Here is a 57,671-nt window from a genome sequence, read left to right as displayed (position 1 = left end):
TGAATCGTGGGGCACGCACACTGCGGGCGAACCCTGACACGCCGAACATGCGCAGAACGGCCGCGCCCTGCATGACCGTCGACTCCCTCGTTGTTTCGTTTCACGTTGTCTTCACCTGCCAAGGAACACATCATGAGTAGCGCCGACAGCACACCAGTGCTGCAGAAGATTGCCGAACTGTCCGAGCGTGCGCTGGGCACCTACGCCTTCAACCCGGACCGTATCGAAGAAGATGCCAACGGTGAACGTCGTATCCACCAGGGCGGATACGGGGATCGGCAACTCTTCGAGCTGGTTCAGAACGCTGCTGACGAACTCCGGGGGAACGGCCACCGAGGTGGCCGTATCCACGTGGTTCTGACCGACGGCTACCTCTATTGCGCGAACGAGGGAACCCCGGTTACGCCGGAAGGCGCTGACACGATCCTCCGGATGGGCGTGTCGAAGAAGCGCGCCGGACAGATCGGTCGGTTCGGTGTCGGCGTGAAATCGGTACTGTCGGTAACACGAACGCCGCAGTTCTTCAGTGCGACGGGGTCGTTCGGATTCGACGCAGATTGGTCGGCCGCCGAGATCTTGGCCGCGGTGAACAAGGCGCGGGTACAGCGTGGAGAGTGGCCGCTCGACAGTATCGGTGAAACCCCCGTGCTTCGAATGGCTCGGCAGCTCGACGCAGAGGTCGAGCGCTCGGTCGACGCCGAACTGGATTCACTGTTGCGTTGGGCCAGTACGGTTGTTCGTCTACCACTGTTGCCGGGGGCCGCGGAGCGGCTCGGTCGGGACATTCAGAGCACCGGAGCCCGTAACGACTTGGCAGGTCAGGAATTTCCACACCTGTTCCAGCTGTTCTCGCCTCACGTGGGAACTGTCCTGCTCGAGGACCGGCGGGCGGTCCGTGTGCGCCGCGAGATCCTGGTGCACGTGAAGGACGGCATTCGAGAGATCAGGCAGTCGCGGACAGGGGCGAGTACCACTTCCGAGAAGTACCGCGTGTTTACACTCCCGCACCAGGTCCCGGACGAAATTCGCCAAGGTGCGGGTGAACTTCATGATCGAGTGACGATCGACGTCTCGTGGGCGGTTCCCGACTACACGCGTTCGGATGGCTCCGACTTCCTGGCCGTGCCCAACGATCGCGGCACCTTCTGGTCGTACTTCCCTACCAAGTATCCGACCACGCTCAGTGGTGCGCTCAATGCGGCGTGGAAGACCAATGAAGATCGTCAAAACCTTTTGGACAGCAGTGATCTCAACGGGGAGCTGCTCCGTGTGGCGGCCCGCTTGGTGGTCGGGTCGCTCGAGGATTTGGTGGACCCGTCGGATCCTGCGGCGTATCTGCCGTTGCTGCCGGGGCGGCCGCGGGAGTCACCGAACTGGGCGTGCAAGTACCTCACCGAGCAGATCTGGGCGCTGGCTGCCAAGAGCCCGTCGCTCCCGGACCAGAACGGCGTGCTGACGCTGCCGACCGAACTGCGTATTCATCGGGAGAAGTTGTCGCCGGGCGCGCTCGCTTTGTGGCGGGAGTACTCCGGTCGGCCGTCGAACTGGGTTCACCACTCCGTCGAGGGCTCGGTTGCTCGTCGAGGCAAGATGAACCACATCCTTGCTGCAGCGTCGTGCAAGGAGTCTGAGTCGGTGCGTGCGTGGCTCGAGGCTCTTGTCGAGGACTGCACCGTCGAGGCATCCGCGGCAGCGATTCGAGTCCTGGCGCACCTACTCGCCCACGATCTCTCAGGATCTGACAACGCAGCCGAAGCTGCGGACGCGCGGACCGCGCGAATCGTGTTGACGGACTCGGGGAAGATGGTGCCCCCGGCCGCAGGAAGCGTGTTTCGGCGATCCGGTGACGACGGGCTCCGAGACGACCTGGTCTATGTCGACAGTCGCATCTCGAACGACCCCGCCATGGCGCCGTTGCTGGACCGGTTGGGCATCCGGGAATCCGACACCGAAGGGCGGTTCCACAGCGTCCTGGACCAGGGTTTCGAGGGATACACGGATCAATCCTGGATGCGATTCTGGGAATTGCTCAACAGTGCAGGAGGGTCGATCCAGTCGAGTGCGATCCGGACGCGTATCCCGAACCTAGCCACGACGTTGCACGTCAGGACGGTTGCGGGCAAGTTCGTTCCACTCAAATCCGCCATGCTGCCGGGCCCGGTGGTGCCGGCCGACGGTTCCCGTGACGGTCATGTCACCGTCGACATGGCCTTCCATGCCAACGATCGATCGATCCTGCGGAGCTTCGGGGTTTCCGACCGCCCCGATTCGTCCTACAAGCCCGACCAGGACGGATGGTTCGAGGCCTACCATCGGGCGATGTACGACCAGTACTGCTCGGGACTGGCGGCGACCGATCGACGTGTCAACCCGGGGACTGTCCAACTGGACGGCGGTGTGATGGCCGGCCCACTGCATCTGTTCAAACAGCTGTCGGAAGAAGGCCGCGCGGCCTTCCTCGCCGTGCTTCCGGAGGACGGTCTCGTCGAGAACTGGACACGGCAGATCGGTAAGTCCGCGAACACGCGCGCGCAGATCATCTCTCCGATCCGGTGGCTCCTGCGCACCCATGGCGTCGTGCGAACATCGCTGGGGCTTCGCACGCTCGACGAGGCGGTCGGACCTCAGCTCCGCGAGTATGCAGAAGTGCTGCCGGTTGCCGAGATCAGCGCAGTGAAGGCACAGAAGCTGAAGCTGCCGTCGAGTGTCGACGAGGTCGCTTCGTCACGGTGGGTTGCTCTGCTCGAGGCACTGAAGAAGAGCACGGACGATGCGTTCGTCGGTCGAACCTATGCGTTGCTCATTCGGGTGGCCTACGACCTGGTCGTGGAAGAAGAGACCGTCCGGTGCCGCGTCGGAGACATCTGGGAGCTGCGGCAGGACAGCGAGATCGCCGTCGCGAAGTCCCGTACTGAGTACGACGAACTGATCCGCGAGAACCATCCGGCGATCCTCGTCGACAATCCGCAGGATGCTGCGGAGATCGACGTCATGATCGACGAGTGGGGGATGTCCACAATTGACGACGTCATCGAGAAGCAAGTGAGAACCGTGCCGGCAGGATCCGCGATGGCGATCGCCGATGCGTATCCGGCGCTTCGGGTCAGGCTCGGTACAGCACCGCTCAACGGGCTCGTTCTGCAGCGGTGTAGCGAGCTCGAGGAAGTGGTGCGAACCCCGAACGGTACCCGGCTGACACCGCTGGAGAGTGCGCGTGAGGAGAACACCGTATTCGTTCCGGTGAGTGTCACCGATGAGCAAGCGTTGATCCTTGCTGACCGAGAGTTCGGGTTCGGGCTTGGCGCTGACGGATGCCGGAGCGTTCTCGACGCCTACCGGCGGCGTCTCGAGGATCAGGCCTTCAAGGCGAAGGTGCAGAAGATCCGGTCGGCGTCTTCGATTCCGGAGAAGTTGGCGCTCATGCTCGGAGAAGACGAGCTTCGGCAGGGCTTGCCGGCGGGTCTCGTGGAAAGCGAACTCCACGAGACCGGACAGGAACCGGACGCGTCACGGCTCTCCGAGTTGGCCTACAACGCCAACGACGATGGGGTGTTGAAGACGTATGCCAGCGAGATCAGGGCGCGATTCCCCGAGGCGCCGGCACGATTCGACGGTGGCTCGGCAGCTTTGCGCTTCGTTGCCGACCTGCGGTTCCCCGATTCCTTCGCCGGTACTCGGATTCCTGCGCCTCCGGAACGGGAGGTTGCGTCGGGGCCGACTGACTTCCCGTCTCTGCATCCGTACCAGGAGCGGATCGCGAGCCGCTTCGTCGAGCTGCTGTGTAGCCCCAGGCCGCGGCGGGCGATGCTCAGTCTTCCCACCGGTGCCGGGAAGACGCGTGTAGCGGCGGAGGGAGTGATCCGTTGGATTCGCGGGTCGGGAACGCCGGCTGGACCGGTGCTCTGGATTGCACAGACCACCGAACTCTGCGAGCAGGCAGTGCAATCGTGGAAGTTCGTGTGGGAGAAGGTCGGTGCGGATCATGAGCTCGTCATCGACCGCTTGTGGACAAACAACTCCGCGACCCCCGTCACCGGACGCCCGCATCTCGTGGTGGCCACCGACGCGAAGCTGCGATCGTGTCTCGACGATGACGACTACGCGTGGCTTCGTGAAGCGTCGCTGGTGATCGTCGACGAGGCGCACGTCGCCATCGCCAAGCAGTACACCCAGATCTTCGAGTCGATGGGTATGACCCATCGGATCACATCGCGGCACCTGGTCGGTCTGACAGCCACCCCGTTCCGCAACGACGCAGACCTGACCCGCCGCCTGGTACAGCGCTTCGGAGACCACCGTCTAGACGACGGCGTCCTCGGAAACGCGCCGATCACCCGACTGCAGGAACTGGGAATCCTCTCGACCGTCGAACATCGCGAACTCGCAGGTGCCGATATGGAGCTGCAGAAGCACGAACTTGCCGAGGTCGAGAAGCTGAACGGCTTCCTGCCGAAGAGTGCCGAACGGCGTCTCGCGGAAGACGACAACCGCAACAAGGTGCTGATCGAGGAGATCGCGGCCCTCCCGTCCGACTGGCCGGTCCTGGTGTTCGCGACCTCGGTCGATCACGCCAAACTGTTGGCGGCCAAACTCGGGGACCGCGGGATCCGCTCGGTCGCGATCGATTCGGCGACACCACCCGGTGACCGCCGTCAGCGCATCGACGCCTTTCGCAGGGGTGATATCCGTGTCATCACGAACTACGGTGTGCTGTCGCAGGGATTCGACGCGCCGGCGACCCGCGCCGTCCTGATCGCGCGACCCGTCTACAGCGCGAACGTCTACCAGCAGATGGTCGGCCGAGGGTTGCGTGGCGTCAAGAACGGCGGTAAGGACAGCTGCCTCATCCTCGATGTTCGGGACAACATCACGAACTTCGACAACAGTCTTGCGTTCACCGAGTTCGAATACCTGTGGCAGAAGGACAAGCGATGACGATCCCCATGGGAAGCGACCTGGCCCTCACACCGAGTCAGCAGAGTGTCGTCGAACAGCCTTGGGATGCAAGGACCCTGGTGACAGCGGGTGCCGGCGCGGGAAAGACCACCACGCTCACCTACCGGCTCGAGTACCTCACATCGGCCGAGGAACTCGACGCGTCAGAGATCCTGGTGCTCAGTTTCTCGCGTGCCGCGGTACGTGAACTCCGCAACCGTGTCGACCGGCTGGCCGTGTCTGCGCGTCGGGTACGGGCCCAGACCTTCGACGGATGGGCACTGGCGCTGCTGCGGCAGATGGATCCCGAACGTGACGACCTGGCAGGGGCGAGCTTCGACCAGCGGATCGAGATGGCCATCGATGCCATCGACGCCGGCGTGGTCGAGTCGTTCGAACAGGGCCCACCGGCGCACGTAGTGATCGACGAGGTTCAGGACCTCGTCGGTGTGCGACGCGAGATGGTAGAGGCCCTGCTGGACCGCTTCGCCGACAACTGCGGTTTCACCGTGGTGGGCGATGCCGCACAGTCCATCTACGGATTCCAGGTGGAAGACGTGGAAGAGCGTGCAGCGGAGACGAACCGGTTCTTCGACTGGGTCCGCGCTTCCTATGCGGACGATCTTGTCGAGATCACCCTCGATGACAACTTCCGGGCCCGCACGCCCGAAGCGAGGGTCGCACTCCCGTTCGGTGTGGAACTGCAGAACCTGCCGACCGATTCTGCGGCCGCGAACGATGCAGCATCGCGAATCCACGACGCACTACGTGCACTGCTTGAGGATGCGCCTGGTTTCGGGGACGTCAGTGATCCGCTCTTTCAGGAATCACTACGGCTATCGGTAGTCACGACCGCGGTCCTGTGTCGCGACAACGGACAGGTCCTGTCTCTCTCCGAGAAGCTGAACGATCATGGTGTGCGGCACCGCATCCAGCGTTCTCCCCGAACCCGACCGGTGCCGGCATGGATCGCCGATCTGTTGCTGTCGAGTAGTTCCGCGACCATCACTGAGGAGCGTTTTCTCGAGATCGCTGGCGGGTTGCCGGACGTGACGGGCGAGCCGACACGGATCTGGCGTTCGCTGCGTCGTGTCGCGCAGAGCCCCGGCAATCGACTCGATCTCGATGCGCTTCGGCGAGCAGTTGCCGAGGGGCGCGTGCCCGACGAGGTGACCGCCGTCGATGCTCATCCCCTCACCTTGTCGACAGTGCACCGCGCGAAGGGACTCGAATTCGACCGGGTGTTCATTGCAGAACCGGAGCCTCTGTCGAGTTCGGCAGTGAGAGAGGCAGATCCTCCGGCCGAAGCACGTCTGCTCTACGTTGCGATGACCCGACCGCGGGACGACCTGTACCGGATCGAGATCGAGAAGCCGTGGACGCTGAGGAAGGCGACCCGCACGTCGATGCCCGTCAACCGTTGGTACCTGGGAGGACGTGAACGGTGGATGCGCAACGGTATCGAGGCTGCAGAGTTCGACGTGTGCCACGAAGCCCCGGGCGGGGTGCGTGAGCCGGTCATAGACCCGGTCGATACACAGCGGTACCTGCGGGAAAGTGTCCGGTTTGACGACGCGGTGGACCTTCGGCGAACACATGATCTACCGCTGTCCGACGTTGAGACCCCGCCGTACGGCATCTTCCACGATGGTCGCCCGATCGGTGAGATGTCGGCCCGGTTCCGCGGCGACCTCTGGCGCCTCCTCAAGACCAGCCGCGGTAAGGAAGTGAATCGCTGGCCCCAGCGGATCACAGGCCTGCGCGTCGATCTTGTGGAGACCGTGGCCGGCTCGCAGGCCGTGGCCGAACGAAGCGGCCTCGGCGACCGAGGAGTATGGATCGCACCGCGCCTGTGCGGATTGGGACGATTCGTGTGGAGCGACACTACTGAGGAAGGCGGTACCACCGCGTGACCAGGACCGACCACAGCGCACACTATGCGCTGCGATCCGAGATCAGAAACGCATTGCGGGCCGACCTCCTCGGCCCGCAGGACGGACCGTACGAGGTGCTTGCCAACGATGCGCCTGTCACGGCCTACCTGGTGGGTGTGCTCTTTCCTCACGTCGGTGAGGACGTTCCGGTTCTGACCGATGCCGACGAGCGTGGCGACGACGCAACACCGGACATCGTTCGTGGTGACGACGGGGAGCAGGGTGAATCCGACCTCGGTGTTGCACTTACCAATCGGCGGAAGCCGTCGTCTATGGGCCTGACCTTCGGCGTGGCGTCGGACGTCACGACCACCGTCCAGATTGTTGTACGTGCTGCGCAGTACGCACCCGAGGACGAGAACGGGCTACCGGTCGAACCTACGCGCAGCGAAGCCCGGGCTACAGGACAGCAGCGGGAACGCTGGCGGCGCGCCCCCATGGAATGCGAACCGGTATCGATCGATATCGGGGCTCCGGGGATGCAGCCGCCGGTGACGCTGTGTCCAGGACTGGAACTACGGACATTGGTCCGCGTCGCGGACCGCGCCGGCGTCGTTACCGTCACGGTCACTATCGTGAACACCCTCCGTACCGGTGAATTCGACTTGCAGGACGCATCCTGCTTCTTCCAGCCGGAGATCGTCGTGACAGGGCCGGACGGGACCGCGCCGTTCGTCGAGCGCGACGCCGGAGCTGACGCCGTCGACGACGAACAGGCCCTGAGCCGACTTCTGCATCGGCATGCCCCGTCCTTCGCGGTTGGCCACGGTTGTTCGGTGGCCTGGGAATGGAATCCTCCGGCAGTGCGGGAGGCATTGCCGGTTCGAGCAGCGGTCGGCTCCGTTCGGACCGATTTCATGCCGACTCATGATGTCCTGCTGACCGACTCGAATCCGGATATCGACGACCGGGCGCTCGGTATGGCAGGCATTGCCGGTGGTAGCCGGGACGAAGTGGTCGACACGCTCACGCGACTGCTCGACGGTTACGAGGCGTGGATCGCGGAACGCCGAGAGGATGCGACCTCACTCGCGGACAGCGATTACAAGAAGGTAGCGGACGAGCAGATCCAGCTCTGTGGCGAATCGCTCGCCCGAATGCGTCGCGGTGTGGCACTTCTCGCCGACACCGGCCGACCGGAGATCTTCGACGCTTTCCAGCTCGCGAACGAGGCGATGGCTCGTCAACGTGCGCGCAGCGCGTGGATCAAGGGCGGACGTACCGGAGACGTCGATACGACCAGCGGACGCTGGCGGCCGTTCCAGATCGCGTTCATGCTGCTGTGTCTCGAGGGAATCGTGGACCCCGAACACAAGGATCGGAAGACCGCAGACCTGCTGTGGTTCCCGACCGGTGGTGGAAAGACCGAGGCGTACCTCGGACTGATCGCTTTCACGGTTTTCCTTCGGCGTCTCCGCGGGGGCGACGAGGGCTCCGGTGTCACCGTGTTGATGCGTTACACGCTCCGGCTCCTGACACTCCAGCAGTTCGAGCGGGCGACGGTCTTGATCTGTGCGATGGAGAAGATCCGTTCGGAGCGCGGCGATCTCGGCGACGTACCTGTCTCGATCGGTATGTGGGTGGGGAAGTCGGCGACGCCGAACCTGCTCGCCGCAGCAGAGGTCAGGCTCGACGAGCTGCGGAACAACCCACAGAAGTCGCTGCAACGCGAGAACCCCGTCCAGCTGAAGGGGTGCCCGTGGTGCGGCGACCCACTCGACGCGACCAACTACACGGTTCGACCCGAGCTGAGTCGGATGTTCGTGACTTGTCCGAATGTCAACTGCGACTTCCACTCTGGCAACGGAATTCCAGTTCACCTCGTAGACGAGGCCGTCTACGACGCGCACCCGACACTCGTCATCGCAACCGTCGACAAGTTCGCCTCGATGCCATGGCGCCCGGCAACCGGAGCGCTCTTCAATCGCGACCTGGCAGGCGTTGCTCCGCCGGAGCTGATCGTCCAGGACGAGCTGCATCTGATCTCGGGCCCGCTCGGAACCCTCACAGGCCTGTACGAGACCGCGATCGACATGCTGTCGAATCAGCCCAAGGTAATTGCGTCCACCGCGACGATCCGCCGAGCGTCGGACCAGGTCGGTGCACTCTTCGACCGGGAGGTGGCTCAGTTCCCGCCGGCGGGCCTTGACTCCCGTGACTCCTGGTTCGCAGTCGAGACGCCCCGAGAGGACAAGGCGTCACGCAGGTATGTCGGACTGTTCACTCCCAACGGCAGTCAGGCGACACTTCTCGTCCGCACCTATGCGGCTCTGCTCAACGCCGCCCAGGTCAACCTCGATGAGGCGGACCCCGCGGTGCTGGACGCGTACTGGACTCTGGTCGGCTACTTCAACAGCCTCCGACTGCTCTCCGCAGCCGAACTGCAGGTTCTCGACGACGTGCAGGATCGACTCGAACTCCTCGGTAAGGCCAACTCAACCGGTGTCCGTTCGGCAACCGCGCTTGTCGAACTCAGCAGCCGCGCCGACTCGAGCCAGATCCCGACCCGCCTCAAGCAACTCGACATCGCTCTCCCGGACTCGGAGACGCTCGACGTGCTCCTGGCCACGAATATGATCTCGGTGGGCGTCGACATCGACCGACTCGGGCTGATGGCTGTTATGGGGCAGCCGCAGACCACGGCCGAGTACATCCAGGCCACCAGCCGTGTCGGCCGCCGTCATCCGGGACTTGTTGCAGTCATGTTCAACTCGGCGCGCTCGCGGGATCGCTCGCATTACGAGAAGTTTCCCAGCTTCCATTCTGCGCTCTACCGTGAGGTGGAATCGACCAGCGTCACACCGTTTTCGGCACGCGCACGAGACCGCGGCCTGCACGCGGTGATCGTCGCGTTGACCCGCCTGTTGATTCCCGCAGCAGTGGACAACGATGCCGCAGGGCGGATCGACGATTTCGTCGACGAGATCAGGTCTACGATCATTCCGATGATTCTCGACCGCGTCCAGGGCGCCGGCAAGCAGGAACTAGCGGCCACCGAGGCGCACTGTCGCGATTTCGTCGACGAGTGGGTTGCGGAGGCGGACGACTACCCCGATCTCTGCTACGCCACGAAACGCGGATCGAACCGACGCTCGCTGCTGATCGGATTCGACGATGAGTCCGAGGACGCGACCGGATGGGCAACCCTGTGGAGCCTCCGTGACGTCGATGCCGAATCAACCCTGTTCTTGCAGAACAACCGGTCAGGAGTTGCCCGATGACGCCCCGAAATAACCCTCGTCGTCGGCGCGGTATCGAGGCCCCGACGCCGGTCGTGGCCCGCAAGCCTGGCGCCGTACGACGCTCACAACTCGTCACCACCTATGGGGTGGGTTCGATGATTGCGATCGACAACGAGTCGTTCATCGTCGCGGGAATCGACTCGTGGGATATCGGTGAGGCGCCGTTGGTCTACGAACGACGCCTTGCGCAGATCCTGGGTGTCAAGGCGTTCCGGCTACCGCCGGCGCCGGACCTAGACCTCGGGACCGGAGGTGTCGTCGTCCACCGTTTCCCTGAGTTCTATTCGTGTCCGAAATGTAAGGCGCTGCAGCTGTTCTTCAAGTTCAACTCGGACAAGGGCATGGCGCGGTGTGGCGAATGTGTCGAGGATTTGGTGCCGTCACGGTTCGTCATGGCCTGCAATCACGGGCATATCGAGGACTTTCCCTTCTGGAAGTGGGTTCACCGCGGCGTCGAGCGGGAGGGCGGTAAGTGTGGCGGAAATCTGTCGCTGCATACGGACGGCAGCACCGCCTCGCTGCGGTCGGTGGTTGTGCGGTGCGACTGCGGAGTTCCCGAAGTATCGATGGAGGGCGCATTCCGCTCGAAGGCATTGAAAGACCTCGGTATCCGGTGCGAGGGTAAGCGTCCATGGCTCAGGGGCGCAGTGCCCGAGCTCTGCGATCAGCCGCCCCGCGCGATGCAACGAGGATCCTCGTCGGCATGGCATCCGATCATGAACAGTGCCCTGTCGATCCCGCCGTGGGGTGAAGGAATCTACGCACTCGTCGAACAACACAAGCTGATCGGCGCGCCGGAGGATTACGTTCGCTTCTACTTCAAGGACCGTGCCGGGTTGCTGACGAAACTCAAGGCATCCGTCGAAGACGTGATCGACGTCGTAAAGGCGTTCGAGGAGGCTGAGTCGCCGCAGGAAGAGGGCGACGTCCCGACGGTGAAGGCCGGCTCCAAGCTTCGCCAAGACGAATACGAGGCACTGGTCCGAGGTCGACCCGAAGTGCACGTCGCGGAGTGGCAGCCGTTCGTGTGCGAAACCCCGGACGCCGACCTGGCGCCGATCCGAGAACTCGGACTTCGAGACAGCATGTTGGTCAAGCGTCTGCGCGAGGTCCGGGTACTGTCGTCGTTTGTCCGTGGTGAGGCGCCGACCGAAGCCGACTCGGACCAGCGACAAGCGAAGCTCAGCAACAAAGACGATCCCGAGTGGCTGCCGGCGATGGAAGTCAGTGGCGAGGGAGTGTTTCTTCGACTCGACGCGGACCGACTCGCAAAGTGGGAGTCGGAACCTGCAGTGATCGAACGCGGGGAGAAGGTGCGCGCGAATCACAGCGCGCTGCTGCGTGACCGTGGGGTAACTCGACGGAGCAAGGACGGCAAGACCGTGGAGTCCCATGTGACCCCCAGGCTGCTCTTGCTGCACACGCTGGCCCATGCACTGATCAACGAGTGGAGCCTTGACGCCGGCTACCCTGCGTCAGCACTACGGGAGCGACTCTACGTTGACGGTGGCATGGCGGGCATGCTGATTTATACGGCCACCAGCGACTCCGCAGGGAGCCTCGGCGGAATCGTGGCACAAGGCGAGCCGGACAAGCTCGCCCGCACGCTCCGGTCCGCACTGGCCCGGGCGGAGTGGTGCTCGAACGATCCGCTGTGCATGGAGACGGAGGCCAGCGGTGCCGGCAGCGTGAACATGGCAGCGTGCCATGCATGCGTGCTGCTTCCGGAAACGAGCTGCGAGCACATGAACGGCTTCCTGGACCGGGCGATGTTGGTCGGAGACGAAGCGAAGGGAGTGCCCGGCTACTTTTCGAACTGGATGTGAGCGCAGCGCAGCTCACCTCTGGTACCCAGATCTGGAGGTGAGTTGCGGCGGGCGGGGCTATTGCCGGTGGAGATGAATCGCCGGCTACAGTCCCTGTCGTGACCCCGAAGGCCGACCTCTCTGCCCTGACTCACCGATCCGTCCTCGACGCCATCGCCGAGTCCGACACCCTCGGCCGGGCGGCATTCCTACAGCGGAGAGGCTTCGCGCAGGCGAAGAACTATCGACTGGTGCACGAAGGCCGATTCTACGACTCGAAGGCCATCGTCGGTGTCGCACACGGCTACGCAACGGGTGACTTCGTCGACAACACCGGCTTCTCGGGCGGTCTCGCCACCGTCGCAGAATGCCTGTCGAGGTTAGGATTCGTGGTCGACCACGGTGCCAAGGGTGCGAGCGGTGGACTGCTCTGGGAACTCGAAGCGAACACCCGAGTGTTCACCGGTAACGGTCGGAGCGCGGCCTACAAGTACGTCGTACTGCTGTGGGCCGTCGTCCGGGACCGGCGGTCACCCGGACCCGCGGCATTCTCGGAGGTTCGCAAAGAATTGGCCGACTACCTGGCGCCGTTCGCCGTCGCGGACTCGCCGCCGGACCCGATCGACCCGTGGGTGGCCCTGCGGAACAGTGGGTGGTGGACGTTACACCTCCCGGAAGGCGTCGACAGCGCGTCGGTGACCAGCCGAGACGCGAAGTCCATAACCAGATCCGACGGCTTGAAGGCCGGCTTGAGCGTGTCCGTACGTTCTCGCTTGAAGAACGATGCGTGGCGTGCGGAAGCGACCGCCGTCCTGCTCAGGCGGATCAACGAACTCGCGGAACGGAACCCGGCGCCGACCCGCTGATGGTCGGCGTGACCGGCAGGGTCAGAAGAACGCGCCGCTGGCCCCGACGACGTCGAGGCTGGCGGTCTGAGCGCCGATGTAGGCGGTCGCAATCTGGATCGCCTCGACAAGCCGGGCGGCTGCCGTGAGAGTCCGTTCCAAGGTGCCCTGCAGGATTTCGTTTGTGTTGCCGGACCACCCGATGTGCAGCGCGGCCTGCACTTCCGACACCGCCTCGGAAATCCTGGCAGCCAACCGAGACAGCGCCTCCTCGGTTTCCCGATAGCTGCCGGCACCACCGAAGATGAGATTCGCCATGGTCGCGAACCTATCCCGCCGGCCGGCTCACCATCCCGGATGGAACGGTTCGACCACCGGCGGTTCCGCCTCGGTGCGTGTCGGCACCGGAGGGTTCGGTCCGCCCCAGCGTTGTTTGGCCCACGGCCGGCAGCGCTGGATGTCTTCGGGTGCGGCACTCATCGCGAACTCGGTGAGTTCCCAGTTGTCGAAGACGTTTTCGGTGGGACGGAAGTTGCGTCCGGGTGGGCCCGGCAATGTTGTCGCCGTGGCCGGTGTGCTCACCTCCGTCGGAGGTGCTGCGTCGGGCATGGTGTGGTCACGCTGAGCGCTGATCCGATAGGCGTGCAGCACATAGAACGGGTCCGTAGCAGGCAACGGGTATCGACCTTCCTCGGGAGAGGCGATGCCCGTCGTGTCGATGCACACGAAGGCCGAGAGGCTGTTCGGTGACTGCTCGAGTTCGATGAGGTTCATCGCGAGCGTTCCGATAGCGCCTGCAGGCCACTTGTACCGAGACGTGCCGTGGTCGCCTGCGGCGTCGGCGTAGCCCGGGTAGGCGTATTTGCGTCCGAGTGACAACGTGATCGCGTCGCTCTCGACGGCAGCACGAACGACCGCCGCAGTCGGTGACTCGAGCTCGATGCCCGGCGTGCTCTCCCACCGGAACGATTCCGCCCACAGCAGGTCGGGGCTGCTGTCGACCGGGATTGTCTCGGCGCACGCGGTTGCCAGCGTCAGCGCGCAGACACCTCCCATGCGGAGTCGAGTGGCGATCAATCTCGTGGTGTGCATGCTCGGCTTCGGAGGCTCGGTTTCGGACTCGGCTGTCCTTCTCACGCTCACCATCCCGGATAGAACGGTTCGATCACCGGCGGTTCAACTTCTGTCCGTGTCGGTGCCGGCGGGTTCGTTCCGCCCCAACGTTGTTCGGCCCATGCGAGGCAGGGGTCGCGGACTTCGGGTGAGGCGCTCATCGTGAACTCGGTGAGTGTCCAACCCTTGAACACGTCGGTTGTAGGTGCCGCGGCGCGCCCCACGGGTCCGATCAGGTCATGGCTCGGTTGCGGTTGCAGAACATTGACGGAAGGGGCGTCCGATAGCGGCGTGGCGCGCGGTCCTCGCTGGGCTATCAGTCGGTAGCTGGCCAGCGCGAAGGTGGCTCCAGACGGGGGAAGTGGATACAGCCCGTCGCGGAGATTCGTCGCGCGGGTCAAGTCGGAGCACACGACCGCGTCGATGAAATCGGGTGACTCCTGCTGCACGACGAGTTTCATCGGCATCGTGCCGATCGATCCGGTCCGGGGATGCAGTGGGATCGCGCCACCGAGGACACCGATTCCGGCAGTCCCCGCTTCCGCATAGCCGGGATATGTGTATCGCCGTCCGATCGACTTCTCGATCTCGTTGCTCTCCACCGCTGCACGGACGACTTGTGCGGCAGGGGAGTCCAGATCGAAGCCGGGCCTGGTCTCCCACCGGAAGGAGACGGCCCAGGGAAGTTGTGTGGGTGCGTCGACTGGATGGTCCCGCGTACATGCGGCCAAGGCCGCGACCACCGTCAGTGTCAACGCTCCGATGACTCGAGCTTGTCTGGTCATCGGTGAGCCTCGCCGAGGATCAGACTGCGATAGTGCGCTTCGTCGGTTGTGTAGCCCGACAGATTGTCCCGCGCACTGTTCAACGGCAGATCGAACCGTTCGATTTCGAGACCGTTCCGTCGGAGGATCTCTTCCGCCGACGTTCGTACGAACGCCCCCATGGAACTTGCATCACCGTGCTGAGCGAGCATGGAGTACGGCCGCAGACGATCGCCGTCGAGCAGTTCTTCGGGAATACCCCGCTGACCGTCGAGCCCCGGCAGGAGGATGCCGGGGTTCTTCGTCACGACCGCTTCGAGCATGCGATAGGAGCGCTGTGCCCCCAATTCGTCGGCATCCACATGAAACGACTCGGCGCCGAGGGTGAGCCTCTCCGACGTGATCCCCGCCTGCACCACCGACGACGCGACGTCGAGGGGGATGGTCACCGGCCCACCGAGTCCGACGATGGTTTTGGTGGCGACGTCGATGGCGAGTTTCGTTCTGCCGGCGGCTTGTTCGGCGGCGGCGGTGTCGTCGAGGCCGCGATCGTAGGCTTCGGCGCGCAGTCCTTGGTCCATGTAGCCGAGGAGGCGTCCGCTCGCTTCCCCGAACTGGTAGCGGATGACGGTGGATTCGCCGTGAAGTTCACCGAAGCGTCCGGCATAGTCGTTGGTGAGGTTGACGATGCCGCCGTTGAACAGCGCGGACGCCGTCGGATCGGTGTTCATCAGCGTGGCCAACCGGATCGAGCGGATGTCCCCGCCCTCGCCGACCGCTGCTTCGCGATCGAAGCCGTGGGTCTGCAGTTCCGGCCCGGTCGCCAGATCCCCCAGGTACGGGGTGACGGACTGCGCGATCTGCTGGGTCAGCGCCGGATTGACCTCGCCGAGCGAACGCCCGTCCTGGCCCGGCAGATTCATCATCGACTCGAACCCTCCGGTCGCGTCGCCGGTGAGCAGGGAGATCAGCCCGGTCGCGGCCCGCCCGGCCTGCTCCGACTGTGCAACACCCACCTCCGGTCCCGGCACCGCGTTCTCGCCGATCCAGCCGAACAGCTCGGGGGCACCGCGGTCGTCGTCCCAGTCGAAGTGCAGCAGCGGCGTCATGGTGTCCGCGGCGCTGTAGCCGGCGTCGAGCGGCACCCGCTCCGAACCTTCCCCGGTCAGTAGTTGGGTGATCGCCTCGTGATTGCGCTGCGACACCTCGAGATAGTCCCGCATCGGCTGCTCCACCGACTCCGGTGCCGCACCCGAAAGCACGGTTCCCTCTGCAAGATTCGATGCTTGACGGGTCAGTTCCCGCGCCAATTCGGTGCCCGGCGCGTAGCCCGGCTCCGACTCCTTCAGTAGCGCCCCGAGTCGTCGGGTGTCCTCGTGGAAGCGGTACTCGTCCGCCAGCGCACCCGACTCACCGGGGTAGTGGATCGCGTTGGCGTCGGCGCCGTGAGTGCGCGTCGAGATCAGCTCCCGCAGATCCGCCGACAGCTGGTCGTAGGAACCGGGGGAGCGCAGCGACCCGTCCGGGTTGTGCCCGCTGCCGATGTTCTCGTTCGACACCACCATCAGGCCGTTGGCCAGCGAGTTCAGGGCCGGTGCGGCGCCAGGGTCGCCGCCGGCCTCCTGGGCGCGCAGACGATCCCCGAGCGCCAGGATCCCGTCCTTGCCGGCCGCCCGATACAACTCGATGTAATAGTCGCGCACCGATTGCGGCAGGGTGTCGACCTGGCCGCCGGACGCCAGCATCTCGAGTTCCGTCGCGGTCAGCCCCTGTGCCGGCAGTTGGCCGGCGATCCGGTCGAGCACCGCAGTGTCCCAGTATCCGGCGGCCGCGACGGCGAGCGCGGAACCGTCCTCGTGACCGAGCCGGGCAGCCCCGTCCAGGATCGGCTCGGACGGGTCGTCGCCGGAACCGATCCGGTCCCCGCACACCCGGATACGCTGCGCCGCCTCCTCGATCAGGCGCGCCACCTCGGTGTCCTCCCGCACGAGATATTCCGCGGCCGCGGCGACGGCGACGTGATGGGCGTCCAGCACTTCCGGTGACGCGTCACCGACGACGGACCAGTCGTCGAGCACGACGCAGCCGTCGGCATGCGCGGCTGCCACCCGCGCCAACGCGGCATCCCGCGCCCAGTACAGCCGCGTGGCCGCACCGTCGAGGAGCGCGGCCAGCTCGCGAACCTTGTTCGAGAGAGACTGTCCCGCAGACCGTTCCGTGTCGACCCGATCGAGGGCGGCGTCGTACGCGATATCCGACCAGCTCTCGTGCAGATGTTCCACGGACCGCGACATCGCCGTCAGTTCGTCGACGAACCGGGCGTCGGCGACGCTCGTGCGGGCGGCCGCGTCGGACAGCACGGTGGTGTTCCAGGACCGGACCTCCGGCAGCGACGGCATCAGACGTCCCCGCCCATCCCGGTCAGCGACGCGGTGAACTCGGACTCGGCGACGTCGTAGTCGTCGCCGTTGCCACGCGCGATCGCCGCCACCGCGCGCATCCGATCGGCGACCCGCAGATAGGCGCCCTCGACGAACTCGGCGGCCTGCTCACACGCCGCGGCCGTCGCGGACCCCGACAGTCGCGCGCCCGCACCGATCACATCGAGCGCGTCGATCGCCGCACCCGCGTCGTCCGTCGCCGCCGCGAATGCGCGCAGCTGCGCCGAATCCACCTTCATGCCATCCCCCCGGTACCGGCGACCTCCCCTGGCCGTTCCGGTTCGGCGGCCAATGTACCGAAGGGGCTATGCCTCAGCCCAGCATCGCCCCCGGATTGAGGATGCCCAGTGGGTCGAGGGCCCCCTTGATGCGCCGGTTCAGTTCCATGACGTCGTCGCCGAGTTGGGTGGGCAGGAAGTCCTTCTTGAGGCGTCCGACGCCGTGTTCGCCGGTGATGGTGCCGCCCAACGCGATTGCGAGATCCATGACGCGGTTGAAGGCGCCGTGGGCGCGGTCGGTCATGTCGGGGTCGGTGGGGTCGAACACGATCAGGGGGTGGGTGTTGCCGTCGCCGGCGTGTGCGACGGTGCAGATGAGGACATCGCAGTCCTCGGCGATGGCCTCCACTCCGGAGACGAGTGCGGGCAGTTGTTGCATCGGCACCCCGACGTCCTCGAGCAGCAGCGAGCCGAGTGCCTGCACCGCCGGGAACACGGCCCGCCGGGCCTCGGTGAACGCCTGGCCCTCGGCGGCGTCGTCGGTGGCGAACACCTCGGTCGCACCGTTCTTCTCGCAGGCGGCGACGATCGTCTCGATCTCCCGGACCCCCGCTTCGTCGGGCGCATCGGACTGCGCGAGCAGCAGGGCCCGGGCATTACGGTCCAGGCCCATCCGCAGCGAATCCTCGACGGCGTTGATGCTGGCGTGGTCCATGAACTCGAGCATCGCCGGACGCATCACCGTCGTGATCGCCAGCACCGCGTCGGCGGCGGCCTCCACCGACGGGAACGACGCCACCACCGTCGACGCCGGCGGCTGCGCCGGAATGAGCCGCAGCGTCAGCTCGGTGATGATCCCGAGGGTCCCCTCACTGCCCACGAACAGCTTCGTCAGCGACAGTCCGGCGACGTCCTTGAGGAGCGGACCCCCCAACGTCACGGCGGTGCCGTCGGTGAGGACCACCCGCATGCCGAGCACGTAGTCGGTCGTCACCCCGTACTTGACGCAGCACAGGCCGCCCGCGTTGGTGGCCGCGTTGCCGCCGATCGAACAGATCTCGTACGACGACGGATCCGGCGGATACCACAGCCCGTGTTCGGCGGCCGCCTTCTTCACCTCCGCGTTGAGCAGGCCCGGTTGTGTGACGGCGACCCGCGCGACCGGATCGATCGTGATCGCCCGCATCCGCTCGGTGCACAGCACGATCCCGCCGTCGACGGCACTCGACCCGCCCGACAACCCCGACCCGGCCCCGCGCGGCACTACCGGCACCCGGTGCTCCGACGCCCACCGCATCACCGCCTGCACGTCCTCGGTGCTGGTCGCCCGGACCACCGCGAGCGGGACGCCCGCATTCGGGTCGGCGGCCCAGTCCTGCCGGTAGCCGGCGGTCATGTCCGGGTCGGTGAGGACCGCGCCGTCGGGCAGTGCGGTGATGAGTTGGTCGAGAACAGTCGGATCCACCGTCGTCATGCGTCCATCATGCCGCCCGCGACGGGCGCACCCGGACTCCGGCGTCGACGAATTTTCGCGACCCGTGGAACCGAATGGTCGGATCGTGCGTCAGACCACGTAGAGCGGTCCGGTGAACGGGGGAGGGGATCCGGACTGCTCGGCCGGGCGTACACCGGGGTGTGTCGAGGAGGGGACGACACGCCCCGGTGTCGACCGTCACACTGACTGCGAAACGTACCTACTCGTCAGTAGGGTGGGCTGTCGGGTCGTGGCGCGCAGGGGGCGCCACTGCCCGTCAGCCACGGGGATCGACCCGGTCGCGGACGCGTCCGAATCGAGAAGGGGACACTATGCGGGGGACGGCTGCAGCAGCACTGATCGGAGCCGGCCTGCTGCTGGCCGGATGCGGCACCGGGAGCATCACCGGCAAGGCCGACGCCGAAGGCGCCGCGGCCGGGGAACCGGCGTTCAGTCCGTGCGACGACATCCCGGACAGTGCACTGATCGAGTTGGGGCTCGATCCGGCGACGGAGAGACGCGACATCATGGGCGTCAAACAGCCGGGATGGAAGATCTGTAAATGGCGTGGAGACGGCCCATTCGTATCGGTTCTCGCGACGACGCACACACTCGACGAAGTGCGCGCGAATCAGAAGAACATCGAGTTTCAGGATGTTTCGATCGATGGCCGTGACGCGTTTCAGTACCGCGAGACGACCGATGTCGACCGGACGTCATGCGACGTCGCTGTCGGCTCAGATGGCGGGGCGGTTCTCGTGTCGATCTCAGATTTGGGTGGGGCCGCCCCCATCGAGGATCCGTGCGGCCTGGCAGTGCAGGCGACCACAACGCTCGCGCCGTTCATCCCTGCATGACGTCAGCATCTGAAACCTCGGAACAGGGGAGTGGAAATGGATTGGGCTGAACTCGCCGCGTCTGCGGCGGTTGGTGACCTCCATCTCGAACGCGGAGTTGCCAACCAGTGCGCGCAACGGTGCTCGGAACTGATCGAGAAGCTGCAGTGGATCCGGGCCGATACGGAGACGCTGGTCAAGGTCGAAGGCCTCGGCATTCTCCCGTCCGGCATTGCCCTGGCGGAGAAGTTCTCGAAGAAGGCGTCCGGCGGCGACTATTCGATGGATCGGGCGTTGGCCGATCACATCGGGATCGTCGAGCAGATGCGTGACACGTTCCTGGCGATCGAGGCCCGCTATGCGGCGGCGGAGGATGCGAACACGGCGGCTGTGGTGAGCGTCGAATCGCAGATCGGGTAGGCGGAACCGTTCACCCCGCTGCTGCGTCGAACACAGGTGGGGCGTCGAATACATCGCTACCACGGGCACACGGGAGGGGAACACGGGATGGGACTGCCGAGCTTCAGTGATTTCGTCGAGGATTTGAGCCGGGATGTCGTCGAATTCGGGAAGAACCCGCAGAACAAGATGATCGAGGCGCTCACCGGCTACGACCGTGCCGAGGATCAGCGGACCCGTGCCGCGCAGGCCGCCGGCAACGCTGAACGCGACGACATCTACAGCACCCAGTCCGGTCTCACGGGCGGCGTCGATCGTTTCGACAACCCCGTCCTGACCTCTCCCGAAGCATTCGAGGCGATGTCCCACGAGAACATCAAGGCCGCCGTCGACGCCATGAACGGTGCCGCCCTCACCGCCAGCGCCGAAGGCTGGCGCAAGATCGGCGACGCCCTCGACACGGCGCTCACCGAGTTCCGCGACTACATCACCACCATCATCACCGACGACCGGTGGAGTGGCGCCGCCGCCGACCGGGCCCGCGCCGCCACCACCCGCTACGCCGACCAGACCGTCGACCTGGCGCGCGCCGGGCAACTCGTCGGCACCAAGATCGCGGAAGCCGCCACCGGCGTCACCCAGGTCCAGGCGACCCTCCCACCCGTCGCGCAGCACTCCATCCTCGGCGCGTTCGTCAACCAGGCCGTCCCCGCCGCCGGCCTCCTGAAAAGCCTCTTCCACGAGAAGGACGAAGCCCACCAGCAGGCCATCCAGATCATGCGGACCGTCTACACCCCGGTCATGCAACAGGCCGACACACACGTCCCCACCCTCCCCGACCCGAAGCCCGTCGCGATCCCGCCCGGAGCAGACGGCATCACCGGCGGCACCGCCACACCCACCACCTCCGGCCCCGGCTACACCCCCTACCGCACCCCCGGAAGTACCCCCGGAAGTACCCCCGGCGGCGGAACCGGTACGGCCCCGACCCCGTTCGCCACCGGCCCGGACGCCGCACCCGCCACCGGCTATCCCGGATATCAGCAGCCCGGCTACACCGACACCGTCGCCGCCCAGGCCGACCCGGCCGGCACCTGGAACACCCCGGCCGCCACCTCGACCACCGGCGACCCGACCCGCACCGCAGCTGCAGTCGGTGCACCGGGAACGTCCGGGCAGCCGGGCACGGCCGGCTACCTCGCCGCCGGCGCCACCCCGCGCGGCGCCGGCGGAACCTCCGGCCGAACACCGGGCACCCGTGGCAGCACCGGAAGTCTCAGCAGTCTCAGCAGTCTCGGCACCTCCGGCAACCTCCGAACACCAGGCACGTCCGGGCTCGCGGGATCGTCCGCCACCCCCGGCGTCCTGACCGGTGCCGGCACCACCCCCGGCGCCACAGCGACGGGAACCGGCACGACAACCGGCGGTACCGCCGCGACCGGCACACGAACGGCCACCGGCATGATGCCCGGTGCCGGCGCGCGCGGCGGCGGAGACGACGACAACGAACACAAGACGCCCGACTATCTGATCAACGTCGACAACGGCAGCGAACTCATCGGACGCCTGCCGATGGCTGCGCCGCCGGTCATCGGCAGCTAAACCTTCATCGGCCCCGCCGCCAGAACGTCCTCGAACCGCTGCCGCACATCCGCGACGTGCTCGTCTAGGTCTTCGACGGTCCAGTCGCCGGTGTCGACGGGATCGAGGACGTCGATGTGGACGGTGCCGGGGTGCGCGACGAACGAGTTGCGCCACATGAGATCTCCGGCGTCGTGGATGACGATGGGCACGATCGGCACCCGCGCCTGCAGCGCCAGGTGGAAGCCGCCCTTCTTGAACCGGCCGAGCCGGGGGGTGGGGGAGCGGGTGCCCTCGGGGGCGATCACCAGTGATGTTCCGGTCTTCAGTTTGTCGACCGCCGGTGCCAGTGCGGCCCGCGCCTGCACGCTGTCAGCCCGATCCACGTAGGCCACGTCGAGCAGTGCTCCCACCGCCGCGAACCGGGGGTCGCGGGACGCCTCCTTCTTCGCGACCCCGGTCACGTCCCGGCGGATCACCTTGCCCACCAGCACCATGTCGAGCGACGACTGGTGGTTGAACATGAACACCGCCGGCCGGTGCGACCAGGCGTTGTCCTCGCCGGTGATCTGCACATCGATCCCGCAGACCGTGAGCGCCAGATCGGGGCCGAACGTGCCGACCAGATTCGCGGCGGTCCGCCGGTTCCCGGTCAGCACCCCGGCGGTCACGCCCAGTGCGGTCGTCGCCATCAACGCGCCTATCGCCGCCCCGGTGCGGGCGGTCGCCACCGGGGTCGCCCCCCGCTCCGGTTTCGGCAGGCGCACCGACAGCCAGCCCTCGGTGCGGGCGATCTCGGCGAGTCGCCGGTCCGGGTTGAGTGCCACGGGACGTCCCACCGATTCGAGCATCGGCACGTCCTCGGCGCCGTTGGAGTATGCGAACGCCTCCGACAGCGGCGCCCCCACCTCGTCCGCGAACGCGTGGACCGCTTTCGCTTTCTCACCGCCCCACAGGGCCGGACCGGTCAACTCCCCGGTGAGCAGGCCGTCGACCACCTCGGGCCGGCTGCACAGGATGTCGTCGATACCGAGATCGTCTGCGACACAACATGCCTGGTACAGGGTCGCGGATGTGGCCATCACGATCCGGTGCCCGGCCCGGCGGTGGGCGCCCAGGAGTCGGCGCACCTCCGGGTAGATCATCGACGCGATCTCCTGCCGGAACAGCCGCTGGCTCCATTCGAGGAGTTCGTCCTCGCCGCGTCCGGCGAGCCCACGCACCGCGACCTCCATGAGCCGGCCCACGTCGGCGCCCCGGATCTGGGTGTCGAGTGCGGCGCCGGTGGTGCGGAGGAGTTCGGCGACGCTGATGTCGAAGCGGCGCAGTCGTTCCCGGTACACGACACCGGCGGTGTAGCCGGTGATGAGGGTGCCGTCGAGGTCGAAGGCGGCGATCGTCGACGGGCCGGGGGGTGCCGCGTCGATCGCCGCGTACAGGTCCTGCACCCGGTTCATCGGGCCGCCTCCGGGTCGTCCATCGTGGCGAGTTTGGTGTGGGCGATGGCCCGGATCTCCCGCACCCGGCGCACCAGGGTCCGCATCTCGTCGGCGAACGCGCGGCGGCGTTCGAGCACGGCCGGATCGTCGTCGCCGATCAGTCCGCGGTTCCGGGCCAGTTGCAGGGCGGTGCCGAACAGTTCCGACGACACCGACTCGCTCGACGCGATCTGCTGCCGCAGTCGCCGCTGCTGCGCCAGCCCGAGACAATCGGTGACGAACTGTTTCTCGTCGAAGTCCGTGGACACCGGCACGTCCACCAGATGGTCGGCGACCACCTCGTACGCGTCGAGGAACGGTTGCAGCACCCGGTGCGCCAGGTACGGCCGGACCGCGCCGAGGACGTGCTGCGCATGCTCGGGGTCGCCCAGGTCCTGCTCCCACGCCGGGTCGATGAGACTCAACTCGGAGCGCAACTCCTCCCGGAACGTGTCCTTGCGGCTGAAGAAGAACTCGAACTTGAGCAAGTCCCGGATCCGCAGCGCCTCCGCCCAGCCGTCGGCCAGCGGGTCGGTGAAGTGTTCGTCGACGGTCGCGATGAGCACCATCTCCGCGATTGCCCGCACCACCAGGAAATGAATGCTGTTGTTGCGGAAGAACGCCGCGACCAGACCCTGATCCTTGCCGAGGTGGTAGACGCGTTCGTCGCCGTCGTCGAAGCGTTCCAGGACGCCGGCGTCGACGTGCGTGTAGAGGGCCTTGCGGATCACCTGCGGGTTGGTCAGGTCGACGTCGCCGGCGGTCGGCAGTTTGCGGGCGGTGATGTAGTCGACGAGCGGGCCGAGGATGAACCCGAGTTCGTCGACCGTCAGGGCCCGGTCCTCGATCCCGAGGAACGCCAGCAGTGCCAGCGACGACGCCGTGATCGGGGTGGCCTCGTTGATCCGGTGACAGATCTCGATGCCGGTCCGCTGGATCGCGCGCCGCGGATCGTCCGACTGGGCGAGGGCGTCCCGCAGCGACAGCGGCCGCCCCACCTTGACGTGGGCGACGCCGCGGCGCTGCCCCTGCGCCCGCACGTAGCCGAGCATCCAGCGGAAGCTCTCCTTGCGTTTCTCGCCGCCGTGCGCCTCGGCGGCCATCGCGCTCACCTCGTACAACTGGTCGTACACGAGGGACACCGGCACCAGATAGACGTCGGACGCCTCGGATTCGGCGAACGCCTTCGCCAGATAGGTCAGCAGCCCGTACCGGGGTGGACGCAGCTTCCCGGTGCGCGAGCGCCCGCCCTCGATGTACCACTCGAGGTTGAAACGTTTGTTCAGCAGGAACCGCATGTACTCGCGCAGCGTCCACTTGTAGACGTCGTCGCCGTCGAAGGTGCGGCGGATGAACACCGTCCCGGACCGTTTGCTGATCGGCCCGACCGGCCAGAAACTCACGTTCAGCCCGCCCATCACATGGTTGAGCGGCAGATCGTTCGCGAGCAGCGCGGGCCGCAGCACCAGCGGATCGAGATACGAGCGGTGACTGGGCAGGAACACCAGCGAATGCTCCCGGTTCAACTCCCGCAGTTCCTCGAACCGGGTGGTGTCGACGTCGAGCCGGTAGGCGCGGGAGAAGTAGCGGCCCAACTGATCCCACACCGCGATCGCCCGCCGGCTCTGCGACGCCACCATCTCGTCGAGGTCGGCGCGGGCCCGGGCGTCGACGTCGGCGACCGTGCGGTTCGACGCCGCCGCGAGGCCCCGGACCCCGGCCGTGAACCGTCGGGTGTCGGTGATCTCCTCGACCACGAACCGGGACACCTTGTACTGGGTGCCGAGCAGTCCCCGCTCCGCCCGTTCCAACGCGAGCGCCGCCTGCCGGCGCACGAACTCCGGCAGCGACCCGCCGCCGCGTTCGGCCAGCCGGCCCCGCAGTTCGCTCAGCGGCGCCCCGTCCCCCTCCACGACGCGGCACCGCCCCGGATCGTGCTGCAGTACCCGGCGTTGCGCCTTCGCCGCGAGATGCAGCGGATCCCGCGCCGACAGCACCTCCCGGAGCCGGTGCCCCCGATGGCCGTCGGACACGTCCGGCATCCACACCACCCGCACCGGGGTGAGCACCGGATCGTCGGTGCGCAGCGTCAACTCCGACAGGGCGGCGTCCGTCGTGGCGACCGTGACGGGGGCGGCCCCGGACTCGGCCTCCCGCCGTGCCAGCCACTCGGTGAGCACCCGCTGCTCGGTCTCGGACATCGGTTCGGTGAGAAGGACTTCCGTCATCGCTGCGCCCCCTCCGGCTGCTGTGTCACGTCGCCTCCGAGCGCGAGCACCTCGTCCAGCCCGGCCTGCAGGCAGCGCATGAACAGCGCCGGTTCGGTGACCGCGGCCGTGTCCAGGTTGACGCCGATGCAGCACGTGCCGACGTGCGAGACCATCGTCGCCATCACCGCGCACCCCGGTGCGGGCGCGAACGGGAACACCCGCTCGATCCGCGCCCCGGACAGGAACACCGGGACGGGGACACCGGCGACGTTGGAAGCCTGCAGGTCCAGGCCTTTCGACTGGGCCAGATACCATTCGGCGATCAGCCGGGTCGGCAGCCGCACCAGCAGCGGGGACGCGGCCTCCACGATGTCGACCGCCGGTTCCTCCCGCAACGCCAGCACGATCGCGCGGATCCTCCGGATCCGCAGCGCCGCATCGGGTTCGGTGGCCGGACCGGCGAAACGGACGGCCGCGAAATGGTTGCCGGCCGACCCGTCCGACGAGGCCCGCATACTGATCGGCATCCCCATCGGCACCTTCCCGACCGGCACCCCCAGTTCCTCGTGATAGCGGCGGAACCCGCCGAGCAGGGCCGCGACGTACGCGTCGTTGACGGAGCCGCCCGCCGCGTGCGCCGCGAGCCGCAACTCGTGCAGCCCCACCTCGAGCACCCCGAACCAGCGGCCCAGCCCGCGTGCACGCAGCAGCGGCGACCCGGTGGCCGCGGGCGGTGCCACCACCCGCCGCAGCGAGTTCGCGTAGCCGAGGACCTCGCCGGTCGCCTCGAACGGGCGGGTCACCGCGGCCAGCGCCACCCGCGCCGACCCGGACAGCAGCCCCGCCAGCCGGGACGGTGTCCGCCGGACCTCGTCGAGCAGTTCCCGGCCGGCCACCGTCAGATCGGTCACGTGCTCGGGCGGGGCCGGTTCGCGATCCGGTTTGTCGGGGGTCGGTTCGGGGCGGCGGCTGTGCAGCAGCGTCATCATCGCGATACCGCCCATACCGTCGGTCATGCTGTGATGCGTCTTGACGACGTACACGGCGCGGCCGTCGTCGAGGCCCTCGATGAGCATCGCCGCCCACGGCGGGCGGGCCTTGTCGAACGGTTCGGTCGCCAGGTGCCGGCACAGCCGCAGCGCATGGTCGAGCGTCCCGGGTTCCGGTAGCCGCACCCGCCGCAGGTGGTAGTCCAGATCGAATTCGGGATCCACCGACCACACCGGATTACCCAGCCCGAACGCCGGTTCCACCGCCCGCATCCGGATCCGCGGCACGATGTGCGACGCCCATTCGTGCGCCCGCACCAGCCGCGGCCAGTCCGGCGCCCGATCGAGGACGTCGACCGCGACGATCGGGGTGCGCAGCTCGGGCCGCACCTCCTCCATCCGCCACATGCCGGTCTCGAAATCCGACATCGTCCGGCTCATCGCCCACCCGACCGCCGACAGGTCGACGTCCACCGCGCTCGGTGGAATGAACGGTTGACCGTCGACCATGCGCACGCTCCTCGCAACCACGTGTCCGGGGGTGTGGCCTCCAGTGTGGACCCGAAGCCGCACGCCCGTCAGCGGATTCGATCGCGCACACCGCGCATTCGGCGCGATCCTCGGTTAACGTCGGTGGGACTTCGATCCTTGCCCCGGCGAAAGGATGCGGTCATTCCCCTCTACCAGTTCCGGTGCGCGCAGTGCGGCCCGTTCGACGCCGCCCATCCCATGACGTCCGTCCCCGACGCGGCCGACTGCCCCGACTGCGGCGAGGTGTCGCGGCGGCAGATCACCGTCCCGCGACTCGGCCGCGGATCGTCGACGGCGATGCACCTGCTCGACGCCACCGCCCGCTCCGCCCACGAACCGGCCGTCGTCACCGGCGCCCGGCCCGGCACCCGGCACACCATCCAGAAGGTCACCACCGATCCGCTGCACCGAAAGTTGCCCCGCCCCTGAAATATTGAGCACGCCGCGAGGAGGCCTGCATGCCCGAACTGTTGTTCCCCCTGGATTCGAGCAAGAAGTTCACCGAGCAGGAGAAGATCGGCCACAACCGGTGGCACCCCGACATCCCGCCCGCGGTCACCGTCAAACCCGGTGACTCGTTCCGCGTGCACTGCCGCGAATGGTTCGACGGCGCCATCCGCAACGACGACTCCGCCGACGACATCCTGAACGCGCCGCTCACGTCCGTGCACACCCTGTCCGGCCCGTTCGCCGTGGAGGGCGCGAAACCCGGGGACCTGCTGATCGTCGACATCCTCGACATCGGCCCCATCGAGCAGGAGGACTCGGGCCCGCTCGCCGGCCAGGGCTGGGGATACACCGGCATCTTCGCCCGCGACAACGGCGGCTGCTTCCTCACCGACCAGTTCCCCGACGCCTACAAGGCGGTGTGGGACTTCGCCGGCCAGACCGCCACGTCCCGGCACATCCCGCATGTGAAGTTCACCGGCATCGTGCACCCGGGCCTGATGGGGACGGCGCCGTCACACGAGTTGCTGGGGCGCTGGAACACTCGGGAGGCCGCGCTCATCGCCACCGACCCGGACCGGGTGCCGCCGCTGGCGCTGCCCCCGGAACCGGACGCCGCGATCCTCGGCACCCTCACCGGCGCCGATTTCGACCGGGTCGCCGCCGAGGCCGCCCGCACCGCGCCGCCCCGGGAGAACGGCGGCAACCAGGACATCAAGAACCTCACCAAGGGCAGCCGTGTCTTCTACCCCGTCTACGTCGACGGCGCGAACCTGTCGGTGGGGGACCTGCACTTCTCTCAGGGCGACGGCGAGATCACGTTCTGTGGGGCGATCGAGATGGGCGGCTTCATCGACCTGCGCGTCGACATCATCAAGGGTGGCATGGAGACGTACGGCGTCACGGAGAACGCGATCTTCCTGCCCGGGAACACCGACCCGCAGTACTCGGAGTGGCTTGCGTTCTCCGGCACGTCCGTCACGCTCGACGGTGAGCAGCGGTACCTGGACTCGCAGCTCGCCTATCAGCGGGCGTGCCTGCACGCCATCGACTACCTCACGAAGTTCGGGTACAGCCCGGAACAGGCGTACCTGCTGCTCGGTGCCGCACCGATCGAGGGCCGGTTCTCCGGTGTCGTGGACATCCCGAACTCGTGCGCGACGGTGTACCTGCCGACGGCGATCTTCGACTTCCCGGTGACCCCGTCCGCGGACGGTCCGGTGCGGATCGACCCGGGGATCGGGGCGCCGCACGCGGCTCGAAAGTAAAGTCCGGCAATTCCGTCGAACGGGTGTCGTCGACGGCGTCCGGGTCGTGATCGCGGCGAGGGCCGTGGTCGCCCCGGGCACCGTCGACGTGATCGTGCGGTCGGGAACGGGGGAGCGGACGGCCAGTTCGGGGTGGATTCCGCAGGTGTTTGTGGACGAACGTCCAACAAATTCTCGGGGCGCCGGCGAGGTCACGAACGGACATCTGGTCAACCGCTTGATTCGTTACCTGATCGTTATGATCAAACAGTAACACCTCGGTCTTTTACCGGGTTAGCGTCGGTCAATCGCACGACACGAACGAAGTGTTACGCGATGTGACCATCATCAACATCCTTGTCCGCCGGATCGTGATGTTCCTCGGTACGAGGATCCGCCGTCGGGAGAAAGGGGCGCGGTCGTGAGCGCTGTTTCGGGTTACACCAAGTCGAACGTCCTTCAGGATGCGAAGCGAAACTGCATCGAGGACTACATCGCGGCCACCTTCGCGTACGAGTTCATGGACGGGGTCGTCGACATGGAGGCGATCGAACGCCTGCATCGCGGCGACGTCCGCGAATGGGTCACGGCCGTCGCCGCGTCCGGACTGTTCACCGCCGCCCAGATCGACCGCATCGACGCCGGATGGCAGTGCAACCCCAGGTCGCTGCTCGACGCCCTGCTCTCCGAGGCCGACGAGGTCACCGTCAAGCGCTGCGAGACCGCGTGGGCCGGCCTGACCCTCGCGAACGCCTTCGGTGGACACGCCCTCGGAGGCCGTCGCGAACCGCTCGCGATCGGCGCCTACAACACCGTCGCCGAACCCGCCGTCATCACGATCGCCTGATCGTCGGTCAACAGCACCGACCGGACCCCGGCCGCCCGGCACCGCTCGCGCATGCGAGCCGCCTCGGCGCCGGGGTTCGTCGTATCCGGACGTCCGTCCGGGCCGGGCCGACAGTGCGGCACGATCGCACGGTCGACGAATCCCAGCCCGTCCCAGCGGGCCGGGATCCCGCACACGCCGGCCACCTCGGCCGGATCGTCGGCGCACTCCACCCCGGTCAGCGTCGGCGCCGCCACGCACGCCCCCGCGCTGTAGCCCGCATAGAACAGTGCATCCGAGCGCACCAGCTCCGTGAGCACCGCGTCGGCGCCGCTGCGCGCCAACTGCGCCCGCAGCACGAACGTGTTGCCGCCCCGCACCCACACCGTCGGAAAGCGTGACAGTACTGTCCCCAACTCGTCGGGCCGTCCCACGTAGTCCCGCAGATCCACCTCGGTCGCGTCGAACCCGAGCCGCCGCAACGGCATCAGATCACTGACGACGGCCGACTCCCGCGCCCGCGGCGGCCACGCGTCGGCGGCATTCGCGATCACCGCGACCGGACCCGGCCCACCCGCCAGCTCGACGAAACGCTCGGCGTGCGCACCGAACCGGTACGACGACAGGAACAGGCGCACGCGTCAGATCGTGAACGCGAGATGCTCGACGATCCGCCGGCCCACGGCCTCGTCGCCGCCGAACTCGATCTCCCCGGCATGCTCGGCCGCGGTGGTGCGGCCACCGGTCAGCCGGGTCAGCAGCCGCGAATCCATCCCGATCGTCGACGTCGCCGCACCGGAGAGTTGCGGCACCACCGTGGCCCGCCCGGACACCTCTATATGGAGGGTGCGCGCCAACGGCCCCGACAACTCGAACGTGACCCGCGCGCCGTCCGGTGCCCGCCCGAGCCTGCCGACGATGTAGCCGAGGGCGCCCTCGATCTCCGCGAACGCGAGCGCCCCACGGGAGCTGCCCTCGTCACCGGCCGGGCCGCCCAGTGCATCCCGGATGTCGTGCTCGTGCATCCAGCAGTCGAACAGGCGCAGCCGCATGAACCGCCCGTACGTGGCCGGACCGACAGGGGTGTCGGCGGGGGCGGCGAACTCGTCGTCGCTCATCGCCCGCAACGCGGCGGCGCGACGGGCGGTGATCTCCCGGAACAGCGCGAAGATCTGTGCGCCGTCGTGCGCCCGCAGGTGCTCCACCCAGCGTTCGTTGAAGGCGCCGATCTCGCCCCGGACGTGGGGGAGGGCGTGGACGTCGACCGCAGTCGACGGCGTCGGCATCCCGTCGAGCATCGACTCGGTGCCGATCATGTGGGCGACCACGTCGCGGACCGTCCACCCCGGCAGTGCGGTCGGTGTCATCCACGCGTCCCCGTCGACCGTCGCGAGCACCTCACTCAGGACGGCCCACTGCCGGATCAGCGCGTCGACCACCTCGCCGTGCCGGAACTCGCTCATCCGCAGAACTGTAGGGGCGGACGCCGCCGCGCGCTCGCGAAGTCCCGATTGTTCGGATCAGGCGGATTCCCGGAGAAGGTCCGTGAGGAAGTCCCGCAGCACCTCGGCATGACTGTGCTCGACGTCCTTGGTGGCGGTCAGGAGGACGATCGACCGGTCACCGGCGAGTTCGAGGACGCGTTCGACGGCGGTGCGCCCGCCGGGGGACTCCAACTCAGCGAGATAGCGGGAGCGGAACTCCGCGAACTCTGCTACATCGTGGCCGTACCAGCGGCGCAGTTCGCGCGACGGCGCAAGGTCTTTCGCCCAGTCGTCGTAGTGGAACGCATCCTTGCGCAGCCCGCGCGGCCACAATCGGTCCGCGAAGACCCGGAAACCCGGCTCCGCCCCCGGATGGTCGTACACGCGTTCGATTTCGACGACTCGTACCGGCATGGTCCGCCTTCCGTATCGTGGGCGTTTTCGCGCACCAGGTTACGTCCGTGTGAAGTCGTGAGGTGTATCACAAAAAGGGCACATTGTGGTGGTACGCCCCGGTTCGGACTCGATTCAGACAACTTCGACGACTTGCATGTGTTCCCTTCGTCACGGTAGTTCTGCTTACCATCGTGGACCACTTGCATCGATCGGGTCATCGTCCGTCGATCGCTCGATAGTTGCCGCCCGTCGCGGCCGGCACACCATCTACCGCAGGAAGTCGAAACATTGGATACATCGAAGAGCGTGGCTCAGGCACGCCCCTCGGTCGGTGTCGTTCGGGAGACGAGCGACGACGAGCGGCGGGTGGCCCTGGTGCCGAAGGTTGCGGCATCACTGTCCGCCAAGGGCGTCGACGTCGTCGTCGAGTCCGGGGCCGGACTCGGAGCCCTGATCCCCGACGAGCTGTACAAGGAGGCCGGCGCCACCATCGGTGACGCGTGGGCCGCCGACGTCGTCGTCAAGGTCGCCCCGCCGTCGGACGAGGAGATCGCCAAGCTCCGTGCGGGGCAGACGCTGATCGGCTTCCTCGCCCCCCGCAACGCCGACAACAAGATCGGTGCCCTCGGCGCCGCGGGTGTGCAGGCGTTCGCCGTCGAGGCGATCCCGCGCATCTCCCGCGCCCAGGTCATGGACGCGCTGTCGTCGCAGGCCAACGTGGCCGGCTACAAGGCCGTGCTCGTCGCCGCGTCGGAGTCCACCCGGTTCTTCCCGATGCTCACCACCGCCGCCGGCACCGTCAAGCCGGCGACCGTGCTGGTCCTCGGTGTCGGTGTCGCCGGCCTGCAGGCCCTCGCCACCGCGAAGCGTCTCGGCGGCCGCACCACCGGCTACGACGTGCGTCCCGAGGTCGCCGACCAGGTCCGCTCCGTCGGCGCGCAGTGGCTCGACCTCGGCATCGACGCCGCCGGTGAGGGCGGCTACGCCCGCGAACTCACCGACGCCGAACGCGCCCAGCAGCAGCAGGCCCTCGAGAACGCCATCAAGGGCTTCGACGTCGTCATCACCACCGCCCTGGTGCCGGGTCGCCCCGCACCGCGCCTGGTGACCGCCGCCGCCGTCGAGGGCATGAAGCCCGGCAGCGTCATCATCGACCTCGCCGGCGAGACCGGCGGCAACTGCGAGCTCACCGAGCCCGGACAGACCGCCGTCAAGCACGGGGTCACGATCTGCAGCCCGCTCAACCTGCCGGCCACCATGCCCGAGCATGCGTCCGAGCTGTACTCCAAGAACGTCTCGGCCCTGATCGAGTTGATGCTCGACGAGAACGGCGCCCTCGCGCCCGACTTCTCCGACGAGATCCTCGACGGCGCGTGCGTGACCCGCTCGAAGGAGAACTCCTAGATGTACACCGAACTGCTGGCGAACATCGCGATCCTGGTCCTCGCCGGGTTCGTGGGCTTCGCCGTCATCTCCAAGGTGCCGAACACGCTGCACACGCCGCTGATGTCGGGCACCAACGCCATCCACGGCATCGTCGTGCTCGGTGCGCTGGTCGTCCTCGGCCACCTGCCCGCCGACGCCCCGTGGTCGATCAAGATCATCCTGTTCGTCGCGCTGGTGTTCGGCACGCTGAACGTCGTGGGCGGTTTCGTGGTCACCGACCGCATGCTCGCGATGTTCAAGCCCAAGAAGGACGCCCCCAAGGCAGCTGAGAAGAAGGGGGCTGACGCCTGATGACGTACCTCGTCTCCATCCTCTACATCGTGGCCTTCGCGATGTTCATCTACGGTCTGTCCGGCCTGACCGGCCCGAAGACCGCGGTGCGCGGCAACTACATCGCCGCCGTCGGCATGATCGTCGCCGTCGTCGCCGTCCTCATCGACATCCGCAACACCGACCACTGGGGTCTGATCATCGGCGGCCTGGCCGTCGGTATCCTGCTCGGCGTCCCGCCGGCGCTGCGCACGAAGATGACCGCGATGCCGCAGCTCGTCGCCCTGTTCAACGGTGTCGGTGGCGGCACCGTCGCGCTCATCGCATGGGCAGAGTTCCTCAACTCCGACGGCTTCACCACCGTCGAAGCCGTCCCGTCGGTGCCGTTCATCGTCGGCTCGCTGTTCGCCGCGATCATCGGCTCGGTCTCCTTCTGGGGCTCGCTCGTCGCGTTCGCGAAGCTGCAGGAACTGCTCAACAAGACGTTCGAGAAGAAGGTCGTCGCCGCGGCGAAGGCGTTCCAGCTCGCCAACATGATCCTCGCCGTCGTCTCCCTCGGCATCGCGATCTACATCGGCATCCAGGCCGACCCGGCCAACGATCCGACGTCCGCGCTGTGGATCGTCGGTCTCCTGATCGCCGCCGGCGTCATGGGCCTGTTCGTCGTGCTGCCGATCGGCGGCGCCGACATGCCCGTCGTCATCTCGCTGCTCAACGCTCTCACCGGCCTGTCCGCCGCGGCCGCCGGTATCGCACTGAACAACCAGGCGATGATCGTCGCCGGCATGATCGTCGGCGCGTCCGGCTCGATCCTGACCAACCTCATGGCCAAGGCCATGAACCGCTCGATCCCCGCGATCATCTTCGGTTCGTTCGGCGGCGGCGACGCAGGTGGCGCCGGCGCGGCCGGTGGTGCCGGCGGCACCGTGAAGGCCACCTCCGCGGCCGACGCCGCCATCCAGATGGCGTACGCCAACCAGGTCATCGTCGTCCCCGGCTACGGTCTCGCCGTCGCGCAGGCCCAGCACGCCGTCAAGGAAATGGCGTCGCTGCTCGAGGAGAAGGGCGTCGAGGTCAAGTACGCGATCCACCCGGTCGCCGGCCGCATGCCCGGACACATGAACGTCCTCCTCGCCGAGGCCGACGTCGCGTACGACGCGATGAAGGAAATGGACGACATCAACGGCGAATTCTCCCGCACCGACGTCACCGTCGTCATCGGCGCCAACGACGTCACCAACCCGGCCGCCCGCGAGGACTCCAGCTCCCCGATCTACGGCATGCCGATCCTCAACGTCGACCAGTCCCGGTCGGTCATCGTGCTCAAGCGCTCGATGTCCTCGGGCTACGCCGGCATCGACAACCCGCTGTTCACCGCGGACCAGACCTCGATGCTCTTCGGCGACGCCAAGAAGATGGTCTCCGAGGTCACCGAGGAACTCAAGGCCCTGTAGGCGGCTTCGCCACCTGTGCGCCTTTTTGGTAGTAACCACTACCAAAAAGGCGCACAGCTGTTTCAGCAGTGCGCGATCAGTGCCGGCACGGGATCGGTGAGCAGAGCTCCGAGCGCGGCGAGGAACATCGACGCCTGGGCACCGTCGACGAGACGGTGGTCGACGGTCACCGCCAGGGTCGTCACGTTGCGTGCCACGATCTGGTCGTCGACCACCCAGGGCCGCCGGGTGATTGCACCGAGCGCGAGGATCGCGGCCTGGCCGGGGTTGAGCAGGGGGGTGCCGGTGTCGATGCCGTACACCCCGATGTTGGTGATCGTGACGGTGCCGCCGGTCAGGTCGGCGGTGGTGGCGCGGCCGGCGCGGGCGGTGTCGGCGAGGTCGGTGAGGGCCCGGCACAGCTCCGGGAGCCGCAGTGATCCGGCGTCCTCGATGTGCGGAACGAGCAGTCCACGGTCGGTGGCGGTCGCGACACCGAGGTCGACGGTGCGATGCGTGACGATCTCGCCGGCCTGTTCGTCCCACGACGAGTTCAGCGCCGGATGGTCGGGCAGGGTCAGCAGCAGCGCCTTCGCGACCAGGGTCAGTGGGGTGAGGTGCAGGCCGTGGAACGCGGGGGCGTCCCGCAGCCGCGCGAGCAGTGTCGTCGTCTCGGTGACGTCGACGGTGAGGAACTCGGTGACCTGCGGGACGGCCGCGCTGGCGACCATCGCGGATGCGGTCTGCCGGCGCACACCCCGGACCGGGGTACGGTCCGAGGCCACCCGACCCCGGGCGATCCGGGCCTCGACGGTGGCCGGTCGACGACGTCGGCTGGGCGTCGGTGCGGCCGGCCCGTAGCCGACGAGGACGGCGTCCGGCGTCGCGGCGGGCACGGCCCCGGACGTCTCGACGGATGTTTCGACGGATGTTTCGACGGACGTCTCGATCCGGATCAGCACGGCCCCGACGGGCACGATGTCGCCGGGATGCGCGAGGAGTTCGCGCACCGTCCCGGCGAACGGGGACGGCAGTTCGACGAGGGCCTTGGCGGTCTCGACCTCGCCGATCGGCTGATTCAACGTGACGGTGTCGCCGACCGTGACCGACCACGACACGAGTTCGGCCTCGGTGAGGCCTTCCCCGAGGTCGGGGAGCCGGAAGTCGGCGACGGTGGTCCCGGGGGTGCTCATGATGCGAGCACCTCGTCGACGGCGGCGAGGATCCGGTCGGCGTCGGGCAGATGATATTTCTCGAGCCGCGCCGGCGGGTACGGGATGTCGAAGCCGCCGACCCGCGTCACCGGCGCCTCCAGCTGGTAGAAGCAGTGCTGCGACACGCGGGCTGCGATCTCGGCGCCGAGCCCGAGGAACACCGGTGCCTCGTGCACGATCACGAGTCGGCCGGTGCGTCGGACGGAGTCCTCGACGGTGCCGACGTCGAGGGGGGACAGCGACCGCAGGTCGACCACCTCGAGGGACGTGCCCTCCCCGGCGGCGATCTCGGCGGCCGCGAGGGCCGTCGCCAGCATCGGTCCGTAGACGACGACGGTGGCGTCGCTGCCGGCCCGGGCGATCCGGGCCCGGTCGAGGGGCAGTTCCGGGGGCGCGTCGACGTCCACCTCGCCGCGATCCCAGTACCGCCGTTTCGGTTCGAGGAACAGCACCGGATCGTCGAGGGCGATCGCCTGCCGCAGCATCGTGTACGCGTCGGCCGGGGCGGCGGGGGTGACGACCCGCAGGCCGGCGGTGTGCGCGAAATAGGCTTCCGGTGATTCCGAATGGTGTTCGACGGCACCGATTCCGCCGCCGTACGGCAGCCGGATGGTGATCGGCATGTGCACGTGCCCCCGGGTCCGGTAGTGGATCTTCGCGACCTGGGAGACGATCTGGTCGAACGCCGGGTAGACGAATCCGTCGAACTGGATTTCGCACACCGGCCGGTAGCCGCGCAGCGCGAGCCCGAAAGCCGTTCCCACGATGCCGGATTCGGCGAGCGGGGTGTCGATGACGCGGGCCGGACCGAAGTCCTTCTGCAGGGTGTCGGTGATCCGGAAGACGCCGCCGAGGGTGCCGACGTCCTCACCCATCACCACCACCTTCGGGTCCTCCTCGAGGGCGCGGCGCAGGCCCGCGTTCAGGGCGCCGCCGAGTGTCATGGTGGTCACGATCCGGCCTCCTCGGTGAACCCGTCGAGGTAGGCGCGGTAGCCGGCGCGTTCCTCGGCGATCAGGGGATGGTCGGTGGCGTAGACGTGGTCGAACAGTGCGTCCGGTCCCGGGTCGGGCATCGCCAGGGTGCTCTCCCGCAGGCGGGCGGCGACGGCGTCGGCCCGGGCCTGCACCCGCGTCGTCAACGCGTCGTCGAACAGTCCTTCCCGGTCGAGGAGTCGACGCATCCGGTCGATCGGATCGCGTGCCGCCCACACCGCGGTGTCGGCGGCGGTCCGGTAGCGGGTGGGATCGTCGGAGGTGGTGTGCGGGCCCATCCGGTACGTGATCGCCTCGACGAACGACGGGCCGCCACCCTCACGGGCGCGGCGCACCGCCTGCCGGGTCACGGCGAGGACCGCGAGAACATCGTTGCCGTCCACCTGGACTGCGGGCATCCCGAATCCGGCGGCCCGCGCGGCGATCGGATACGGGCTCTGCACGTGCACGGGTGCGCTGATCGCCCACTGGTTGTTCTGGCAGAAGAACACCACCGGCGCGTCGAAACTGGACGCGAACACCAGCGCCTCGGACAGATCGCCCTGGCTGGTGGCGCCGTCCCCGAAGTACACGATCGTCGCGATCTCGGCGCCGTCGAGGCGCACCCCGAGCGCGTACCCGGTCGCGTGCAGGCCCTGCGTCCCCACCACGATCGCCGGGTTCGTGGTGTTCACCGTCGCCGGATCCCAACCCGAATACGCGCAGCCCCGCCACATCCGGGTCAGCACCGCCGGGTCGACGCCGCGGCAGTAGGCGACGGCGTGCTCGCGGTAACTGGTGAACACGTAGTCGTCCGGGTGCAGTGCGTGCGCCGACCCGACCTGCGCCGCCTCCTGCCCCAGCAGCGGCGCCCAGATCCCGAGCTGACCCTGCCGCTGCAGTGCGGTGGCCTCGGTGTCGATGCGGCGGGCGACGACCATGTCCTCGTACAGATCGGCCAGCAGATCCGGTCCGACGTCGGACACCAGCGGTTCCCAGTCGGGGCGGTACACGCGTCGTCCGTCGGGTTGGACGAGCTGTACCGGGAATGCGGTCCTGTCGGCCATGGGGTCACCTGCCGGTTCCGATACGAGTGCTCTACTTCACAGCATCCGCGATTTCGCGATGTGCGCAAGCGTGGCGGTCACGATGTGGCATCGTGCCCAATCTCGAGGGGGGAACTGCGGGCACACTGCGGAAGATGACCACTCTCGACGCCACCGACGCCCGTCTGCTGCTCGAGCTGTCCTGCAGTCCGCGGGCCACGGGTGTGGAACTCGCGCACCGGCTGGGACTGTCCCGCAACACCGTTCAGGCCCGGCTCGCCCGCTGGGAAGGATCGGGGGTGCTGTCCGGGTTCGACCGCCTCGTCGATCCGCGGGCGCTCGGCTACCCGCTCGCCGCGTACGTCGCGACCCGCGTCGACCAGCACCGACTCGACGACGTCGTCGACGAACTCGCCGACATCCCGGAGGTCGTGGAGGTGTCCGGGCTGACCGGGTTGACGGATCTGTCGGTGAAGGTCGTCGCGACCGACGCCGACGACCTGTACCGGCTGGCCGGGCAGATCCTGAAGATCCCCGGTGTGGAACGCACCAACATGGCACTCGTGATGCGGGAGTTGGTGGCCCCGCGCACCGCGCCGCTGCTGGCGCGGGTTGCCGGTCGGTAACGACCTCGATTACGCCTGCACGGGTGCTGCGGGGCGGATAGCATCGGCGGACGGGCACCGGGGGCACGCGACACGGCAGGGGAGTGGTGCGAAGTGGGCAGTGTGGGTCTGGTGGGTCTGGACGAGAACGCGGTCTCGGCGTGGATCGCCGGTCTCGGTGTCGGTGCGCTCGCGCCCCTGTCGTACGAGCGGATCGGCAACGGCCAGTCCAATCTCACGTTCGCGGTGCGGGATTCGGGCGGCGGACGGTGGGTGTTGCGGCGTCCCCCGGTGGGCCGGCTGCTCGCGTCGGCGCACGACATCGAACGCGAATACCGGATCCTGGCGGCCCTGCAGGGGACCGGGGTGCCGGTGCCGAAGGTTCTCGGGATCACCGTCGACCACGCGGTGACGGATGCGCCGCTCGCCTTGACGGGTTTCGTGGACGGCATCGTCGTCGACGACGTGTCGGTCGCGCAACGGCTCACCCCGGAGCAGCGGCGGGCGATCGGGGCGGCCCTGCCCCGGGCACTCGCGACCGTGCACCGGGTGGACCTCGAGAGTGCGGGCCTGCTCGACCTGGCGAGCACCGACCCGTACGCGGCCCGCCAGCTCAAACGCTGGTCGACGCAGTGGGAGAAGTCCAAGACGCACGACCTGCCGGACATCGAGGTGCTGGCGGCGCGGCTGTCCCGCAACATTCCCGAGCAGACCGAGACCACCCTCGTGCACGGGGACTTCCACCTCAGCAACATGATCACCGCCCCCGACGACGGCCGGGTCGTCGCCGTCCTCGACTGGGAACTGTGCACACTCGGTGACCCGCTCGCCGACCTCGGCGGTCTGCTCGCATTCTGGCCGCAGCACGGCGAATCGGCCACCCCGCAGTTCCGGGCGTCCACGCTCGACGGGTTCCCGACCCGCGACGAACTCGTCGAGATGTACGTCCACGAAACCAAACGGGACGTGTCCGCGATCGGTTTCTGGCACGTGCTGGCGCTGTGGAAACTCGCGATCATCGCGGAGGGGGTGGTGCGGCGCACCACCGACGATCCCCGCAACCGGGCGGCCCGCGGCGAACCGACCCCCGAGTTGATCGACGCGATCGTGCGCCGCGCCGTCACCACCGCCGACGCGGTGGGACTGGCCTGACCCGGTGACATCCGGACACGAGGGAGCCGAGTGACATGGAGACGCCCGACGGGGCCGTGACGGTCACCCTGAAGATCCGCCGCTACAACCCGGAGGACGGCCGGGGCCCGCACTGGGAGACGTTCGAGGTTCCCGCGCTGCCCACCGACCGTCTGTTGAACCTGCTGCTCTACGTGAAGGGTTATCTGGACGGCACCCTGACGTTCCGGAGGTCGTGCGCGCACGGCGTGTGCGGGTCGGATGCGATGCTCATCAACGGCATCAACCGGCTCGCCTGCAAGGTGCTCATGCGGGACATGCTGCCGAAGAACGGGGAGACGCCGACGATCACGATCGAACCGATCAAGGGGCTGCCCGTCGAGAAGGATCTGGTCGTCGACATGGAGCCGTTCTTCGACGCGTATCGGCAGATCAAGCCGTACCTGATGACGTCCGGGAACGAACCGACCCGTGAACGTATCCAGTCGCAGGCCGACCGGCACCGTTTCGACGACACCACCAAGTGCATCCTGTGCGCATGCTGCACGTCGTCGTGCCCCGTCTACTGGGCGGACGGCAGCTACTTCGGCCCGGCCGCGATCGTGAACGCGCACCGGTTCATCTTCGACAGCCGCGACGAGGGTGCCGTCGAACGCCTGGACATCCTCAACGGGGTCGACGGGGTGTGGCGGTGCCGCACCACGTTCAACTGCACGCAGGCGTGCCCCCGCGGCATCAAGGTGACGCAGGCGATCACCGAGGTGAAACGGGCGCTGCTGTTCGCCCGGAAGGCCGTGGTCCGCTAGGCCCTGGTTCCTAGACCGGTTCCGTGAGTAGCAGTGCGGCGCTGCGGATCTCCGGTGGTATCGGTGCCGGCTGCCGGGTGACCGGGTCGACGTACCGGTGCACGAGGCGGCCGGTGGCGGCGACCTCGAGATCCCCGTCGGGGTCCTCCCGGAAGATCGCGAGCGCGTACTCGACGCGGTCGTCGTCGAGGTGGTCGACGGACAACCCCACGTGCAGCTGGTCGGGGAACGCGATGTCCCGGACGAACCGGCACGCACTCTCGGCGACCACCGCGACCGCCGCCAGGGTACGGATGTCCAGACCGGTGCTGGCCATCAGCCAGCCGCCCACGGCGGTCGCGAAGTACGCCGCGTACGCGGTGTCGTCGTCGGACCAGCGGGTGGGGACCGGCCACAGGGCCGGGTACGCCTCGGCGCGTGGTTCGCTCATGTCACGACCTCGAGAACTCGGACGCCCGGCGGATCTGGTCGTCGGTGGGCCGCACCCCGGTGTACAGGGCGAACTGTTCGGCGGCCTGCAGCGCGATCACCTCCGCCCCCGTGATCACCGTCTTCCCCGTTCCGGTGGCGGCCCGGATCAGCGGCGTGTCCGGCGGCATCGCGACCACGTCGAACACCGCGTCGGCGGCGGCCACGGCCTCCTCCGGGAACGGCAGCGCTGCCGCGTCGGGTCCGGTCATGCCGATCGGGGTGGCGTTGACGAGCAGACCCGGGCGTCCGTCACCGAGTTCCGGCCGCCACTCGAACCCGTACGTGCGGGCCAGCACCGGACCGGACCGGCGGTTGCGGGCGACGACGGTGACCGCCCGGAATCCGGCGTCCCGCAGCGCCGCGACGACCGCCTTGGCCATGCCGCCGCTGCCGGCGACCGCGACCGTCGTCGCCGGATCGAGGCGTGCCCGCAGCAGCAGGTCGGCGACCGCCTGGTAGTCGGTGTTGTAGGCGTGCAGTTCGCCGTCCTCGTTGACGATCGTGTTCACCGAATCGATCGCCGACGCCGACGAATGCACCACGTCGACGTGCTCGATGCACGCCTCCTTGAACGGCATCGACACCCCGCACCCGCGGATCCCGAGCGCGCGGATCGCGGCGATCGCGGCCGGTAGATCCGTCGTCGTGAACGCCTTGTAGACGAAGTCGAGGCCCAGCTCGTCGTACAGGTAGTTGTGGAACCGGGTGCCGATGTTGCTGGGCCGGCCCGACAACGACATGCACAGACGGGTGTCGCGGGTGATGCTTGCGGTGATCGTGCGGCTCACCCGTCCACGCTAACCGGCCGCGTCGATCGTTGTCGGGCGGTGACGCGATTCGGCCACGCGCCGCGGCTGCCCCGCCGACAATGAGACGATGCGCGCCCGACTCCGTGCCGCGGCAGTCCTGGTCACCGCCCTCACAGACCTCACAGCCCTCGCCGCGGTCCTCCTCGCCGTTCCCGCCACCGCATCACCCCCGGCGCCGGCCGGCACGCTCCTGGACCGATCCGCACTCGCCCCCGCCACGGTCCCCGCCGCGGCCGGGGACAGTGCCCGCATCCGGTACGCGACGCTGCGCACCGCCACCGCGGCCGGCGAGTCCACCGGCTCGGTGTTCCTGCCGCACGGCACCCCACCGGACGGCGGCTGGCCGGTCGTGTCGTACGCGCACGGCACCGTCGGGGTCGCCGATCAGTGCGCGCCGTCGACCGCCGGATTCAACTACGTCGAGCGCCCCGCGATCGAGGCCTGGCTGACCGCCGGATACGCGGTGGTCGCCACCGACTACGCCGGGATCGGCACCGACGGTGTCAACGCCTACCTCGACGGGCCGGCCGCCGGTGCCAACGCCGTCGACATCGTCACCGCCGCACACCAGGCCTACGACGGGGTGCTGAGCGACCGGTGGATCGTCACCGGGCTGTCGCAGGGCGGGCACGCCACCTACTTCGCGGCGGCGGAAGCGACCGGCCGTGCACCCGGCCTCGACTACCGCGGCGCCGTCGCGATCGGTGCCCCCACCCACCTGGAGAACCTGTTCCCGCTGGCCGGGCCCGCGTTCCCGCCGGTGGCGACGAGCGGCCTGGTGAACTTCGCCCTGTTCACCCTCGCCGGGGTCGACGACCAGCGCCCCGAGGTCGACATCCGCCGCTACCTGACCCCGGTCGGCATCGACCTGATGGAACGAGCGAAGATCACGTGCAGCGTCGAACTCGGGCAGTACCTGCGCGAACACCCCGTCACGCTCGGGGAACTGTTCACCACCACCCTGTGGAACGACGAGGTGCGCGGCGTCCTGCACCGGATGCTGACGGCCCCGACCACCGGCTTCGACCGTCCGCTGCGCGTCGTGCACAGCCTCGCCGACACCACCGTCCCGATCCCGCTCACGTGGGCGCAGCTGTCCGAGATGACCGCGAACGGTGTCGACTACCGCTACCAGCAGTTGGTCGCCGAGAGCCACACCGAGTCGCTCATGGCGGCGATGCCGGCGTCCCGGGACTTCGCCGGCCGCGTGCTGGGATAGGTCACGCGTGCGGGAACTTCGTCGCCCGGATGCTGTCGATGTTCTCGCCGTCGTGCCCGACGAGCCACGACCCGCCGTTGCGTCGGCACGCGGCCACGGTGTCGAACACCTGCAGCAGGAAGAAGATGGCGTCCTCCGATGATCGCGTGGTCGCCAGCCGGTGCGCCTCACCGTGTTTGGTGACGTCCAGCCACACCCCGGAATTGCCGTCGAGGCGCATCGCCACGATGTGGTCGGCGTCGACGAACGCGACCTTGCGCTGCGGCCACGGGGTCGTCGGCGAATACACCTGCTCGAAGACCTGAATCATGATCGTCATCGGGGAACCCGCTTTCCACCTGCGCCCAGTATCGTCCGGTCGCGAGCCGAGTTCCAGAGCTGTCGGTCCTTCCTGGCAGCATGGACGCCATGTTGCACGGGCTGTGGTCGCCGGGTGCGGGCCTGCTGCTGTGGCGGGGCCCGGACTCCGAGCTGTCCGACCTGCCCGAGCCGCTCGCGCGGATCCTGCGGAGGCGGTTCCGGCGGCACCACACCGTGCACGTGCCCGCCGCGGTGGGCACCGAGCCGCGCCGGGTGCCGGTGCTCGCGCTCGCCCCGGCCGAGGCCGTCGACGTCCTCCTGACGGTGCCCGATTCTTCGCCCGACATCTCCGGCGACCTGCGGTATCTCGCGCACGTCGCCCGCGGAGTGGAACGGTGGGCGCGGGCCGGACGGGTCGTCCCCGAACTGTTCCGGGCCGAGGACAGCTGGTGGCCGCGCTGGCGGCTGCTCGGCGGCGAACCGCAGCGGGCGTGGCTGGCCGACCTCACCGCGGTGATGCCGGCCGTCCAACGGTGCGAGGGCGCGCCGCGCGAGATCCTCGACGATCTGGTCGGCGAGATCACCGACGCCGTCGTGCGGGAGTTGCTCGGCGACCGGGACTCCGAGCATCCGTTGCTGCGGGCGTTGCTGCGCGGGCAGCCGTACGCCGGTGGCAGCCGGCAGGTCGCGCAGCGGCTCGACGCGTGGCGCGGCACCCTCACGGCCGGGGAACCGGACCTGGTGCTGCGGCTCCTCGAACCCGAGACCGGCTCCGACGACACCGACACCGGCATCGATCTCGCCGACGACGCCCTGTGGCGGCTGCAGGTGTGCCTGCGCGCCGAGGGTGAGGCGCCGTCACCGATCCTGTTGCACCGCACCGATCCTCGGCTCATCGAGACCGCCGTCCGCAAGCTCGGCGGTGCGCACGCCGCGTACCCGCGGTTGCGGGAGCTGCCCACCGACCCGGACAGCCTCGACCTGCTGCTACCCACCGCCGTCGTCGTCGACCTGGTGAGCCACGGCGCGCGGGCGCTCGAGCAGGCGGGGATCACGCTGCTGCTGCCGCGGGCGTGGACGGCGGCCGCCCCGACGCTGCGGGTGCGGGTCGCGTCGCCACCGGTACCCGCTGCCGACGAGCAGCGCGCCGTCGGGATGGGCGAGATCGTCGGCTACGACTGGGAACTCGCGCTCGGCGACGTCGTCCTCACCGCCGACGAACTGACCCGGCTCGCCGGCACCCAGAGCGACCTCGTCCGGTTACGCGGCCAGTGGGTGCAGGCCGATGCAGGAGTCCTCGCGCAGGCGGCCCGCTATGTGACGCAGCGCAATTCGGGAACGCGGGGCACGCTGGCGGATCTGCTCGGACAGTTGACGGAGGCGGAGCGGCCGCCCGTGCCGGTCGACGAGGTCGCCGCTACCGGCTGGGTGGGCACCCTCCTCGACGGCACCCTCGAACCGGCGCCGGTTCCGGTGCCGCCGGGGCTGCGGGCCGACCTGCGGCCCTACCAGCGGCGGGGCCTGGACTGGCTGGCGTTCATGAGCGGCGCCGGGCTCGGTGCGGTCCTCGCCGACGACATGGGCCTGGGCAAGACGCTGCAGGTCCTCGCGCTGCTCGCGCACGAACGCGCCGATACGCCCACCCTGCTGGTGTGCCCGATGTCGGTGGTCGGCAACTGGCAGCGGGAGGCGGCCCGGTTCGTGCCGGATCTGCGGGTCCACGTCCACCACGGTGCCGACCGCTGCCGGGGCGGGCAGTTCACCACCGCCGTCCGGTCCGCCGACCTGGTGATCACCACGTACGCGCTGCTCGCCCGCGACGTGGCGGCCCTGTCGGAGCAGACGTGGCGGCGCGTGGTCCTCGACGAGGCGCAGCACGTCAAGAACGCGGCGACGGCGCAGGCGCGGGCGGCCCGCGCCGTCCCGGCCGCGCACCGGATCGCGCTCACCGGCACCCCGGTGGAGAACCGGCTCGACGAGCTGCGGTCCATCCTCGACTTCGCCAACCGCGGCATGCTCGGCAGCCCGCAGGCGTTCCGGGCCCGGTTCGCGGTGCCGATCGAGCGGGACCAGGATCCGGCCGCGATCACCCGACTGCGGGCGGTGACGTCGCCGTTCGTGCTGCGCCGCGTCAAGACCGATCCCACTGTCATCTCCGATCTGCCGGACAAGCAGGAGATGACGGTGCGGGCGAACCTGACCGTCGAGCAGGCCGCGCTGTACCGGGCGGTGGTCGACGACATGCTGAAGAAGATCAAGGACACCGAGGGCATGGCGCGCAAGGGGGCGGTGCTCTCGGCGCTGACCCGGATCAAGCAGGTGTGCAACCATCCCGCGCACTTCCTCGGTGACGGGTCGGGTGTGCTGCGCCGCGGTCGGCACCGGTCCGGGAAACTCGCCCTGGTCGAGGACATCCTGGACGCGGTCACCGCGGACGGCGAACGGGCGTTGCTGTTCACCCAGTTCCGCGAGTTCGGGGACCTGATCGCCCCCTATCTGGCCGACCGGTTCGGGACGGCGGTGCCGTTCTTGCACGGAGGCGTGCCCAAGGCCCGCCGGGACCGGATGGTCGAGGAGTTCCAGCACGACGGCGGGCCGCCGCTGATGCTGCTGTCCCTCAAGGCCGGTGGCATCGGGCTGAACCTCACCGCCGCCAACCACGTCGTGCACCTGGACCGGTGGTGGAATCCGGCGGTGGAGAACCAGGCCACCGACCGGGCGTTCCGGATCGGGCAGCGCCGTGACGTGCAGGTCCGCAAACTGGTGTGCGTCGGCACCCTCGAGGAACGGATCGACGCGATGATCACCGACAAGCAGCAACTGGCGGACCTCGCGATCGGGACGGGGGAGCGGTGGATCACCGAGATGGACGCCGACCAGTTGCACGACCTGCTGACCCTCGGTGACGACGCGGTGGGCGAATGAGCAACGCGCACGCCGGATCCCCACGCGGCTGGTGGGGGCGGGCACTGCTCGACGTCCTCGAACGGGTAGGGGATCCCGGACGGATCGCCCGCGGTCGCACGTACGCGCGCGGCGGCCGGGTCCTCGCGCTCGACGTCACCGCCGGCCGGGTCACCGCGGACGTGCAGGGCAGTCAACTCGCGCCGTTCACCGCGACGCTCACACTGCGCACCCTCGACGACGTCCACACCGCCGAACTGCTCGACACGATCCGGTCCACGCCGGGCACCCTCGCCGCGCTGGTGTCCGGGACGGTGCCGCAGACACTCGCCCCGATGCTGCTGCCCGACGGCGGCCGCGAACTCGACTTCGACTGCACGTGCCCCGACCCGGCCTGGCCGTGTCGGCACGTGGCGGCGCTCGCGTACGTCCTCGCCGACCATCTCGACCGGGATCCCACCACGCTGCTGATCGTCCGCGGCGTCGACCTCGGGACACTCGTGCACGCTGTCGGTGACACGACCGCACCGGACGCGGTGAACGCCGGCGACCATTTCGGGGACGACGTCCGCTACGAGCACCTCCCGGAGATCGATTTCGCCGCCGCCCCCGGCGACCTGGACGAGGCCCTGCTGCGGGCGGTGCTGCGTGCCGATACCGGACACGAAACGGAGGTCGCGGCCGCCCTGCGCGACCTCGACACGTGCTACCGCGCCCTGGGCGGCGGATTCCGGCGGCGCTAGCATCGGGCGCACCGACTCGAATACCCGAGGAGCATCATGCGTTTGCGCGACACCCCCACCGTCGAGGTCTCCACCCGTCTGGCCTGCAGCCCGGAGCAGGCGTGGGCTCTGGTCACCGACATCACCCTGCCCACCCGCGCCGACGGGGAACTGCAGCGCGTCGAATGGCTGGACGGGGCGACCGCGGTGGCGGTCGGTGCCCGGTTCCGCGGTCACAACACCAGCGCGGCGATGGGCGACTGGCACACCGATTCCGAGATCGTCGAGGTCGAGGACGGCCGCCGCTGGGTGTGGCAGGTGGGTCCGGCCGATGCCCCGTTCACGCTGTGGGGCTTCGAGGTCGACCCCGCCGGTGACGGCGCGACGGTCCGGCAGTGGGGCAAGATCGCCGGTGGACGGTCACCGCTGACCGACTTCGTCGAACAGCATCCCGAGCAGGAGGCGGCCATCGTCGCCGGCCGGATGTCAGTGTGGCGGGACGGGATGGCCGCCAACCTGGCGCTGCTCGAGAAAGCGATCTGACCAGCGGGTTCCCCGGCCGCCTCTATCGTGGACGTCGATGTGATCGGCGTGGGAGGTGACGGATGCGGGTGCGAGGGGTGGCGATACTCGGCGCGGCCCTACTGGGGGCTGCGACCCTCGCCGGCTGCGGGCACCCCGGCGACGACGCGGCGCTCGCGTGGGGTCCGTGCCCGGACCTGGCCGCGTACGTCACCGACCTGGGCGTCGACGCGGGTGTGGTGGACCGGTTGCAGTGCGCGACGGTGGACGTTCCCCTCGACTACACCGACCCGGGCGGCCGGCGCATCGACCTGGCGGTGAGCCGGGTCGCCGGCACCGATCCGGCCGCGACCACCCTGTTCGTCAACCCCGGCGGGCCGGGGGTGGAGGGCCGCAGCATGGCGGTCACGGTGGCGTCGGAGCTGGACCTGCCCGGTGCGGTCGTCGGAATCGACCTGCGGGGCACCGGCTATTCGACCTCCCTCGACTGCGATGAGCCGGACGCCCCGGACACCCGTGACGACGGCAGCCTGCACGCGTATGCCGACGAGATCGCGGCCGGGAACCGTGAGTGTGTCGCCGCCGACCCGGGATTCGTCGCGTCGATCACCACCGCGAATGCGGCCCGTGACCTCGACACCGTGCGGCAGCGACTCGGCCTCGACACCGTCGACTATCTGGGGGTGTCGTGGGGGACGGTCCTCGGGGCCGAACTGCAGACCCGGTACCCGCAGCATCTGCGCCGGGTGGTGCTCGACAGCATGGACTACACCGGTATGTCGGCCGGGGACGCGCTGCGCACCCTGGCGGCCGCCGACCCGGACGTGCCGGCCGTGCTCGTGCCCGAACCCAGTGATCTCGGGGCCGGTGACGGGGACGGCCCGGCGCCCGACGACCCCGAGGTGACCCTGGACCCGGACACCCTCGACTTCCTCGACCGTGCGGTCGACGGCACCGCGGGCGTCGCCTACATCTGCAACAGTCTCGACCCGGTCGGTGACACCGCCACGCAACTCGCACGGAACCTCGGTATCGGGGCCGAACTGGGCCGGGACCCGTTGCGGCGCATCGAGTTCCCCGCCGATTCGGATGTTCCCGGGGTCAGCCTGTGCAGTGGCTGGCCGCTGCCGGGGGAGGCGGCGGCCGTCGCCGACACCGGCACCGACCTGCTGATCGTCGGCCACCGTGACGAGATGGTCACCCCGTACCCGTGGGCGCTCGACGCGCACGCCGCGATGGGCGGGCAGCTGCTCACGATCGAGGACGACGTGCACGGGTCGACCGTCGGATCGTCGTGCGGGTGGCTGGTCACACAGTTCCTCGATGCCGGCACGATCGACGAGAGTGATTGCACACCGGACTGATTCGGCGGACGATCACGAACTGCCCGCCGCCACCGGATCGAGTCCGCGGGCCGGTGTCGTCCCGCACCGCTCCATCACGTCGAACAGTTGCGCGTGCATACGCCGCGTCTGGGCCGGATCGAACCAGGTCGGGTTCAGCGGATCGGCCCGGTTGTGCAGTTCGAGCGGATCGGTCTGCAGGTCGTACAACTCGAACTGAGGCGGTGTCACGCCGGCCGGATCGAAGTAGGCCGTGTACTTCCAGCGGTCGTCGCGGATCGTGCGCAGGTGATTCGGCTGGGTGACGATGTTCTGCCCGTCGGGGGTGGCGCAGTTCTGGTCGTCGTAGGTGAAGTGCACGACGTCCTGCACGCGGGCGCTCGGCGCCCCCGGATGCGCGGCCGCGTCGGTGACGACCGGCATGAGGTCGACGCCCCGGAAGTCCCACGCACCCGGGTCCGGGACGTGTGCGAGGGACGCGAGGGTGGGCACGACGTCGATCAGGGTGGCGAGCGCACCGGTGCGCACCGGCTGCGGGAACAGCACCGGATTGCTGATCACCAGTGGCACCCGCAGCGTCTCCTCGTACGCGTTGAACACCTTCTGCCGCAGCCCGCCGTGCGACATGCCCATCTCGCCGTGATCGGACATGCGGACCACGACGGTGGATTCCCGCATCCCGGGCCGGGATTCGAGGGCGTCGAGGACGGCGCCGATGTGCTCGTCGACCACCTTGTGCATGTACGCGTAGAAGTTGACGTAGTTGCGGGCGGCATCCGGGCCGGGCAGTGGACCGAGTCCGCCTGCGAGCAGCGCCTGCGACTGCACCTGCGCGGTGGGTTTGAAGTTCAGCAGCAGCGATTCGTCGTACGTGGGCGGCAGTTCGATGCCCTGCCCGAACATGCCGGGCGCGTCGGATCCGTAGTTGTCGCACGTGCCGTTGATGGCGTCCCACGTCTGCGGGTAGGCGAGCACGTCGTGCGGGTTGACGAACGAGACGATCAACGCGAACGGCCGGTCGCCGGAGTGTCCGTCGCGCAGGAAGTCGACGGCCTCCGCCGCGTAGCGGGCGTCGTGGTTCGCGCAGCCGCCCCCGAAATTGTCGGGATCGGTGTCCTGCCCGGCCTCGGGCGGCACCCAGCCGTGGAAGCCGTACGCGGCCAGGTCGTCGCTCGACGGGTCGCCGCCGGAGGCGCCCTTGCTCATGTGCCACTTGCCGCGGTACTGCACGTCGTAGCCGGCCGACTCGAGCAACTTTGCCATGTTCTGAATGCCCAGCGGCAGTGTCGGTTCCGTCGGCGAGAGGGTGCCGCCCTCGGTGAGGGTCGCGGTCACCCCGTGCTGCGCGGGATACAACCCGGTGAAGAACGTACTGCGGCTCGGCGAGCACATCGCGGCATTGCAGAACGCGTTGTCGAACGACAGGCCGGTGTCGGCCAGGCGCGTGCGGTTCGGCAGGTTCTGCTCGGCCCACCCGGCCGGCCAGAACATCGGCTGGCGTTCCTGATCGGTGATCAGCACGACGATGTTCGGTCGGTGCGGCAGCGTGCCCGCCGCGTTCGCGCGGCCGGGGCGGGAGGCCGTCATTCCGGCGGCGAGGAGGGCGCCGGCACCGCCGAGGAACGTGCGGCGGTCGAGGCGGGGCCCGGCTGATGGGGGTGACGTCCGGGGAGAGTCCATGCGTCAGTGTGTCCGACGAACCGGCCCGTCACCTGCGCTTCGACCGTATGTCCGCTTCCGAACCTGGACATACATGGACTTCCGACTATAGGGTTATAGACAAAGTTGACGGCCAGCACAGGACGGATCCCGACATGAGCGTTCCCGAGCTTTCCCATTTCGTCGGCGGTAAGCGCATCCCCGGAGCTTCCGGACGCTTCGCCGACGTCTACGACCCCAACACCGGTGCGGTCCAGTCGCGGGTCCCGCTCGCCGACAAGGCGGAGACCGAGGCGGTCATCGCGAACGCCGCTGCCGCGCAGCGGGAGTGGGCGGCGTTCAACCCGCAGAAACGGGCGCGGGTGTTGATGAAGTTCGTCCAGCTCGTGCAGGACGAGATGGATCCGCTGGCCCGGATGCTGTCCGCCGAGCACGGCAAGACGATCGCCGACGCCCGCGGCGACGTCCAGCGCGGCCTCGACGTGATCGAGTTCGCGATCGGGATCCCGCACCTGATCAAGGGCGAGTACACCGAGTCCGCCGGTACCGGTATCGACGTCTACTCGATGCGCCAGCCCCTCGGGGTCGTCGCCGGGATCACCCCGTTCAACTTCCCGGCCATGATCCCGCTGTGGAAGGCCGGGCCGGCGTTGGCGTGCGGTAACGCGTTCATCCTCAAGCCGTCCGAGCGGGACCCGTCGGTGCCGCTGCGGCTGGCCGAACTGTTCCTCGAGGCGGGTCTGCCGGCGGGCGTGTTCAACGTCGTCAACGGCGACAAGGAGGCCGTGGACGTGCTGCTCACCGACGAGCGGGTCAAGGCCGTCGGTTTCGTCGGGTCCACCCCGATCGCGCAGTACATCTACGAGACCGCCGCGGTCCACGGCAAACGCGCCCAGTGTTTCGGCGGCGCGAAGAACCATGCGATCGTCATGCCCGACGCGGACCTCGACCAGGTCGCCGACGCTCTCATCGGTGCCGGCTACGGTTCCGCCGGGGAGCGGTGCATGGCGATCTCGGTGGCCGTCCCGGTGGGGGAGGAGACCGCGGACGCGCTCGTCGCCAAGCTCACCGAACGGGTCGGGAAGCTGAGGATCGGCCGCTCCGACGACGAGGACGCCGACTTCGGTCCGCTGGTCTCGGCCGACGCTCTGGCCCGGGTGAACGAGTATGTGGGGATCGGGGTCGCCGAGGGGGCGGAGGTGGTCGTCGACGGCCGCGGCTTCACCCTCGAGGGCTGCGAGGACGGGTTCTTCGCCGGCGCCACCCTGTTCGACCGGGTCACCCCGGACATGCGGATCTACCGGGAAGAGATCTTCGGTCCGGTCCTGATGGTGGTGCGGGCCGCGGACTACGAGGAGGCGCTGCGCCTGCCGTCCGAACACGAGTACGGCAACGGGGTGGCGATCTTCACCCGTGACGGTGACACCGCCCGCGACTTCTGCTCCCGGGTGGACACCGGCATGGTCGGTGTGAACGTGCCGATCCCGGTTCCGATCGCCTATCACACGTTCGGTGGGTGGAAGCGGTCCGGTTTCGGGGATCTCAACCAGCACGGCCCGGATTCGATCCGTTTCTACACCAAGACCAAGACCGTCACCCAGCGGTGGCCGTCCGGGGTCAAGGAGCACGCTGATCATTTCGTCATCCCGACGATGGACTAGAGGAAACCCGGTGTTCATTCTCTCCGACGACGAACGCGCGATCGTCGACACGGCCCACGATTTCGCGGCCGAATACCTGGCACCCGACGCGGTCGAGTGGGACCAGACCAAGCATTTCCCGGTGGACGTGCTGCGCAAGGCCGGCGCGCTCGGCATGGGTGGTATCTACATCCGGGAGGACGTCGGCGGCTCGGGCCTGAGCCGGCTCGACGGTGTCCGCATCTTCGAGCAGCTCGCCACCGGCTGCCCGTCGATCGCCGCCTACATCTCGATCCACAACATGGTCACGTGGATGATCGACGAGTTCGGCACCGACGAGCAGCGCCGGCGCTGGGTGCCGGCACTCGCGGCGATGGAGCAGCTCGGCAGCTACTGCCTCACCGAGCCGGGCGCCGGATCCGACGCGGCAGCCCTGTCCACCAAGGCCGTTCGCGACGGTGGCGAGTACGTGCTCACCGGCGTCAAGCAGTTCATCTCCGGCGCCGGCACGTCCGACGTGTACGTCGTCATGGCCCGCACCGGCGGCCTCGGCGCACGCGGTATCTCCGCGTTCATCGTCCCGAAGGATGCGCCGGGCCTGTCGTTCGGCGCGAACGAGAAGAAGATGGGCTGGAACGCGCAACCCACCCGGCAGGTGATCATGGACGCCGTCCGGGTGCCGGCCGACAATCTCCTCGGCAGCGAGGGCGAGGGTTTCCGCTTCGCGATGAAGGGCCTCAACGGCGGACGCATCAACATCGCTGCCTGCTCGGTCGGCGGCGCGCAGGCCGCGCTCGACAAGACCGTCACCTATCTGGGGGAGCGCAAGGCGTTCGGTAAGGCGCTCGCCGAGCAGCAGGCCCTGCAGTTCCGGCTCGCGGACATGCGGATCGAACTCGAGGCCGCCCGCAGCCTGCTGTGGCGGGCAGCGGGAGCATTGGACAGTGGAGATGCTGCGGTGGCCGAATTGTGCGCGATGGCGAAGCGGTTCGCCACCGACACCGGGTTCACCGTCGCCAACGAGGCGCTGCAGCTGCACGGCGGCTACGGCTACCTCGCCGAATACGGGGTGGAGAAGATCGTGCGCGACCTGCGGGTCCATCAGATCCTCGAAGGAACCAACGAGATCATGCGGGTCGTGGTGTCCCGCGCCATGATCGGAGCAGCATGAGTGACGTTCTGATCGAGCGGTCCGGCGGCCTCGGCCGCATCACCCTCAACCGGCCGAAGGCCATCAACGCCCTGAATCATGCGATGGTGCAGCGGATTACGCCTGCCCTGCAGGACTGGGCCGACGACGACACCGTCCGCGCAGTGCTGCTCACCGGTGCCGGTGACCGCGGCCTGTGCGCGGGCGGCGACATCGTCTCGATCTACCACGACGCCCGCGAGGGCGGCGACGGGTCGAAGAACTTCTGGCGCGACGAGTACGTCCTCAACGCGGCGATCGCCCGCTACCGCAAGCCGTACGTCGCGATCATGGACGGCATCGTCATGGGCGGAGGCGTCGGCGTCTCCGCGCACGGCAACGTCCGCGTCGTCACCGAACGCTCCACGATCGGCATGCCCGAGGTGGGCATCGGTTTCGTGCCCGACGTCGGCGGCACGTGGCTGCTGTCGCGGGCGCCCGGCGAGATCGGCACCCACATCGCGTTGACGACGGCCCGGCTGACGGCGGGCGACGCCGTCGCGTGCGGCTTCGCCGACCACGTCGTCCCGTCGGAGCGGCTCGCCGACTTCGAGAAGGCACTCGCCGGCGGTGCCGTCGACGACGCGCTCGCCCGATTCGCGGAGCCCGCACCGGCGTCGGAGCTACTGGCGCAACGGGACTGGATCGACGCTGCCTACAGTGCCGATACCGTCGAGGAGATCGTCGCCCGGTTGCAGGGCAGCGGTGTGCCGGCCGCGGAGAAGGCGGCCGAGCAGATCCTCGCGAAGTCCCCGACCGCCGCGAAGGTGACACTGCGGGCGCTGCGGCAGGCCCGCGACCTCGACACGCTCGAGGAGGTGCTCGATCAGGAGTACCGGGTGTCGTTGGCGTGCCTGGGATCTCACGATCTCGTGGAGGGTATCCGTGCCCAGGTGGTAGAGAAGGACCGTAACCCCGCATGGTCGCCGTCGACCCTCGACGCGGTCACCGACGAACACGTGGATCGATTCTTCGAGCCGCTCGGCGACGCCGAACTCGGACTGGCTCGGACGATCGCGGGCGCCGCGCCCGCGAGTGGGGAGGAACAGCGATGAGCATCAGCGACATCACCGTCGGCTTCGTCGGTCTCGGCCACATGGGCGGACCGATGGCGGCGAACCTCGCGAAGGCCGGATACGTCGTCCAGGGCTTCGACCTGGCGCCCGCCGCGCTCGAACAGGCGACGCAGGACGGCATCACCGTCGTCGGCTCCGCGGCGGCCACCGCCGTCGATGCCGACGTCGTGATCACGATGCTGCCCAGCGGCAGACACGTCCTCGACCTGTACGACGGCGGGCTGCTCGCCGCCGCCCGTCCCGGCACCCTGTTCGTGGACTGCTCGACCATCGACGTCGCCGACGCCCGCGCCGCCCACGAGCGGCTCGAGCAGGCCGGCCACCGGGGTATCGACGCCCCCGTCTCCGGTGGTGTCATGGGCGCGTCGGCGGGCACCCTCGCATTCATGGTCGGCGGTGCCGACGAGGACTTCGAGGCCGCCCATCCGCTGCTCGACGTGATGGGCCGCAAGGTCGTCCACTGCGGCGGACCCGGTGTGGGACAGGCCGCGAAGATCTGCAACAACATGATCCTCGGCGTCTCCATGATCGCGATCAGTGAGGCGTTCGTGCTCGGCGAGAAACTCGGCCTGAGCAACCAGGCCCTGTTCGACGTCGCCTCCAACGCGTCCGGTCAGTGCTGGGCGCTCACCACCAACTGCCCGGTGCCGGGACCGGTTCCGGGCAGCCCCGCGAACAACGACTACCAGCCGGGTTTCGCGGCCGCCCTCATGGACAAGGATCTCGGCCTCGCCGCGAACGCGCTGCGCGACAACGGAGTCGACGCCGAAATCGGGTTGCGCGCCGCCGAGTTGTACCGTCGTTTCCACGAGACCGGGCACGGCGGCGAGGACTTCTCGGCGATCATCAACGACATCAGACACCGGTCGAACGGAGAGAATCAGTGACGGATTTCGAGACCATCAAGGTCGAGCGCAACGGCCGCGTGGGCGTGATCACGCTCAACCGGCCCAAGGCGCTCAACGCGCTCAACGCGCAGCTGATGACCGAGGTCGTCGCGGCCGTCGAGGACTTCGACCGGGACCGCGGCATCGGGGCGATCCTCCTCACCGGCAGCGACCGAGCATTCGCGGCCGGCGCCGACATCAAGGAGATGCAGCCGAAGTCGTTCATGGACATGTACATCGACGACTACTTCTCCGCGTGGGACCGTCTCGCTGCGGCCCGCACGCCGATCATCGCGGCCGTCGCCGGCTACGCGCTCGGCGGTGGCTGTGAACTCGCCATGATGTGCGACGTCCTCATCGCCGCAGACACCGCGAAGTTCGGTCAGCCCGAGATCAAGCTCGGCGTGCTGCCCGGCATCGGCGGCTCGCAGCGACTCACCCGCGCCATCGGCAAGGCCAAGGCCATGGACCTGTGCCTCACCGGACGCACCATGGGCGTCGAGGAAGCCGAACGCGCCGGACTCGTCTCCCGCATCGTGCCCGCCGCCGACCTGCTCGACGAGGCCCTCGCCACCGCCACCACCATCGCCGAAATGTCGCTGCCCATCACCCTGATGGTCAAGGAATCGGTCAACCGCTCCTTCGAAACCACCCTGTCCGAGGGTGTGCGATTCGAACGTCGAACCTTCCACTCCGCCTTCGCCACCGACGACCAGAAGGAAGGCATGGCCGCCTTCGCCGAAAAGCGGGACCCGAACTTCGGGCACCGCTGAGTCGTAGAGACGGTTCGGCCTCTGCCGGTGTGGCAGGGGCCGAACCGGCTTTTGTGGTCGGGCATGTCAGCGGAGCAGGAACTCGAGCGCGAGACGTTCGAATGCCTCCTTCGCCTCCTCCATCACCCAGTGACCACAGTTCGGGAAGACGTGCAGTTCGGCGTTCGGCACCAGTCGGAGCGGGACGAGCGGCATGTCGGGTGGGCACTGCCTATCGTCGAGCCCCCAGGTGAACAGCGTCGGGCACTGGACTCTGTGCATCATCGACCAGTACGGCGGGGCGTCGGATGCCTCGAGCGCCCGCTGTTGGGACGCGGCGGCTTCGGAGCCGTACATCGCTGCGAGTGTCCGGTGGGACGCCGGATCCTTCGCTGTCTCCCACCGCTCGTCGATGCGGTCCTCGGTGATCACTTCCGGGTCGTACACCATGCATTCGAGCCACCGCACCAGCTTCTCGCGACTGGGGTCGTCGGCGAACGCTCGCAGCAGGCGTGTGCCCTCGCTCGGCGACTGACTGAAGATGTTCGGGCCGACACCGCCGATCGTGATCAGCTTCTCCACGCGCGTGGGATGCCGCATCGCCACGTGCGCGCCGACCACCCCGCCCATCGAGTTACCGATGATCGCAGCGGATTCGAGGCCGAGGGCGTCCAGGAACCGCGTCACCGCCGCGGACGCGGTGAGAACCGGATGCCCGACTACCGGGTCGCTGGCACCGAACCCGGGAAACTCGAGCACGTAGCAGTGGAAGTGCCGGGCGAACACACCCAGGTTTCCCCGGTAGTTGCGCCAGCCGCTCACGCCGATTCCCGACCCGTGCAGAAGTAGCAGGGGTGGGCCGTCTCCGGCCTCGTGATACCGCAGAACCCCCTCGTCGGTGACGAGTTCCCTCTTGCTCCCCTCGTAGGTGATCTCCGTTGCCGGTGAAGCGATCGTCGTGGACATGTGGCTCTCCCTCCCTGGCCGACGTACGTGGTCGGCGTCCCGTCCCGAACAGTATGACAACTTGTTGTCATAAGGCAATGCTGTGTTTCATGAAACAGTGTGCCGGTCACGGGGGCGGCGATGGCAGAATGACGGCAGAAGACAGCACGTTGTGATGCTCGAGGTTGGGTAGGGAGAAGGATTCCGTGGCAGGAGAAGTCGAGATCAGCCCGCTGTCCGAGGTGCTCGACGATCGTCTCGGTACCCACATTCGACGGATCGCGCGGCTCATCGTCGACGCCAAAGCCGCTGCCCTGAGACCGCTCGAGCTCACGGTGCCGCAGTACACGACGCTGCTGTCGATTCGGCACCTCGAGCCGACGTCCGCGGCTCAACTCGCACGAAATGGGATGGGAACCCCACAGGCGACTGCGACGATGCTCTCGACCCTCGAAGGTAAGGGCCTCGTCACTCGTCGGCCCTCACCGATGCACCAGAAGCTCGTCGAGGTCCGTCTGACCACTCTCGGGGCAAAGACGATCGAGGAAGCCGACCGCGTTGCTGCCGGCATCGAATCGACGCTGCGCACGGCGATCGGGGAGGAACTGTTCGACAGCGTTCTCAGAATCGAGCAGATCGCCCGAGATCTCCTTCAGTGACCGTCGCGGCGCAGTGTGAGCGTGAAACCCGTACCGAGCGTTGGCTGTTGATGAGCGGAATGTGCATGCCCGCGCTCAGAACGGTGGCTCGTCGTCGAGGAAGTCGACGACGAGCACCGTTTCCTGCCGTTCGCGGGTGTGTCGCGGTGAGTATCCGCGGCGGCGGCGCTGGTGGTAGTCGGCGCGTTGTCGTGGGGTGGTGAGCAGGTCGATCAGGTAGTCGAGTTCCAGTTCGGCGGGGGACGGCCGCAGTGTCGTGAGGGTGCGGGGGTCGGTGAGCCGGGCCCGGATGTCGTCGGGGACACCGGCATACAGGTCGCCGGTGGTGAAGGGGCCGTCCGGATGTGTGGTGGTGGTGTGGCCGGCCGGGTCGGTCCAGTCGAGTCGGCCACCGGCGGTGTGGGTGACGGTCCAGTAGCCGATGGTTTTGAGACGGTGATGTTTCCGGCACAGG

General features: G+C 68.1%; 48 protein-coding genes and 1 pseudogene. 28 read left to right on the top strand and 21 right to left on the bottom strand.

Annotated features, from left to right (window positions below):
• Window positions 1–132 precede the first annotated feature (132 nt).
• The 5 genes from E0497_RS14905 to E0497_RS14885 all read left to right on the top strand — a co-directional run bounded on the left by E0497_RS14905 (window position 133) and on the right by E0497_RS14885 (window position 12,782).
• A complete protein-coding gene (locus tag E0497_RS14905) occupies window positions 133–4,935 on the top strand; it encodes a DEAD/DEAH box helicase (protein ID WP_137725580.1) in 4,803 nt (1,600 codons plus the stop codon).
• Window positions 4,932–6,848 carry a UvrD-helicase domain-containing protein gene (locus tag E0497_RS14900; RefSeq protein WP_137725579.1) on the top strand — a complete coding sequence of 639 codons (1,917 nt, stop codon included), beginning with the start codon at window positions 4,932–4,934 and terminating at the stop codon, window positions 6,846–6,848. Before E0497_RS14905 ends, E0497_RS14900 begins: the two co-directional genes overlap by 4 nt.
• Complete coding sequence (locus E0497_RS14895; RefSeq protein ID WP_137725578.1) at window positions 6,845–10,090, top strand: helicase-related protein; 3,246 nt, start codon at window positions 6,845–6,847, stop codon at window positions 10,088–10,090. The genes E0497_RS14900 and E0497_RS14895 overlap by 4 nt, the downstream gene beginning before the upstream one ends.
• A complete protein-coding gene (drmB, locus tag E0497_RS14890) occupies window positions 10,087–11,937 on the top strand; it encodes a DUF1998 domain-containing protein (protein WP_137725577.1) in 1,851 nt (616 codons plus the stop codon). Before E0497_RS14895 ends, drmB begins: the two co-directional genes overlap by 4 nt.
• 98 nt (window positions 11,938–12,035) lie before the next feature.
• Window positions 12,036–12,782: a ScoMcrA-related endonuclease gene (locus E0497_RS14885; protein WP_137725576.1), complete on the top strand. Its 747-nt coding sequence runs from the start codon at window positions 12,036–12,038 to the stop codon at window positions 12,780–12,782.
• A 21-nt stretch (window positions 12,783–12,803) separates the two neighbouring features.
• Here E0497_RS14885 and E0497_RS14880 read toward each other — a convergent pair whose 3' ends face one another.
• The 6 genes from E0497_RS14880 to E0497_RS14855 all read right to left on the bottom strand — a co-directional run bounded on the left by E0497_RS14880 (window position 12,804) and on the right by E0497_RS14855 (window position 18,771).
• Window positions 12,804–13,079, bottom strand: a complete 276-nt coding sequence (locus E0497_RS14880; RefSeq protein WP_137725575.1) for a hypothetical protein — start codon at window positions 13,077–13,079, stop codon at window positions 12,804–12,806.
• 27 nt (window positions 13,080–13,106) lie between these two features.
• A complete protein-coding gene (locus tag E0497_RS14875; protein ID WP_137725574.1) occupies window positions 13,107–13,817 on the bottom strand; it encodes a hypothetical protein in 711 nt (236 codons plus the stop codon).
• Between the two features lie 83 nt (window positions 13,818–13,900).
• A complete protein-coding gene (locus E0497_RS14870) occupies window positions 13,901–14,476 on the bottom strand; it encodes a hypothetical protein (RefSeq protein WP_137725573.1) in 576 nt (191 codons plus the stop codon).
• A 179-nt stretch (window positions 14,477–14,655) separates the two neighbouring features.
• A complete protein-coding gene (locus E0497_RS14865) occupies window positions 14,656–17,037 on the bottom strand; it encodes a TPR repeat domain-containing protein (protein ID WP_137725572.1) in 2,382 nt (793 codons plus the stop codon).
• Window positions 17,037–17,318 carry a hypothetical protein gene (locus E0497_RS14860; protein ID WP_137725571.1) on the bottom strand — a complete coding sequence of 94 codons (282 nt, stop codon included), beginning with the start codon at window positions 17,316–17,318 and terminating at the stop codon, window positions 17,037–17,039. The genes E0497_RS14865 and E0497_RS14860 overlap by 1 nt, the downstream gene beginning before the upstream one ends.
• A gap of 73 nt (window positions 17,319–17,391) precedes the next feature.
• On the bottom strand, window positions 17,392–18,771 hold the full coding sequence (locus E0497_RS14855) for an FAD-binding oxidoreductase (RefSeq protein WP_137725570.1): 1,380 nt from the start codon (window positions 18,769–18,771) through the stop codon (window positions 17,392–17,394).
• Between the two features lie 332 nt (window positions 18,772–19,103).
• Between E0497_RS14855 and E0497_RS14850 the strand changes: the two genes are divergently transcribed.
• The 3 genes from E0497_RS14850 to E0497_RS14840 all read left to right on the top strand — a co-directional run bounded on the left by E0497_RS14850 (window position 19,104) and on the right by E0497_RS14840 (window position 21,608).
• Entirely contained in the window at window positions 19,104–19,628 is a 525-nt protein-coding gene (locus E0497_RS14850; protein ID WP_137725569.1) for a DUF3558 domain-containing protein, read from the top strand.
• Window positions 19,629–19,664: 36 nt separating this feature from the next.
• Window positions 19,665–20,027 (top strand): hypothetical protein, encoded by a 363-nt coding sequence (locus tag E0497_RS14845; protein WP_137725568.1) that lies wholly within the window; start codon window positions 19,665–19,667, stop codon window positions 20,025–20,027.
• 87 nt (window positions 20,028–20,114) lie between these two features.
• The gene (locus E0497_RS14840; protein WP_137725567.1) at window positions 20,115–21,608 is read left to right on the top strand and encodes a PPE domain-containing protein; all 1,494 of its coding nucleotides are present in this window, start codon (window positions 20,115–20,117) and stop codon (window positions 21,606–21,608) included.
• Here E0497_RS14840 and E0497_RS14835 read toward each other — a convergent pair.
• Genes E0497_RS14835 through E0497_RS14825 form a run of 3 tightly spaced genes read right to left on the bottom strand, consistent with a single transcriptional unit; the run spans window position 21,605 to window position 26,774 of the window.
• Window positions 21,605–23,044 (bottom strand): HAD-IB family hydrolase, encoded by a 1,440-nt coding sequence (locus E0497_RS14835; RefSeq protein ID WP_137725566.1) that lies wholly within the window; start codon window positions 23,042–23,044, stop codon window positions 21,605–21,607. The two genes, E0497_RS14840 and E0497_RS14835, sit on opposite strands and share 4 nt — an antisense overlap.
• A complete protein-coding gene (locus E0497_RS14830) occupies window positions 23,041–25,293 on the bottom strand; it encodes a glycerol-3-phosphate 1-O-acyltransferase (protein WP_137725565.1) in 2,253 nt (750 codons plus the stop codon). The genes E0497_RS14835 and E0497_RS14830 overlap by 4 nt, the downstream gene beginning before the upstream one ends.
• Entirely contained in the window at window positions 25,290–26,774 is a 1,485-nt protein-coding gene (locus tag E0497_RS14825) for a wax ester/triacylglycerol synthase domain-containing protein (RefSeq protein WP_137725564.1), read from the bottom strand. The genes E0497_RS14830 and E0497_RS14825 overlap by 4 nt, the downstream gene beginning before the upstream one ends.
• 138 nt (window positions 26,775–26,912) lie before the next feature.
• Here E0497_RS14825 and E0497_RS14820 point away from each other — a divergent pair, with 138 nt between their 5' ends.
• The 3 genes from E0497_RS14820 to E0497_RS20860 all read left to right on the top strand — a co-directional run bounded on the left by E0497_RS14820 (window position 26,913) and on the right by E0497_RS20860 (window position 29,336).
• Window positions 26,913–27,224 carry an FmdB family zinc ribbon protein gene (locus tag E0497_RS14820; RefSeq protein ID WP_338325472.1) on the top strand — a complete coding sequence of 104 codons (312 nt, stop codon included), beginning with the start codon at window positions 26,913–26,915 and terminating at the stop codon, window positions 27,222–27,224.
• Between the two features lie 29 nt (window positions 27,225–27,253).
• Entirely contained in the window at window positions 27,254–28,510 is a 1,257-nt protein-coding gene (gene fmdA / locus E0497_RS14815) for a formamidase (protein ID WP_137725563.1), read from the top strand.
• 400 nt (window positions 28,511–28,910) lie between these two features.
• Window positions 28,911–29,336 (top strand): hypothetical protein, encoded by a 426-nt coding sequence (locus E0497_RS20860; RefSeq protein WP_241665896.1) that lies wholly within the window; start codon window positions 28,911–28,913, stop codon window positions 29,334–29,336.
• On the opposite strand, the gene E0497_RS14805 is transcribed toward E0497_RS20860, so the two are convergent.
• From E0497_RS14805 to E0497_RS14795, 3 genes are read right to left on the bottom strand one after another with little or no spacing between them, the layout of a single operon-like run.
• Window positions 29,294–29,953: a Type 1 glutamine amidotransferase-like domain-containing protein gene (locus E0497_RS14805; RefSeq protein WP_137725562.1), complete on the bottom strand. Its 660-nt coding sequence runs from the start codon at window positions 29,951–29,953 to the stop codon at window positions 29,294–29,296. The genes E0497_RS20860 and E0497_RS14805 overlap by 43 nt on opposite strands.
• A 3-nt stretch (window positions 29,954–29,956) precedes the next feature.
• Window positions 29,957–30,778, bottom strand: a complete 822-nt coding sequence (locus E0497_RS14800; RefSeq protein ID WP_137725561.1) for a maleylpyruvate isomerase family mycothiol-dependent enzyme — start codon at window positions 30,776–30,778, stop codon at window positions 29,957–29,959.
• Window positions 30,779–30,835: 57 nt separating this feature from the next.
• Window positions 30,836–31,213 carry a DUF488 domain-containing protein gene (locus E0497_RS14795; protein ID WP_137725560.1) on the bottom strand — a complete coding sequence of 126 codons (378 nt, stop codon included), beginning with the start codon at window positions 31,211–31,213 and terminating at the stop codon, window positions 30,836–30,838.
• Window positions 31,214–31,483: 270 nt separating this feature from the next.
• On the opposite strand from E0497_RS14795, the gene E0497_RS14790 reads away from it, so the two are divergent.
• The 3 genes from E0497_RS14790 to E0497_RS14780 are packed head-to-tail and all read left to right on the top strand — an operon-like array spanning window position 31,484 to window position 34,365.
• A complete protein-coding gene (locus E0497_RS14790) occupies window positions 31,484–32,599 on the top strand; it encodes a Re/Si-specific NAD(P)(+) transhydrogenase subunit alpha (protein WP_137725559.1) in 1,116 nt (371 codons plus the stop codon).
• On the top strand, window positions 32,600–32,932 hold the full coding sequence (locus tag E0497_RS14785; RefSeq protein WP_137725558.1) for an NAD(P) transhydrogenase subunit alpha part 2: 333 nt from the start codon (window positions 32,600–32,602) through the stop codon (window positions 32,930–32,932). It begins immediately after the preceding gene.
• Window positions 32,932–34,365 carry an NAD(P)(+) transhydrogenase (Re/Si-specific) subunit beta gene (locus E0497_RS14780; protein ID WP_137725557.1) on the top strand — a complete coding sequence of 478 codons (1,434 nt, stop codon included), beginning with the start codon at window positions 32,932–32,934 and terminating at the stop codon, window positions 34,363–34,365. Before E0497_RS14785 ends, E0497_RS14780 begins: the two co-directional genes overlap by 1 nt.
• A 62-nt stretch (window positions 34,366–34,427) precedes the next feature.
• On the opposite strand, the gene E0497_RS14775 is transcribed toward E0497_RS14780, so the two are convergent.
• From E0497_RS14775 to pdhA, 3 genes are read right to left on the bottom strand one after another with little or no spacing between them, the layout of a single operon-like run.
• Complete coding sequence (locus tag E0497_RS14775; protein ID WP_137725556.1) at window positions 34,428–35,537, bottom strand: dihydrolipoamide acetyltransferase family protein; 1,110 nt, start codon at window positions 35,535–35,537, stop codon at window positions 34,428–34,430.
• The gene (locus E0497_RS14770; protein WP_137725591.1) at window positions 35,534–36,502 is read right to left on the bottom strand and encodes an alpha-ketoacid dehydrogenase subunit beta; all 969 of its coding nucleotides are present in this window, start codon (window positions 36,500–36,502) and stop codon (window positions 35,534–35,536) included. The genes E0497_RS14775 and E0497_RS14770 overlap by 4 nt, the downstream gene beginning before the upstream one ends.
• 5 nt (window positions 36,503–36,507) lie before the next feature.
• Complete coding sequence (gene pdhA / locus E0497_RS14765; RefSeq protein WP_137725555.1) at window positions 36,508–37,599, bottom strand: pyruvate dehydrogenase (acetyl-transferring) E1 component subunit alpha; 1,092 nt, start codon at window positions 37,597–37,599, stop codon at window positions 36,508–36,510.
• A 134-nt stretch (window positions 37,600–37,733) separates the two neighbouring features.
• On the opposite strand from pdhA, the gene E0497_RS14760 reads away from it, so the two are divergent.
• The 3 genes from E0497_RS14760 to E0497_RS14750 all read left to right on the top strand — a co-directional run bounded on the left by E0497_RS14760 (window position 37,734) and on the right by E0497_RS14750 (window position 40,120).
• Window positions 37,734–38,204, top strand: a complete 471-nt coding sequence (locus E0497_RS14760) for an Lrp/AsnC family transcriptional regulator (RefSeq protein ID WP_137725554.1) — start codon at window positions 37,734–37,736, stop codon at window positions 38,202–38,204.
• Window positions 38,205–38,306: 102 nt separating this feature from the next.
• Complete coding sequence (locus tag E0497_RS14755; RefSeq protein ID WP_137725590.1) at window positions 38,307–39,335, top strand: phosphotransferase family protein; 1,029 nt, start codon at window positions 38,307–38,309, stop codon at window positions 39,333–39,335.
• Window positions 39,336–39,370: 35 nt separating this feature from the next.
• The gene (locus tag E0497_RS14750) at window positions 39,371–40,120 is read left to right on the top strand and encodes a succinate dehydrogenase iron-sulfur subunit (RefSeq protein ID WP_137725553.1); all 750 of its coding nucleotides are present in this window, start codon (window positions 39,371–39,373) and stop codon (window positions 40,118–40,120) included.
• Window positions 40,121–40,130: 10 nt separating this feature from the next.
• On the opposite strand, the gene E0497_RS14745 is transcribed toward E0497_RS14750, so the two are convergent.
• Together E0497_RS14745 and E0497_RS14740 are read right to left on the bottom strand one after the other, a co-directional pair.
• The gene (locus E0497_RS14745) at window positions 40,131–40,550 is read right to left on the bottom strand and encodes an acyl-CoA thioesterase (RefSeq protein ID WP_137725552.1); all 420 of its coding nucleotides are present in this window, start codon (window positions 40,548–40,550) and stop codon (window positions 40,131–40,133) included.
• A gap of 1 nt (window position 40,551) precedes the next feature.
• Window positions 40,552–41,379, bottom strand: coding sequence for a shikimate 5-dehydrogenase (locus E0497_RS14740; RefSeq protein WP_137725551.1), 828 nt, complete (start codon window positions 41,377–41,379; stop codon window positions 40,552–40,554).
• Window positions 41,380–41,467: 88 nt separating this feature from the next.
• Between E0497_RS14740 and E0497_RS14735 the strand changes: the two genes are divergently transcribed.
• Window positions 41,468–42,619, top strand: a complete 1,152-nt coding sequence (locus E0497_RS14735; RefSeq protein WP_137725550.1) for an alpha/beta hydrolase family protein — start codon at window positions 41,468–41,470, stop codon at window positions 42,617–42,619.
• A 1-nt stretch (window position 42,620) separates the two neighbouring features.
• On the opposite strand, the gene E0497_RS14730 is transcribed toward E0497_RS14735, so the two are convergent.
• On the bottom strand, window positions 42,621–42,938 hold the full coding sequence (locus E0497_RS14730) for a hypothetical protein (RefSeq protein WP_137725549.1): 318 nt from the start codon (window positions 42,936–42,938) through the stop codon (window positions 42,621–42,623).
• Between the two features lie 89 nt (window positions 42,939–43,027).
• Between E0497_RS14730 and E0497_RS14725 the strand changes: the two genes are divergently transcribed.
• From E0497_RS14725 to E0497_RS14710, 4 genes are all read left to right on the top strand, one after another.
• Window positions 43,028–45,844, top strand: a complete 2,817-nt coding sequence (locus E0497_RS14725) for a DEAD/DEAH box helicase (RefSeq protein WP_170312982.1) — start codon at window positions 43,028–43,030, stop codon at window positions 45,842–45,844.
• Window positions 45,841–46,566 carry an SWIM zinc finger family protein gene (locus E0497_RS14720; protein WP_137725547.1) on the top strand — a complete coding sequence of 242 codons (726 nt, stop codon included), beginning with the start codon at window positions 45,841–45,843 and terminating at the stop codon, window positions 46,564–46,566. Before E0497_RS14725 ends, E0497_RS14720 begins: the two co-directional genes overlap by 4 nt.
• Before the next feature lie 36 nt (window positions 46,567–46,602).
• Entirely contained in the window at window positions 46,603–47,088 is a 486-nt protein-coding gene (locus E0497_RS14715) for an SRPBCC family protein (protein ID WP_137725546.1), read from the top strand.
• Between the two features lie 77 nt (window positions 47,089–47,165).
• The gene (locus E0497_RS14710; RefSeq protein WP_161987421.1) at window positions 47,166–48,431 is read left to right on the top strand and encodes an alpha/beta fold hydrolase; all 1,266 of its coding nucleotides are present in this window, start codon (window positions 47,166–47,168) and stop codon (window positions 48,429–48,431) included.
• 12 nt (window positions 48,432–48,443) lie between these two features.
• Here E0497_RS14710 and E0497_RS14705 read toward each other — a convergent pair whose 3' ends face one another.
• Complete coding sequence (locus tag E0497_RS14705) at window positions 48,444–50,090, bottom strand: sulfatase family protein (protein ID WP_137725544.1); 1,647 nt, start codon at window positions 50,088–50,090, stop codon at window positions 48,444–48,446.
• A 134-nt stretch (window positions 50,091–50,224) separates the two neighbouring features.
• On the opposite strand from E0497_RS14705, the gene E0497_RS14700 reads away from it, so the two are divergent.
• The 5 genes from E0497_RS14700 to E0497_RS14680 are packed head-to-tail and all read left to right on the top strand — an operon-like array spanning window position 50,225 to window position 55,634.
• A complete protein-coding gene (locus E0497_RS14700) occupies window positions 50,225–51,730 on the top strand; it encodes a CoA-acylating methylmalonate-semialdehyde dehydrogenase (RefSeq protein ID WP_137725543.1) in 1,506 nt (501 codons plus the stop codon).
• 10 nt (window positions 51,731–51,740) lie between these two features.
• On the top strand, window positions 51,741–52,880 hold the full coding sequence (locus tag E0497_RS14695; RefSeq protein WP_137725542.1) for an isobutyryl-CoA dehydrogenase: 1,140 nt from the start codon (window positions 51,741–51,743) through the stop codon (window positions 52,878–52,880).
• The gene (locus E0497_RS14690; RefSeq protein WP_137725541.1) at window positions 52,877–53,953 is read left to right on the top strand and encodes an enoyl-CoA hydratase/isomerase family protein; all 1,077 of its coding nucleotides are present in this window, start codon (window positions 52,877–52,879) and stop codon (window positions 53,951–53,953) included. The genes E0497_RS14695 and E0497_RS14690 overlap by 4 nt, the downstream gene beginning before the upstream one ends.
• Window positions 53,950–54,861 carry a 3-hydroxyisobutyrate dehydrogenase gene (gene mmsB, locus E0497_RS14685; protein ID WP_194150319.1) on the top strand — a complete coding sequence of 304 codons (912 nt, stop codon included), beginning with the start codon at window positions 53,950–53,952 and terminating at the stop codon, window positions 54,859–54,861. The genes E0497_RS14690 and mmsB overlap by 4 nt, the downstream gene beginning before the upstream one ends.
• Complete coding sequence (locus E0497_RS14680) at window positions 54,858–55,634, top strand: enoyl-CoA hydratase (protein WP_137725539.1); 777 nt, start codon at window positions 54,858–54,860, stop codon at window positions 55,632–55,634. Before mmsB ends, E0497_RS14680 begins: the two co-directional genes overlap by 4 nt.
• A 66-nt stretch (window positions 55,635–55,700) precedes the next feature.
• Here the strand turns inward: E0497_RS14680 and E0497_RS14675 are convergent, their stop codons facing one another.
• Window positions 55,701–56,579 (bottom strand): alpha/beta fold hydrolase, encoded by an 879-nt coding sequence (locus E0497_RS14675; protein ID WP_137725538.1) that lies wholly within the window; start codon window positions 56,577–56,579, stop codon window positions 55,701–55,703.
• A 185-nt stretch (window positions 56,580–56,764) separates the two neighbouring features.
• Between E0497_RS14675 and E0497_RS14670 the strand changes: the two genes are divergently transcribed.
• On the top strand, window positions 56,765–57,217 hold the full coding sequence (locus tag E0497_RS14670) for a MarR family winged helix-turn-helix transcriptional regulator (RefSeq protein ID WP_137725537.1): 453 nt from the start codon (window positions 56,765–56,767) through the stop codon (window positions 57,215–57,217).
• Between the two features lie 75 nt (window positions 57,218–57,292).
• Here the strand turns inward: E0497_RS14670 and E0497_RS20440 are convergent.
• Window positions 57,293–57,671: pseudogene (locus E0497_RS20440) on the bottom strand (HNH endonuclease signature motif containing protein); the annotation flags it as partial.

It is taken from the genome of Prescottella subtropica, assembly GCF_005434945.1.
GTDB lineage: Bacteria > Actinomycetota > Actinomycetes > Mycobacteriales > Mycobacteriaceae > Prescottella > Prescottella subtropica.
The sequence above is the reverse complement of the archived record's forward strand: the minus strand, read 5'-3'. Positions and strand labels throughout refer to the sequence as shown.

What these genes read in the sequence shown, in the direction of transcription:
- E0497_RS14845 (WP_137725568.1), top strand. Translation starts at nt 19,665, where the DNA reads ATGGATTGGGCTGAACTCGCCGCGTCTGCGGCGGTTGGTGACCTCCAT.
- E0497_RS14795 (WP_137725560.1), bottom strand. Translation starts at nt 31,213, where the DNA reads ATGCCGGTACGAGTCGTCGAAATCGAACGCGTGTACGACCATCCGGGG.
- pdhA (WP_137725555.1), bottom strand. Translation starts at nt 37,599, where the DNA reads ATGGCCGACAGGACCGCATTCCCGGTACAGCTCGTCCAACCCGACGGA.
- E0497_RS14905 (WP_137725580.1), top strand. Translation starts at nt 133, where the DNA reads ATGAGTAGCGCCGACAGCACACCAGTGCTGCAGAAGATTGCCGAACTG.
- E0497_RS14830 (WP_137725565.1), bottom strand. Translation starts at nt 25,293, where the DNA reads ATGACGGAAGTCCTTCTCACCGAACCGATGTCCGAGACCGAGCAGCGG.
- E0497_RS14675 (WP_137725538.1), bottom strand. Translation starts at nt 56,579, where the DNA reads ATGTCCACGACGATCGCTTCACCGGCAACGGAGATCACCTACGAGGGG.
- E0497_RS14785 (WP_137725558.1), top strand. Translation starts at nt 32,600, where the DNA reads ATGTACACCGAACTGCTGGCGAACATCGCGATCCTGGTCCTCGCCGGG.
- E0497_RS14770 (WP_137725591.1), bottom strand. Translation starts at nt 36,502, where the DNA reads ATGACACTCGGCGGCGCCCTGAACGCGGGCCTGCGCCGCGCCCTCGAG.
- E0497_RS14800 (WP_137725561.1), bottom strand. Translation starts at nt 30,778, where the DNA reads ATGAGCGAGTTCCGGCACGGCGAGGTGGTCGACGCGCTGATCCGGCAG.
- E0497_RS14850 (WP_137725569.1), top strand. Translation starts at nt 19,104, where the DNA reads ATGCGGGGGACGGCTGCAGCAGCACTGATCGGAGCCGGCCTGCTGCTG.
- E0497_RS14700 (WP_137725543.1), top strand. Translation starts at nt 50,225, where the DNA reads ATGAGCGTTCCCGAGCTTTCCCATTTCGTCGGCGGTAAGCGCATCCCC.
- E0497_RS14725 (WP_170312982.1), top strand. Translation starts at nt 43,028, where the DNA reads ATGTTGCACGGGCTGTGGTCGCCGGGTGCGGGCCTGCTGCTGTGGCGG.
- E0497_RS14875 (WP_137725574.1), bottom strand. Translation starts at nt 13,817, where the DNA reads ATGGGAGGTGTCTGCGCGCTGACGCTGGCAACCGCGTGCGCCGAGACA.
- E0497_RS14720 (WP_137725547.1), top strand. Translation starts at nt 45,841, where the DNA reads ATGAGCAACGCGCACGCCGGATCCCCACGCGGCTGGTGGGGGCGGGCA.
- E0497_RS14860 (WP_137725571.1), bottom strand. Translation starts at nt 17,318, where the DNA reads ATGAAGGTGGATTCGGCGCAGCTGCGCGCATTCGCGGCGGCGACGGAC.
- E0497_RS14840 (WP_137725567.1), top strand. Translation starts at nt 20,115, where the DNA reads ATGGGACTGCCGAGCTTCAGTGATTTCGTCGAGGATTTGAGCCGGGAT.
- E0497_RS14780 (WP_137725557.1), top strand. Translation starts at nt 32,932, where the DNA reads ATGACGTACCTCGTCTCCATCCTCTACATCGTGGCCTTCGCGATGTTC.
- fmdA (WP_137725563.1), top strand. Translation starts at nt 27,254, where the DNA reads ATGCCCGAACTGTTGTTCCCCCTGGATTCGAGCAAGAAGTTCACCGAG.
- drmB (WP_137725577.1), top strand. Translation starts at nt 10,087, where the DNA reads ATGACGCCCCGAAATAACCCTCGTCGTCGGCGCGGTATCGAGGCCCCG.
- E0497_RS14900 (WP_137725579.1), top strand. Translation starts at nt 4,932, where the DNA reads ATGACGATCCCCATGGGAAGCGACCTGGCCCTCACACCGAGTCAGCAG.
- E0497_RS14715 (WP_137725546.1), top strand. Translation starts at nt 46,603, where the DNA reads ATGCGTTTGCGCGACACCCCCACCGTCGAGGTCTCCACCCGTCTGGCC.
- E0497_RS14775 (WP_137725556.1), bottom strand. Translation starts at nt 35,537, where the DNA reads ATGAGCACCCCCGGGACCACCGTCGCCGACTTCCGGCTCCCCGACCTC.
- E0497_RS14705 (WP_137725544.1), bottom strand. Translation starts at nt 50,090, where the DNA reads ATGGACTCTCCCCGGACGTCACCCCCATCAGCCGGGCCCCGCCTCGAC.
- E0497_RS14825 (WP_137725564.1), bottom strand. Translation starts at nt 26,774, where the DNA reads ATGGTCGACGGTCAACCGTTCATTCCACCGAGCGCGGTGGACGTCGAC.
- E0497_RS14730 (WP_137725549.1), bottom strand. Translation starts at nt 42,938, where the DNA reads ATGACGATCATGATTCAGGTCTTCGAGCAGGTGTATTCGCCGACGACC.
- mmsB (WP_194150319.1), top strand. Translation starts at nt 53,950, where the DNA reads ATGAGCATCAGCGACATCACCGTCGGCTTCGTCGGTCTCGGCCACATG.
- E0497_RS14760 (WP_137725554.1), top strand. Translation starts at nt 37,734, where the DNA reads ATGACCACTCTCGACGCCACCGACGCCCGTCTGCTGCTCGAGCTGTCC.
- E0497_RS14690 (WP_137725541.1), top strand. Translation starts at nt 52,877, where the DNA reads ATGAGTGACGTTCTGATCGAGCGGTCCGGCGGCCTCGGCCGCATCACC.
- E0497_RS14735 (WP_137725550.1), top strand. Translation starts at nt 41,468, where the DNA reads ATGCGCGCCCGACTCCGTGCCGCGGCAGTCCTGGTCACCGCCCTCACA.
- E0497_RS14750 (WP_137725553.1), top strand. Translation starts at nt 39,371, where the DNA reads ATGGAGACGCCCGACGGGGCCGTGACGGTCACCCTGAAGATCCGCCGC.
- E0497_RS14880 (WP_137725575.1), bottom strand. Translation starts at nt 13,079, where the DNA reads ATGGCGAATCTCATCTTCGGTGGTGCCGGCAGCTATCGGGAAACCGAG.
- E0497_RS14835 (WP_137725566.1), bottom strand. Translation starts at nt 23,044, where the DNA reads ATGAACCGGGTGCAGGACCTGTACGCGGCGATCGACGCGGCACCCCCC.
- E0497_RS14745 (WP_137725552.1), bottom strand. Translation starts at nt 40,550, where the DNA reads ATGAGCGAACCACGCGCCGAGGCGTACCCGGCCCTGTGGCCGGTCCCC.
- E0497_RS14865 (WP_137725572.1), bottom strand. Translation starts at nt 17,037, where the DNA reads ATGCCGTCGCTGCCGGAGGTCCGGTCCTGGAACACCACCGTGCTGTCC.
- E0497_RS14855 (WP_137725570.1), bottom strand. Translation starts at nt 18,771, where the DNA reads ATGACGACGGTGGATCCGACTGTTCTCGACCAACTCATCACCGCACTG.